The sequence below is a fragment of the Rhodococcus cerastii genome (genome assembly GCF_033042195.1).
Taxonomy (GTDB): Bacteria; Actinomycetota; Actinomycetes; order Mycobacteriales; family Mycobacteriaceae; genus Rhodococcoides.
The window spans coordinates 458,154-515,824 of sequence record NZ_JAWLKF010000002.1 but is presented as its reverse complement, the minus strand read 5'-3'; the positions used below and the strand labels follow the sequence as shown (position 1 = coordinate 515,824).

Genomic DNA, 57,671 nt, shown 5'->3' with positions numbered 1-57,671 from the left:
AGGCGGGTCCGGGTACCGCCTGGGCGCTGTGCGGACCGATCTGGAGGTTGCCACCCGCATCCACCCACGCTATGGCACCGCCGCCCGAGCCGATGGCGTGTACCTGCAGGGTGGGGACATTGATCGGGTGGTGGTTGATGATGGTGCTCGACGCACGCACCGGCTCACCGTCCACGACGAGGCCGACGAGGAAGGTGGTTCCGCCGACGTCGGTGGCGATGATGTTCTTGTGACCGAGCTGCTTTCCGAGCGACACCGCTCCGACCACGCCGCCGGTCAACACGGACCCGACTGTGCTGATGGCGTTCTTCGGGGCCTCGGCTGCGGCAACGGCACCGCCGTTGCTCTGCATCACCAGCAGTGGTCCCGCGAGATCGAGGGCACGTAGCTTCTTTTCCAACGAGCCGAGGTAATCGCGCAACCCTGGGCCGATCTGGGTACTCATGATCGTGGTTGCATTACGAGCGAACTCGCGGATGCGCGGGCTCACCTCGGAGGACAGCGAGACGAACATGTCGGGGTCGATCTCGTGCACGAGTTCACGAATGCGCTGCTCGTGCACAGGGTTACGGAACGACCAGAGCAGCGAGACCGCGATGCCGGAGACACCGTCGTCGACGAGGCTTCGGACGGCGATACGTGCGGACTCTTCGTCGAGGGCTACGACGACGTTGCCGTCTCGATCGAGGCGTTCGGTGACTTCCAGCGCATGCCGCTTGGGAACGAGACCGTGGGACTTGCTCTGCCCCAACACGTTCTGCAGTTGCTCGGGCGAGCCACCGAGGTACCGGCCCTCGACGTTCATGATGTAGATCGAATCGCGATGCCCCTTGGTGGTCAGGAACCCGACCGGCGGGACGTTACCCATCACCAGAGCGTTGAGCGAGGACGTGGTGCCGTGCGCGATGTGGTGGGTGTTCGCCAGCATTTCCTGCACCGGGCATCCGAGTTGCTCGGCCAACGCTTCGAGAACGTCGATGACGCCCTGTGAATAGTCGGGCGGAGTCGAGGGCGCTTTTGCAGCGACCACGGTCCCGGAACTGTCGTCGAGTACTGCGTCCGTGAACGTTCCGCCGACGTCCACTCCGATCACATAGGTCATGCCGGTGTGCTCCTTAGGTCCGAGTCGAAGACGTCCTGGCGTGTGAGAGCGAAACACCCTCGAACACTGCTTACGTCTGCGTCGAGTATTCGACGTAGACGACGACATGTCAAGCACGAATGTGAGTGCTGTCACCCTGCTCGATACTGCCCGAACGGACGCATCGATTCGATTTCCCTGGTCCAAGCCGCTTGACGAATCGTCGCAAACGTCGAATACTCGTCATCAGCGTCAATTACCGAAAGGCAGTTCATGAGTATTCATCGTGTGGGCTTGGTCGTACCGAGCTCCAACGTCACCGTGGAAACGGAGATGCCCGCATTGTTGGCGCGACATCGACATGCCCGGTTTTCGTTCCACTCTTCGCGCATGCGCATGCAGGCCGTGTCGCCGGAACAATTGCGGGCCATGAATGCCCAGCGCGAACGGTGCATCCTCGAATTGGGCGATGCCGGAATCGACGCTGTTCTCTATGCGTGCCTCGTCGCCCTCATGGTCGCCGGGCCCGGGGAACACCAACGGGTGGAGGGGCTCATAGCGGAACAACTCGCCACGGGCGGGTCCGATGCAGCCGTCAGGTCGAGCGCGGGCGCTCTTGTGGAAGGCCTGCGTGCGCTGGACGCCAAGAACATAGTTCTCGTGACGCCGTACATGCGACCGCTCGCGGAGAAGGTGGTCGACTACATCGAGGCCGAGGGCATTCGCGTACTCGATTGGCGCGCACTGGAGGTGTCCGACAACGCCGAAGTCGGCTGCATCCCAGGCGATCGAGTCATGGACGCGGCACGGTCGTTGGATCTCACCGGTGCCGACGCCTTGGTGATTTCCGCGTGCGTGCAGATGCCGTCCCTACCGCTCGTTCAGGCTGCCGAGGACGAGTTCGGCATCCCCGTTCTGTCGGCCGCGACAGCAGGTGCCTACAGCCTGCTCCGTGCGCTCGACCTACCCATCGATCTTCCGGACGCCGGCTCACTGCTTCGGGCAGACGCCGTCGTCACGTCCTAGATCGCCACTTTCGCAGAGAGGAAATCTTCATGTCCGACTTGCCACACAAGGTCCGGGGCGTCGACCACGTCGCCTACCCCACGTTCGATCCGGCAGCAACGGTCGAGTTCTACCGTGACGTTCTCGGGTTCCCCGTCGTCCACTCCATCTGCGCAGCAGGATGGGGCCCGGAGAAGCATCCGGACTTCATCCACTTCTTCTTCGACATCGGCAACGACGACCGACTCGCGTTCTTCTACTACTTCGGTCTCGAACCGTTCGACGGAGGACCACAGGGTGATTCGTACTCGCGCTTCGCCGAGGACGTACCGATCTTCTTCATCCGCTCGCGTCATCTCGCGATTCACGTCGACAGCGAAGCGGACCTGATGGAATATCGGCGACGGTTGGACGGCAGTGATTGGCCCGTGGAGATGCAGATCCAACACGAGACGATCGAGTCGATCTACACACACGATCCCAACGGCTACATGATCGAGCTCACCCGCGCGATGCGTCCGGTCACGCCGCAGGAAGATCTCGACGCGAACCTGACGATCGACGCTCTGATCGACATCGTGCGCGGACCCGACCCGAGCATGGCGAACCTGTTGACCCGCAAGGCCGAACTGATCGTCGAACGTGCGGCTGATTGGTCGGCCGAGAACGAGGTGGGAGTGTCGTGACCACGTTGTATGTGCTCGATATACCCGAGAACACCAGTATCGCCTCGGTGGCCGACGTCGACCCAGCCGTACGCGTCGACCACGTCGGCCCGTACTTCCGCATAGTCTCGGACAAGGACATCGTCATCGACCGTCGGGCCACCGGATGCAGGCACGCCGTCTGGTACAGCAGCGTCTCAGGCCTGTCGGAGTCTCGAATCACGCAGTGGGACAAAGACGCCCTGCGCGTCGAGCAGTCATGACTCGGACCCGACTCGGTGCTGGGCGCTACCTCGATGCGGCCGAGGCACCGACGAACACTGTCACGTCGACGCACGAGCTGACCACTGCCGATGGCGCCAAGGTCAGTGGAGTGTTGAGAACGGTTCCGGGCGCGGACCTCGTCGTTGCGTTGATGCACCCGCGCCAGGATCTGACGCATCACGTTCTCGTGCCAGAGCTGCTTGCACGCGGATATGCAGTGTGGACCCAGGGCACGCGATCGGTGAACAACGACATCTCGCTGGTGCACGAGCAGGCTTTGCTCGACGCCGCCGCCGGGCAGGTGTTCCTACGCTCCCACTCTTTCGATCACGTTGTCACACTGGGTCACTCGGGCGGTGGCACGCTGTTCGCGTTCTACTGCGAGCAGGCCGGGCTCACGCCCGAGGAGCGGCTGGCGGCAACGCCGGCCGGCCGGCCGATCGACCTCGCATCCGCGGAGATGCCCGTACCGGACGGTGCGATTTTCATGGCTCCACACCCGGGACAGGGCGCGCTGCTGCTGCGACTGATCGATCCGTCCGTGGTCGACGAATCGGACCCCATGTCCGTCGACCCGGCACTCGATCCTTTCGACAGTGCGAACGGATTCGTCGAGGCACCGGAAAGCTCCAACTATTCCGCCGATTTCGTTCAGAAGTACCGCGCCGCTCAGCTCGAGCGCGTCGCTCGCCTCGACGTGATCGCGCGGTCACGGGTCGCCGAAGCATCCGAGGCCCGACGGCGTTTCAAGACAAACGGCAACGCCCACGACCGTCGAGATGCGTTGGCACCGCGGATATTGACTGTCTATCGCACCGACGCGGACCTGAGATTCACCGACCTTTCGCTCAGTTCCAACGCCCGCCCCTACGGTTCGTTGTTCGGCCGGCGGCCCGATCTGACGAATTACGGGCTTGTCGGTTTCGCCCGTCTGGCCACCCCGGATGCCTGGCTGTCGACGTGGTCCGGTCTGAGCTCCAATGCCGACTTCGTTCGGTGCGCACCGTCGGTCACGGTCCCGTCGTTGTTCGTCGAATTGACCGGCGATCAGGCGTGTTTTCCGGAGGACGCCTCGAGAATGGTCGAGGCTCTGGGCTCAGTGGACAAGTCTCACGTGGCGATCGAGGGCACCCACTTCGGGGGCCCCATTCGCGATGGCGCGCCCACCGGCGCGTCTCTGGCCGCCGCCGATATCGGTGACTGGTTGTCCCAACACTTCATCTGACCCTCTCGCGAGCGGAATATCATGTCACGTAACACTTTTTCTCCCGTCGTTGCGCTGTGCCTGGCGGCCTTGACGCTGGAGGGATACGACCTTCTGATGTACGGAACGGTGGTGCCGTCGCTCCTGGCGTACGAGCCGTGGGACCTTGATCCAGCGACCGTCGGTGTACTCGGATCCGTGGTGGGAGTCGGCATGCTGGTCGGGGCACTGGCCGCGGGCAGCATCGCGGATCGTTGGGGCAGACGACGCGCCTTGATCGCCGCGGTCGCTTTGTTCTCGGCCGCAATGGGATGTTGCGCAATTGCACCTTCGCCCGAAATGTTCGGAGCAGCGCGATTTGTCGTCGGCGTCGGTGCTGGAGTTCTGATGCCGACCGCGGCGTCGATGCTGATCGAATTTTCCCGCCTCGACACCAGAGCGAGAACGGTCGCACTGGGGTTCGTGGGCACCAGCGTCGGCGGTATCGCAGCGGGGATCCTGTCGCTGTGGCTCGTCCCGGCATTCGGCTTCCGAGCGATGTTCGCAGCTGGGATGATCCCGGCGTTGTTGATTCTGCCGATGATGATCGGATACCTCCCTGAGTCGCCCGCCTTCCTCAACGCGCGGGGTAGGACGGATGCAGCACAAAGGATCTCGACTCGTTACGGACTCGAGGACACAGTCGAGGTTTCCGGTGGTGAGCCGACATCGACAGATCGCGGAATCGGTGCGTTGTTCACCGCGAACCGTGCGCGAGTGACGCTGTCCTTCTGGGTGATGACCCTGCTGTGTCTGCTCGTGTTGTTCGGCGTCGCGACCTGGTTGCCTGCAGTGATGCGATCGGCCGGATACCCGCTCGGTGCCGCACTGTCCTTCCTGCTGGTGCTCAACGTCGGCGGTGCAGTAGGCGCACTCGGCGGTGCCTACCTGGCCGATCGGTTCGGCATCAAACCGGTGACCACCCTCGGATTCCTCTGTGCAGCAGTGTCGTTGGCATTGATCGCGACCACTCCCCCGATCGGGATCGTGTACGTTCTGGTGCTGATCGCAGGAATGGGAACGACCGGGACGCAGATCCTGCTCAACACCTTCATCGGAAGTTACTACCCCGTGTCCTGCCGGACCACAGGACTGGGCGTCGCACTCGCGGTGGGGCGACTGGGCGCGATCGTGGGGCCCACCTACGGTGGACTGTTCGTCGCCGCGGGTGCGGGAACCAGCACTCAGCTTCTGGCTTTCGCCTTGCCGGCGATCATCGGAGCCGGGGTGACGATTCTGATTCCGGCGGGACGACAGCTGCGTAGCGGCCGAGCATCTACGTCGGAAGGTCTACACCAGGTACCCGAGGCAAAATGAGTGCATTCACGATCGGATTCACTTTCCGGTCCACACCGGATCCCGTTTCTGCATGAAGGCCATGATTCCCTCGACAGTGTCGGCCGACCGGCTCAGTGACTCCAGGGCCTGTTCGCTGAGTTCCCAGCTGCGGGCTTCCGTCTCGATCTTGCCGTCATTGATGCCGCGAGCGACGCGCTTGCTCGCCTGAACAGCGAGCGGTGCGTTCGCGGAGATGACGTCTGCGAGGGCAAGAGCAGTGCTCAGCACTTCGGCCTGAGGAACGACGCGGTTGACCAATCCCCACCGGAGCGCGTCCTGGGCGCTCATGGCGTTCCCGGTCAGCAGTAGCTCCAGCGCGACGGCACGCGGCAGGGCTGTGGTCAATCTGAAGACACCGCCCGCTCCGGCGATGAGACCCCGCTTCACTTCGGGAAGTCCAAAGGTCGAATTCTCGGCGGCTACAACAAGATCACCGGCCAATGCGAGTTCCGTCCCACCGCCCAGGGCGCTGCCGTTCACTGCGGAGATCACCGGTTTCGCAATATGGTGTTTGACGATTCCGGCGAAACCCCAGTGCGCGGTCTCGGGTGGGGTCACCCCCGCGGGTCCGGATGTGCCGAGAGCTTTCAAATCTGCGCCGGCGCAGAAGATTTTGTCGCCTGCGCCCGTCAACACCACAACTCGAATGTTGTCGGTCTCCTGTGCAAGCTCCCACGCCGCGCCCAAACCGCGGTGCACATCGGCGTTGATGCTGTTGGCTGCCTCCGGCCGGTCGATGGTGACGACGAGGGTGTGTCCCCGCACTTCGGTGAGTACTACTTCGGACACGTCGATCCTCATTTCTTCGGGCCGTGAGACCCCACAACACTAATTCAGACAGTCACTGTCTGCAATGGTTCGGTCGGTGACCCGGTCGTTCAACAGCTAACTCAACGCTCGCAGAACGGTGTCGACGACCACTGTCGAGTGGTCAACGGCAGCAGTGGTTCTCGATCCTGAGTGCGCCTGCGAGAAGAGCGCGCGCGCCAACACCGCTCCCGTCACGAGTTCGAGCAGTAACGTCGTCGACGTGCCCTCGGGCAGCTCTCCTCGCGCGACAGCCCGGCGGACGATGCGTCGAGCAGTGACGAGACGGCTCTGGTTGAGAGTGTCGGTGAGATGGGACAACAGGTCCGGATTCACCCTCGCGTCGAGAGTCACCCGTAGCGAGACCAAGCCGGAGAGCTCCCCGTAGCCGACGGCCAATTGTTCCGCGAGCTCGACGAGGTCCCCACGGACCGATCCGGTGTCGATAGGCGTCGACAGCGGCGACCGAGCTTCGAGCGCCTGGACCAGAAGTTCTTCCTTGTCGGCCCAGCGGCGGTAGAGCGCGGCGCGGCCGACCTTGGCCTGCCGCGCGACTGCGTCGAATGTGAATCCGCGCCAACTGGTTTCCCAGTACACCTCGAGCACGGCGGTGTACACGCGGTCCTCCATGTCCGCGTCACGGGGCCTGCCCGGTCCGCGGGGAGAATCTTCAGACATGACTGCATCCTCTCACCGGTCTGCCGGCCGAACGCGACGGCTACATGCAGAATTCGACGGCAAGGTTTCCCTCGTTGTCCACCAGGTCTATTCGGCGTCCGACAGCCGACTCGTTCTGCACGGACACGAGGTCGTGAAGCATCGTTGCGAATTCACGTCCAGCTCGGCCCGCTACCCGCGCCCCATCGTCGGTGGCAGCCACGACAAACGCTTGCTCCGGCAGACCGCTACGGTCGTATGTGACCGTAGCCGTCTCGATGGTCGCCGTTCCCGAGTAACCGTGCACGACGCGTGCCGGCGTACCCGACACATTCATCTGCTCCGGGTCGCCGATGTATCCGTCGCGATGAGCTCTCGTGGCCAGCAGCACCACGTGCTGGTACGTCAGATAGCCGCCGTTTGCATGCACCAATGCGACGCCGGAACTCTTGCGCAGCAGTCGCGTCGATTCCGCAATGGCATGGAGAGAATAGCTGCTCAACGGCCCACCGAAGAACGAATGTCCGCCCAGGACAGTGGGAGTCGCCCCCTCGGCCAGGCCGAGCTCGTCGGCCAACAGGTTCGGTACGATCGGGAAGCAGCTGTATGCATCGATGAATGCCAGGTCCTCGCTGGCCACCTCGGCCCTCGACAGTGCCCGCCGCACAGCCGCACGAAGAGCTGGTCCGTCGTCGAACACCGGGCGCGCCAACACATCCGGATTGTCGACTGCACCCGCGCCACCCCACAGGTACACGATTCGGTCCTCTGCCACACCGGCCTCGCGGGCGGTCGCCAAGGAACAGACCATGACCGCAGCTGCTTGATCGACGAAGGGCATTGCGTTCATCGATAGCGGATAGCAATCGGACACAGAACGATTCGATGAACTGACGGTGCCGATGTTTTCCGAGGTGCGTGCAACAGGGCTCCAGGCAACGGGATGTTCGGCCGCAATTGCCGAGAAGCGGGAGTACATGTCGGCCGATTCGCGCAGGCCCTGGTCGGGGTTCAGTCCACGGCTGTGGGCACGAGCGTTCTCGAAGAGCGGGTAGATCTGTACCGGTGCCAGGATTCCTGCTCGCTGCATTTCGGCGCTGCCGAGGTCCTCGGGCGAGAACGACGGAGGGCCTCCCGGCGCGGTGGTCCAACCCGATTCACCGGGGTCCTTACCCGCTTTCATCAGGGCTCGGACGGAGGCCTGCGCCTCGCCGCCCACCACCAGCGCTGCAGTAGTGCGTCCTTCGGCGATATCTCGACCGACCTGGTCGAGTAGGCGCGCGGGGTGATGTCCACCGATCGTGCTCGAGAAGCTGGATGTGAGGGTGACGCCCAACCTCTCGGCGACCAGAGACGGGAGATCGGCGTAGTTCCAGCTGGTGGTGCGAACTGCGTGTATCGCATCGACCTGCGCGCTCAGACCGGGCGCTCCTGCGTCCTCGATCGCTGCATCCACAGCGCGCAGCACGAGATCGAGCGGTTCGATGGTGCTCTGCGGAGTGCCGTCTCCTGTGAACTTCAGGTCACCCACGCCCACGATAACCGGGACTCGTTCCGCATTGATGGACATGCACACAGCATATACAGACAGAAAATGTCCGCAATGCTGCGCAATTCACTCGGCCATAGACGGAACGGCTATGCAACGCGCCGCAGGGCTGCTTAGACCGGACGCGTTGTGTATCGACCGACTGACTGTCCGGTAACGCGTGACTCAGTACTCACAGAGCAGTGCCACCGGCCTCGATGTCGCGATCTGTTTCCGCGACAGAGTATTTCGGCAGGACCCGGCGCATGATGGAACGTGCCGCAGCGACGACGGTCAACCGGTCGTGTGTCAGTAGGAACGCAAACCGACGGTCGTGATCGAGACCGTCGTCGCCGAGATCGCGGGCTATGAGCGCAGCGCAGTAGTGAGATCCGACGATCGTGATGGTCCACTCGCCGACGAAACGCTCATCGGGATGAAGTTCCGCACCACGCACACCTGCTGCGGGTTCGGTGTCCATCCCGACTCCCAAGGCCGCCACGAACGGGTTGACGGCGGCCAGCCTCGCATAGCGGTCGGCCACCGACTGCGTGAACCACGCCGAGTCTTGAAACGCAGCCTGAATGGTGAGCGGATCGGGCATGTGGCGCGCGTGATCTTCGAGTTGCCGGGTCAACGCCAGTAGCAACGATTTACTACCCACCTGCGCCGATGAAGTCGTCAGGAGGTCCGACGGAACCGAGGGCACCGCTGTGTCCGCTCGCGCGTGCGCACCTGATTTCACCGACAGGATGGGCCGGGCGGAGATGGCACCCGAGTGCTGCCGGTTTCCGAGGGTCGGAAGCGGCGCGGGACGGCCGAGCATCCAGCCTTGTCCGAAAGTGGCTCCGAGCGCGGTCGCACGGTCAAGGTGGGCGTCTGTTTCGATGCCTTCCGCAACTATCCGCGCCCCACTCGACTCCACGTACGCAGCGACGGCGAGGACGACTGCAGCCTGCTGCGGCGATGGATCCGACTGCGAGAGAGTGTAATCGAGCTTGATGATGTCCGGGGCAACGAATTCCAGCAGAGCGAGCGAGTCGGGATGCGATCCGACATCGTCCAGGGCAATCAGACAACCGCTCTTTCGTGCACGCGCCACCGTTTCGAGTAGCTCTGCAGGGTTGGCCAACAGTGAGCGCTCGGTGAGCTCGACTACGACATTCAACCGGTTCGCAGCCATACCGATGATCTCGCGCGCGTACGCGGGAACGATGCGCGAGGATTGCGGCTCGATATTGATGAACAGCGAAACATTCTCTGGCATACCGGCATCGAGTGCGCCGGTCATCGCAGCGCACCGGCAAGCCCAATCGACCTCGTCGATCACTCCGCATTCGGCAGCACTCGCGAACACAGCACCGGGGTCCACCGACGGGTGGCCCGGCCACCGTGCAAGAGCTTCGTAGCCGACTACCTTGCCACTGTCGAGTTCGACGATCGGTTGGTAGTGCGGACGAACGGACCGAGGATCCGCGAGGATGCTGCGAACGGCGCTGGAAGTCAAGGTTTCCTCGTGCTCCTCTTCATCATGATCGGGCCGGTCGGTGACCAGGAATCGCGTCTGCGGCCGTAGGTGGAGCAACTGTGGTCCGGGAGGCACGGCGCTGGCGGTACAGCTCCCTGTCTGCATTTTCGATCACATCGGCGACTGTGTCCCTCTCGCGCGCGAACGCGATGCCACATGTGATCGCTATGTCATCGCTTTCGCGAAGTCTCGCTTCGATTGCATCGGTGGTGTCGTCGATGTCGAGAGCAGCCGGACCGAGCACGGAGAAGATGAACTCGTCACCCCCGTACCTCAACAGGGTGTCGTCGCAGTCCAAATGATCATCGATGACCTCGGCGACCCGTCGGAGTATGCGATCACCGGCCGGATGTCCGTCGGTGTCGTTGATGGTCTTGAGGCCGTCCACATCGACAAAACAAACGACCATGGCGGTACCCGAGTCGCGGGCGATACCGAGGCTGCGTTCGAGTTGACCGATCCCCGCGTCCCGGCGGTATGCAGAGGTCAGGTCATGGGTGGCCGAAGTACGGCGATCATGCGCTGCTGCGATCCGATCCTGGCGCGACGCGGACCTATCCGCGCCGGCCCGGGCACGGTCACCGGCCGCGGTGAGCCGATACGCTCGGCCCCGCCCGTGGCACTGATCGTGTGATCGGTCGTCACAATCCAAGCTCAGGGCCACCGCATCACGGGCATCAGCAGCACGGTCGGCTCGATCGGCTACGGCGTCGCGAGCCGCTGCCGCGACGTCACGATCGTCACCGGCATCCGGCACGGGCCGAACGCACGGGGGCGAATGGCTGCACATCCGAGGCACAAGCAACTCCTGACAATTCGACACCTCGCACGCAGTGAACGACTGTCGCGGAAGTAGGCGCACACGGGCCCCCGAGCCGTTACTGAAGCCTACGGCGAGAAACTACGCCGCGCTGACCGACAGCCCAGTTCAGGGTCGAAGCCGTCGGGCCGAATCGGTCCCGTGCTATGTACGGACACCGACCTCGCCGACAAGATCCAGACCGGCGAGAGATACCCCTCGATGGCACGTGGGCGGCAAGATGCAGTGCATCGGTGTCGTCGCGCCTGCGAGCATCGCGAGGGTATGTTTTGGTGTATGAGCTCGCCGTGTCGCGTGAGACCAACGGGCATCGAGTCGCTGCATCAGGACCGCGAAGAGGGAGGCGGCATGGCCGAGGAACATTCCACACGGCCGCTTTTTCGCAACGGCGCCGGCAGCGCCGCACTGATCCTGGGCATCATCGCTCTGGTCTGCGCGTTCGTACCCTTCATCGGGGATTTCGTCGCTATCCCCACGGGTGTCGCCGCGGTGGTGTGCGGGTGGGTCGGCGTCGGTCGGGACGAACAGGGCCACGCGACCAATGGCCGCGAGGCCATGATCGGCGCAGCTCTCGGCGGCGCGGCCATGTTCGTGGTGTTCGTGGCATATGCGGCCACCGTTGTGTGAACGATGAGCAGTAATACGAAAATCTCATGCATCGATTGCTGTGCAATACCTCTCGCACGATTGCGCAGAATCGGCATCTCCGGTCGGACTATTCCCTTCGCCTCAACACGACCAGAGCCGCACCCGCCACCAGAACCGACACCACAGAGATGCCCGTCGACACCCACACCCACGTGCTCGGCGAGAACGTGGGCTCGAGCTCGACCAGCGGAGAGTAAGCGGTCCAACCGAATTCGGCGACGACGGGAACCGATACCACGATGGGCGTCGTCACCGACATCACCGCAACAGGGGCGGTTGTCGGCAACAACGACGCATACGCCACGCCCACTCCGAGCGGCAGAACCACGAGGGTCGCAACGATATTGACGGTGTCCAAGGGTGGGCCGGTGAACACTCCCGTAGCTGCGACGACGGCCAGTACTACGAACCCCACCATCGGAGACGGCCGACGATGGCCGACCACCCCGCCCAGCACCAACATCGCGACGAACACCAAAGCTGTCCCCCACGTCAGGGATCCCACTGTCGGGGCCGATAGGAAGGCAAGTGCCGCAAGCAGGATCGCTCCTGTCACCGCGGGCAGCACAAACGCCGCACCGACAAGTAGCGGTATGACCGCGAGACCCAAGAACCACCGGTTCTGCATTGCACCGCCCGGACCGAGCGAGTTCACCGACCGCTCGAACAGCCAGTACAAGACCAGACCCACGAGAGGAATGACGATCCCCACCGCGAGCACTCGACCGCGCGACTGCACCGGCGATACTTCCTCGAACACTTTCGCCCACGACGACACCGCCAGCAGCGCCGCGAAGACGACCAGGGCGAGCAGCACTGGCGTCTGCGGTGCCTGCTGGAAGGCGGAACCGGCGTAGTCCACGTACTGGCTGGGGACGTTCTGCAACACACTCGATGCCGCCAGACCGCCGATAGCGCCGAACAGCAACGCGTGCTGCAGGATTCGACTGAGGGCGGTCACCGCCGCGGCACCACCCAGGATCAAACCGGCTGCGATCGCCCGAAGCTGCAGTTCTGCAGGAATCGGCACCGACAGTAGAACCGACAGGGCCGCGACGCCAACGGCTGCCACAATGAGAGCTGATTGCTTCCGCGTCGCGAATACCGCGGTGACGACGGCAACGATCGCGCCGAGTGACCAGGCGGACGCGCTACTGTCGAGCAGGATATCGAGCCTGTCGCCGCCAGCAACGAACGCAAAATTGCGCGGTACCGGCGTCGTCAAAGCCAGGACCGCCGTGAACGCACCGACGAGAACGGTGACGGGGGGAAGTAGTCGTCGTGCAGCGGTATTCATCGCGTCACCCGAGTGATGACCGCTGGCATCGACACCCACAGGTTTCTCACGCGCCCACCCTGTCACAATGTGACCGTTCTCAGCGTGTGTAACGGAGCGCTGGGCGATGGCGACCTACCGAGCATCGCCGCCGAAGGTTGCGTTCGCAGTGTCGAACGCTCGCTCAGCACCGCAGCGGACCACTGCGTGCAGTCGTTCGAAGGCACCACCCTCGGTGTCTACCGGGTGTATCGGACCCAGCCCGTCGAGGGCGGTTGCCTGTTCTTCATCGAAGGCGGACTGTTGAACTCCATCGGCCTGGCGCACTTCCCCGACGGCGCACCGTATATCGGTGAGCCCCAGCACGAGGGCGATATCGGGTACGAAAAGTTCGACGGCGACTGGTACCAGTTCGAGCAACTGTTCTGATGATTCAGTTGCCCTGGCCCGCAGAGAGACCGGGGATCATTGCGGTTTTGGTCAGCTTTGAACCGTGCGCGGATCGGATGCACATGACAGGTATCTTGACGCGGTGAGCAGACTTGGTCCTCAGCGTGCCGGGATGTGGGCCGATGCGCTCACGATCGTGTCCATCGTCGCCATCGGGGTGTGCGTAGCAGCGCTCGTCGAGCGCGGCGCACCGCCAGAGCAGCCCGAGAACCGCGCCGAGTCAGTAGCCACGACCACCACACACTCCATCACTCCTGGCCCTTCTGCACCCGTCGACACCACCTACAGAACGCCCGAGGCGATATTCCCGACGGCTATCTCCGGATGCGACGTCGTCGAACCTCCGGACGGGACGTCATCGGTGTGGGGACGGATCACCACCAGCGAGGATGCATACGACAACCCTCAGGCCTCGTGGTACTCGGGACCCAGGTCGGTGATGATGACCGATGCTGTCGCCGAAGCCCTTCCGCATGGTGTCGAGGTTCTGTTCGCAAGCCTGCGCGAGTCATTGGTGTTTCAGCCGATCCCCCAAACCTCCAGCGAACCAGGCCAGCCTCAGGAACCCGGTTGGGCAACGGCATCGGCCGAGCTCGGACGCGGCAACACACTAGGCCTGCTGGCAGTATCCGTGGCGCAGGACAACACGGGTGTGCCACCGTGCAGGGCCGGATCAGTGCAGGAACGCACGACATCGGCGGACGGCACCGTGGTCGACACCAACGTATCGTGGTCCGAATTCGGCGGTACGAGAACCAATTACCGCACGGTCACCGCCTACGCACCCGACGGCACGCACATCACCGCAACCGCATCGGACGCTGAGGGATTTCAGTCGACCAACACCGGAGACCGCGACATCGTTCTCACCATCGATGAGCTGAAAGCTCTTGTGACACTACCGGAGCTGCGGATATCGGCACCTGTCCCCGCCGACACACCCGAACCTCGCGAAGGATGCGACGACTCCTTCGGCCTCTTCTCCGGCGACACAGCGATCGACGCGGAACTCGCCACCAACTTGAACACCGCGTTGGAGCGCGTCGATGCAGGTGAGCGGTTCGATCCCGGATTGAACACGCTCAGGCTCGCCGACTTCGAGACCGGTGTGGTGTGTACGCACGTCGATGCCGTCGGCACCGGTGCCGACCTGACCATATCCATACGAGGCGGACAGGAACTCCCCGTGATGCCGGACATTTACGACCCCGCCTACCAGAATCGGCCGACCGACTTCGAGACGCTCGACGGCGGTGCGGTGCTGCGGATCGAAGAGGCACCCTATTCGTACTCGCCTGCACTGCCCGAGGGACCGAACGGCGGGATGCGCCGTACCGTGACCGTCACCTACCCGTCGGGAACCGAGGTCGAAGTCCGATCGCACGCCGAGCGTCCGGACGAACCACTGAGCGCAAACACATTGCGCACCATTGCCACCGCCGACGGATTGGATGTGCTGTGAACCCGTACCGACGGCTTGCCGTCACCGCTGCGGTGGCTTTCGTAAGCGTCGGCGCGGCCGTCGCGCTGGTGGCAACGGGCCCCCATGACGCCGAACCCTTTGCAGCACAGACTCCGACGTCGCCCGGCGCTGTGTGGACGCTCGACGCCGCCGACGTGCTCGGCAATCCGTTCGCCACCTTCGATGATCCCGTGGGTGGACGATTCGGCGAGGTCGAGGGCGGCGTCATAGACGCCGACGACATTCTTGTCGCCAAGGCAGGGTTGATCAATCAGGAGACGGACGAGTTCGAGCAGTCCCAACTGATCGGGTTCGATGCGGCAACCGGTCTGGTGCGGTGGAAAACACCCGCCGACGGGATCGAAAGTTGTTCGTCCCACGTACTCGACACACTGCTGCTGTGCCGGAGCACCGATCAGATCGTGACGATCGACAGTGCAACCGGAACCGCCACCCGACACGATACCGACTGGAACATATTCTCAGTCGGCACCGACGGCGAAGACCTCTACGTGGTCGAGGGCGAGAATGACGGGTACACCGTCCGGATCCATCGAGGAACGATCGACGACCCCGACGCGTCGTGGTCCCTCACCCTCGACGACACCTGGGTCGACCCGTACAACTCACGAGAAATCCTCGCGTTCGCAGGCAATGCGGGAGTGGCCCGGTTCTCCTCGGGCACAGCACTGTTCGACTCCAGATCCGGTGACATCACCGACAACATCTCGTCCCCCGACTGCGCGCGCGACCAGTTCGATCGAGGCGATCAGATCTACGTTCTTGCCGGCCGCCGATGCTCTGACCTGTTCGAGTTTCGCACCGACCTGGTCGATTCCACCGGACGAGTTGTCGCGACCACCGACGAAGAGGTCTACCAGCGCACGACGGTCGACGCAGCGAACGACCCCGACGATCCGGTTGTGTTGGGCAGCAGCGCCTTCGACCCTACGACGGGGCAGAAACTGTGGACCTCGGACGACGCCGGCACCGGGGGGGACATCGCGATTGTCGGTGATGTCGTCTTGGGTATCGGTCCACTCGCACGCAACCTGTTCACCGGGGATCCGGCGTGGGGTCCCGACGTCGAATCTCTACCTTTCATGCCTACCGCTGTGCGCGAGGGCCTGGCCTATGTAGCCGATTCTCGGGAGATCCTCGCGATCGAGCCCGAAACCGGCGCTCGCCTCGAAACAATCGCGATCGAGGATTTGCTCGGCAATACCGGTGGACGGTCCGAGAGGGTTGCACTGCTTGCCACTGGCGGCGGCGTTGTGGCAGTCAACGAGAAGCGAATGAACTTGCTTCGTTGAGCCTCGACTCAGGTCGATCTGCTTCGACCGAACCGCGATCGTTGCGACATCCGATCCGGCGCTTGGGAAACTAGTAGATTCGTCACCGTCCTACCCAGGGCGCACGGAAGTCGCCGATGCGTCCGTAGGCGACCATCTCGGTCCAGAATGCGCACAGGCCGGATGCCCATTGCTCAACTGTGAGGGGAAGACCGGTGGGTGATATCCGTGGGTTCTCGACGGCGATTCCCGGTGTCTACCCACAGGAACCGTCTCGCGTCATCTCCGTTCGCCACCGCAGACTGGCTCGGATCGCGTCGCCTACGCTTGCCGTGAGTTCGGCGACCGTTCGCTCGGAATCGATCTGTGCAGGTTCGAGTTCCGTTGTCGGTCGGCGAACCGGCTCGATCGAGCGCCGGGTATTCGGCGATCGGCCATCTATCCCCAACCGAAAGGCATCGGGCGGGGCCATATGGATGGTGGGAAGACGTTCGGCGTTTCGTGTCACTGCAGAACAATCGATGGTGAGCAGCATTCGATCGTGGCGCACGAACGTCTGCTTGTCTGCAATGACAACGTACAAGCCGTCGTTCGCCTCGGCACGCGTGGCCAGTCTCGTGAGGACCCGACGAATACGTTGCTGACACTGCGTTCGGTCCGAGGAAACGACCAGCGCGGCACCTGACACCGAAGATCGCGTGTGGCGGGCCTGCTCCGTCAGGCTCGTCCACGCGGGATCGTCGCCATCGCCGAAATATGTTCGCAACAGCCAAAGTTCAGAGTTGTTCGTACCGTCGGGCATGGTGATCCAATCCGAGAACGACGGGTGCAGCGAACCGCACGATCAGATGGAGGGAACCGTACGCAATTTCAAGGGCACGTTGTCGGCGAGGAATGCGAGTTGATCACCGATGACCGATGAAAACAGGGGTTCGACGTACGGATCGAAGTGACCGCCCGAATAGGTGCGCACCTTGGCTTTGCGAACTTTCGCCGCGGCGCGTTGCGCGACGGACGCCGGGGTGACGGAATCCTCGGACGCGATCTGCACCAGCGTTGGGCAGTCGATTGCCGACATCGTGCGACCCGGGGAGTACCGCCAGATTTTCAGCAGTATCCGCGCCGCCACGGTCTCGGGGTAGTCGCCGTCGGTCAGGCCCGACTCGAGGACCAGGCGGTCACGCCCTTTCATCGCGTCGGGTGAGACCATCACAGCGCGTGTGCCAGGTAGCCCGACACTGTCGACGTAGTGCGGCGACCGTCCGAGGGCGGCGCGGACGCTGTCGGTGATGGCGGCCGGTGCCAGCCGCAGTGCCTGCCTGAACCCGGTTGCGCGAACGGCGGCGATACCGTCGATGTGGGGCACCTGTGCGATGACCGCTGTGAACCGAACGCCGTTGCCCGCCAACGTGAGTACGTGGCCGCCGGCGAAGGACGTGCCCCACCCGACGATTCGGTTCTCGTCGACGCCGTCGAGAGAGCGAGCGAAGTCGACTGCGTTTCGCCAATCGGCAAGCTGAGCATCCACTTCCAACAACTGGCGCGGTTCGCCCTCACTGTCCCCGAAGTACCGATAGTCGAAGACGCAGACCACGTAGCCGGCCTCGACGAAACGCTCGGCGTAGGCGTACAGGCGCATCGCCCGAGGTGAGCCGAATCCGTGCGCCATCACGATTGCCGGTAGTGGCACGGCGGCGGACACCGCGGGACGAAAGACCGTTGCCGCGCAACGAACTCCGTCCGACACAAACGACGTTTCGGTACGGGTGAAGCCGGAATGTTCGTCGGTGGTCATGCGTTCGTCTCTCTGTTCTACAGCAGGGTGGTGATCGGATCTCACAGCTTGAAAGGATTGAGGGTCTTGCCGAGGTAGTAGCCGATGCGAGTCGGAATCGGCTTCGCGGCAGCAGCAGTCACCTTGTTGACCATCCCGGGCACGCACACCGGCGTGCCGTTGTTCACGGCCTGCCAACCTTCTCGGACGACGTCCTCGGGGCTCTGCCACAGAAGAGCTGGCAGCTTGGAGGTCGCTGCATCTCGGGTTCCCATCACGTCGTGGAACTCACTGTGGGTGAAGCCGGGGCAGAGCGCAGTCACGTGGATGCCATGCGGCCGCAACTCCATGTCGAGTGCTTGCGAGATGTCGAGCACATAGGACTTGATTCCGGTGTACAGCAGACTTGCACCAGGGGGAAGCAATGCCGCCAACGACGACAGATTCACGATTCGGCCGTATCCGCGTTCTTTCATGCCGGGCACCGTGAGATGAGAGAGTTCGGTGACGGCAGTGATCATCACCTGTATCTCCGCGGCGAGTGCGTCGAACGGCGCATCTGCGAAGGTGGAGTTCCCCGACATGCCCGCGTTGTTGACAAGGATGTCGACGTCGACGCCGAGGGATTTCGTTTCTTCGACGATGGCCCGGGGCGCAGCGGGATCGGCGAGATCCGCGGGCACGACGTCGCATCGCACATCGTGCCGAGACGACAGCTCGTCCGCCAGGGCGGTGAGCCGGTCCTCGCGTCGCGCGACGAGCACGAGGTTGTGCCCTTCGGCGGCGAGGTGTCGAGCAAATGCCGCGCCTATGCCCGCTGATGCTCCGGTGATCAGCGCGGTTCTTCCGGTCTTCGCCATCGACGGGCCTCCACTCTTGAACGGTATTCAAGGAAGGTAGCAGGGTCTTGAAGACCATTCAAGATATGGTTGGTCGTATGCCCAGGAATCGCGGACTTCACGACCGGGAGAGCAAGCGCGAGGACATCGTGGTCGCCGCCCGCGAAATGTTCGTGTCCGACGGCTTCGATCGCACCTCGATCAGTCGTCTGGCGAAAGCAGCAGGCGTCACTGCGAACACGCTGTATTGGTACTTCGGAGACAAGGACGACATCCTGGTCGCTGTTCTGACGGCAATCGCCGCCGAGGACGCCACGGACTATCTCCAGATCGTCGATCTACCACTTGTCGACCGGCTGTTCTGGCTGGTGGAGCGGCTCCGCAGAGTCGGCCCACTGGTCTCCACCGTGCACGATCGGGTGACCGAGTCCGAGGCCATCGATCAGTGGCACAACGGGTTTCATGCCTTCGCGGAATCGCTGTTTGCCGCCGATATCGCGGCTGCAGGACTGCCCGGAAAGGCGGCCGATGCCATGCTCCGTATCGGTACGTTCGTCGTCGAGGGATTGCTGACTCACGCGGCGTCGCCAGAAGTCTCCCGAGCAGTCATCGAGCAACTCGTCGACACCATCGCACCCTCATCAGGAAGTAATCCACTATGAGTACCGAACCCGATACCGCGTCGACCGGTCGTCCGCGAGCCGCGGCCGACCACGCCGACTCGGAATCGATCATCGCAATTCCCAGCATGGACCCGTTCTATCGGGCACCTGCCGGTTTCGAGTATGCGGAGCCGGGGACCGTATTGCGGTCCCGCGCGGTGACCCTCGCGTTGTTCGGTGTCATTCGGCAGAAGGTGTCGGCGTGGCAACTTCTGTACCGGACCACCAGCCTCGACGGGGCAGCGCGTGTCGCGGTCACGACGGTGGTTCTTCCCGTCGGGGGCCGAGCGCGACCGGAGCGAGCACTGCTGTCCTATCAGTGCGCGATCGACGCCGTGTCGGATCGGTGTTTCCCGTCCTACGTTCTGCGGGCGGGCGCTCGAGCCGTCGGCTCCGTACCGCAGTTCGAGTTCATGATCATCCTGTACGCACTGCGCCGCGGATGGGTTCTGTCCCTTCCCGATCACGAGGGCATGGACGGGCTGTGGGGAGCACCGATCGAGCCCGGTTACTGCACACTCGACGGCGTCCGCGCGGCACTGTCTTTCGAGCCGCTCGACCTCACAGCCACCACCCCTGTCGCGCTGTGGGGGTACTCGGGCGGCGGATTGGCGACGTCATGGGCCGCCGAGGCTGCGGCCGGCTACGCCCCTGAACTCGACATCGTCGGCGCAGCACTCGGATCGCCCGTCGGCGACCCCGGATCTGCATTCTCCCGCCTCAACGGCACGATCTTCGCGGCGCTGCCCGCGATGGTGGTGGAAGGCCTCCGTCGCACCTACCCCGTACTCGACCGCCTCGTTCGCGAACACGTCGCTGCTGCCGGGCTCGAGACCCTCTCATCCCTGCACCGCAAGACGACAGTGCACGCCGTCGCGTCCATGGTGATGCACGATCTGGAGCGGCACCTCGATATGCCGATGGCAGACCTCTTGGCGACACCCGAGATGGTGCAGATTTTTCAGGATATCCAGCCCGGCAAGTCGGCACCCGAGTTTCCGCTTCTCGTGGTGCAGGCGGTGCATGATCCGATGATCGACGTCGACGACGTGGACGGGCAAGTACGCCGGTATCGCGCTGCGGGAGCGAACGTCACCTACATCCGCGATCGTCTCAGCGAACACCTGTCGCTGCACCCGATAGCAGCCCCCGTCACTCTGGATTGGCTCTCGGATCGCTTCGCGGGCAAGCCGACCGACGAATCGTCGACGATCACCGTGTGGTCACTGGCCGGATCTTTGCCGGGGTTGCGCGGATTGCTCGGACTCGCCGTGTCCACCGGACGCGCATTCGCCGGCCGAATCGGTTGATACACAACCACATCGAGACCCGGAGATGCTGAAGCTCAATTGGACGAAGCGGCAGTCGAGGATCGGAGCCGTCGAGCCAGATACGGTCCCGTGATGCTGTTCGGGGACACCGCGACTTCGGCAGGCGTCCCGGTTGATACCACGGAGCCCCCGTTGTCGCCACCACCGGGACCGAGATCGATGACCCAGTCTGCGGAGGCTATGGCATCCAGGTCGTGCTCCACCATCACCACGGTGTTGCCGGCGTCGACAAGCAGGTGCAGCTGGCGCATGAGTAGTGCGACGTCGGCGGGATGCAGCCCTGCGGTCGGTTCGTCCAGAAGATACAGGGCAGTGCCGCGTCGGGTGCGCTGCAATTCGGTGGCAATCTTGATGCGCTGCGCTTCACCGCCGCTCAGCTCGGTGGCGGGTTGACCGAGTCGAAGGTAACCGAGCCCGATGTCGCGCAACGTCTCCAGACTGCGGGATGCTCCCGTGATGTCGGCGAAGAACATCGCAGCCTCGTCCACCGACATGTGCAGTACCTCGGCAATTGTCCTGTCACGCCACGTTATTTCGAGAGTCTCCGGTTTGTACCGGTCACCGTGGCAGGTGGGGCAGGGACCATAGGTGCCGGGGAGGAACAGCAGCTCCACCTCGACGAAACCGTCGCCCTGGCAGGTGGGGCATCGTCCGTCCGCGACATTGAAGGAGAACCGTCCAGGTGCCCATCCGCGGGCCTTCGCCTCATCGGTGGCGGCAAACAGTTTGCGGACGATGTCGAACATTCCGACGTAGGTGGCCAGCGTCGATCGGGGTGTTCGGCCGATGGGCCGTTGATCCACCCGGACCAGGCGGGTGAACGTCTCGATTCCGGAGACCTCGGCCACGTCGACCTCGATCTGCATGCCGTCGTCCTCGTCTGCCGCGGTCTCGAGTCGGTGGCGCGCCACCTCGAACAAGACCTGGCTGACGAGTGTCGACTTGCCGGAGCCCGACACACCCGTTACTGCCGTCAGGACCGCGTGCGGGAAGTCCGCCGTCAACTCCCGCAGATTGTGCCGGGTGACCCCGGCCAGAGTGAGCCAGCCCTGGGTGGGGCGCGCCTCCCGCTGCACGGATTCCGCTCGACCGAAGAGGTGCCTACTGGTGACCGACTCCTCGATCTCCTCCAAACCCGCGACGGGACCGCTGTACAGCACCCGTCCGCCGCCCTCACCCGCTGCGGGTCCGATGTCGACCACCCAGTCGGCGCGGCGCACCACGTCCATGTCGTGTTCGACGACGAACAAGGAGTTTCCCGACGCCTTCAGCTGGTCCAGGACGTCGAGCAGTGGCTCGGCATCGGCGGGATGCAGTCCTGCGGAGGGTTCGTCCAACACGTACACCACCCCGAACAGACCCGAACGGAGCTGAGTGGCGATCCGCAACCGCTGCGTCTCGCCGGGCGACAGCGTCGTCGAGCTACGGCCGAGCGCCAGATATCCCAGGCCCAACTCGAGCAACACGTCGATCCTGGCCAGCAGGTCGGCGGTGATGCGTACCGCCACCTCCGTGGTCTCCCCCGACTGTTCGGCTATCGGGCGCAGTACGGCGGCAAGTTCTGTCAGTGAGAGCGCATTGATCTCGGCGATCGAGCGGCCCGCGATGGTGACGGCCAGCGCGTCGGCGCGCAGTCCGCTGCCGGAGCACATAGGGCAGCGGACGGTCTCGGTGAATTGCAGGGCGCGTTCTCGCATGCGCTCGCTGTTCGAGTCGGACAGAACATGCATGACATGGCTGCGGGCACTCCAGAACTTGCCTTCGTAACTGTGGTCGACTCGGCCCTCTTCCGGTTCTATCCACACCTTGGGGTGCTCGTCGGTGAAGAGAAGCCACTCTCGGTCCTTCTTCTTCAGCGTGCGCCACGGTACGTCGATGTCGATACCCATGCCGCTGACGATGCTGCGCAGGTTCGCGCCCTGCCAGGCACCCGGCCACGCCGCGATCGCGCCCTCACGAATGCTCAGCGACGTATCGGGAACGAGCAATTCCGTTGTCACATCATGGAACTCGCCCAAACCGCCGCATCGCGGGCAGGCCCCGGCGACAGTGTTGGGTGAAAACGCTTCCGCCGACAGCAGCGGCGCACCGTCGGGATAGGTACCGGCCCGGGAGTAGAGCATGCGGAGCAGGTTCGACATGGTGGTGATGGTGCCGACGCTGGAGCGCGAGCTGGGCGAACCCCGGCGTTGCTGCAGGGCAACGGCTGGGGGAAGGCCGGTGATGGAGGCAACGTGGGGTGCGCCCACTTGCTGAAGCAGTCGACGCGCGTAGGGGGCGACCGATTCGAAGTAGCGTCGCTGCGCTTCGGCGTACAAGGTGCTGAAAGCCAGTGACGACTTTCCGGACCCCGACACTCCGGTGAACGCGACGAATGCATTGCGGGGTATGTCGACATCGACAGCTGCCAGGTTGTGCTCGGTAGCGCCGCGCACACGGACGTACCCGTCCCACGTTGAGTCCGTCACCGAACGAGCCTAGCTGGCATCCTCGAACCGAGGGCCCAGAAGTGCGAGATGCGATGCATCGGTGCCATCGCGCCCACGAGGAGATCGAGGGTATGTTTTCGGGTGGGTCTGCTCGTCGTGCCGCGAGCGACGAACGGGCATCCAACCACTGCATCAGGACCGTGAAGAAGGAGACGGCATGGCCGAGGAGTACAGCACACGGCCGCTGTTTCGCAACGGTGCCGGCAGTGCCGCGGTGATCCTGGGCATCATCGCTCTGATCTGCGCGTTCGTACCCTTCATCGGAGATTTCGTAGCTGTCCCGACCGGTGTCGCCGCTGTGGTGTGCGGGTGGGTCGGGGTGAGCCGGGACGAGAAGGGCCTCGCGACAAATGGCCGCGAGGCCATGATCAGCGCAGCCCTCGGCGGCGCGGCCATGTTCGTGGTGTTCGTGGCGTACGCGGCCACCATCGTGTGAACGATGACAGAGTGAGCAGTGCCACGAAAACCTTTGTTATCGGTTGCTATGCAATACCTCTCGCCAACCGACGTCGTCCATCCACCTGCCGGCCATCGAACGACGCACGGACGCAGGCACCCGAGTAGTCAGCCTTCGCAAGGGCCACATCGAGGATCGGATCATCACCGACGGCCGCCTACGCTCCCGCCCTGGCTGCATCCCGTGAACAATGCTGGATCGAATATCCGCCGACCCTTTCGTACGGTTCACCTACAAAGAATTACGGTGGCTCCCGAATCCTTCGCGGAAATCGATGGCAGAACACGGCATGCTATTGCCGTATTTCGACGCGTCGAACTTCCGATTTGCTCGAAGTAAATGTACTTTCGGTTTTTTTCGAGCAGAGCCACAACGGATTTTCACTTGCCTTGATATCAATGAATCTGGCAATGAGGGACCGCAGCTTCGTTGCTGCAAACCGATCGAAATTTTCTTGTTCACACCGAACAGCAAGCACCACCCTGCTCATTCCACCTCTGCTGGACTGCACCGATCATGAGGTCCGTGGGCGGGTACGAACGACACTCAGCACCGAGGAGTACCCGTGACACAGATACATGCTGCGACACACAAACATCGGGTGCCGGCGGAGCATCGTGTGCTCGGTCTCGACCGACGCACGTTTCCACCGGCACTCTTCGTCGTCGCGATCTTTCTCGTCTGGACCGTGATCCTCCCACGTGTCGACGCGGCCATCGGCTGGGATGACCCCGTTCTCGCCGGTGAGCAACTCGCGCTCACGGACTCCGTCGTCTTCACGCCGACTACCGGCTGGGATGTCGAGGCCGGCTTTCGTGTCGACGACGAAAGCCGTCGTTCCGGTGACGCCACCGTCGCTGGGAAGGGCGTCACCTTCCAGGTCTCGTCGGACACGTTCGAGGGCACTCCGGACGAATTGTTGGACCAAGTGGAGAAGGTCACATCCCGCACCGACGACCCGACCTTCAGGGTCGACGGCGACAGGACCACTCTCACCACGACGTCAGGCGAGAGCGGTGTCGCACAGCCCTACAGCAGCGTGACCGGCGACGGTGTGGTCGCAGCATTCGTCATCGCCGGCAGGGGTCTGAAGATCACCGCCTACGGTCCTCCCGCTCAGATGACCGCGGCCGTCGACAACATCCAGACCATGATCGCCAGTATCCGCACCGTCGACGGGAACAACCCATGACCGAGACCGGCACCGACACCACTAGCAGCTCCGGGGCCCGGCAACGGCAGGCCAGAGCAATGGAGGTCTCCGGGTGGGGTGAGCGCTTCCACTTCGTGAAACCCCACAATCTGTCCTTCTGGGTGTTCGTCGTGCTGACCGGAATCGGCGCGTTCCAGGTATGGGCGTACTTCGCGCCAAAGGCCGGGTTGTACGCCGACGCCTTCGCGATCTCGGCAGTGCTGTGCGGATTGTGCGGGCTGGCGTGGTTCGCCTGGTTCCGTCATATCGACCGATGGGAACGCCAACCGGGCCGACTCATCCTCGCCGCGCTCGTGTGGGGCGCAATTCCGGCCACCTTCGCATTCGCCCTCACCGCGAACAACGCAATGATCAGCATTTACAACAAGCTTTTCGGTCAAGTGTGGAGTGCCAACTGGGCAGCCGGAGCCACCGCACCGATCACCGAAGAGGCCGCGAAGCTCTGCGGATTCATACTCCTCATGAGCCTTGCCCCGCGATTGATTCGGACCGCGAACGACGGGCTGATCGTCGGCGCGTTCATCGGGCTCGGGTTCGCGATCTTCGAGGACTTCCTCTACGCCGCCAACTCCACAGCTCAGGCGTTCGGTACCGATCCGGTCGACCACGCCGTGCAGATGTCGTTCACGCGCATAGCGGTCAGCTTCGTCTCTCACCCGCTGTTCAGTGCCCTCGTCTGCACCGGTGTCATCTACATCCTCGGCACGGCGGCCCAGCCACGCCGGATCGGCCGCGGTGTGGCGTTCGTGTTGGTCGGAATGTTTCTGCACTTCACCTGGGACGACGCCGGCGGTCTCGGCCGAGGTGGCATCCTGACCTTCCCCGTCATGCTCGGCTCCATCGTGCTCGGGTTCACGGTCTTGACGATCGCGTTCCGGCGAGCAGCGCCGCGCGAGTACCAGTTCGTCCGCGACATCCTCGCCCCCGAGGTCGAAGCAGGAACCGTGACGGACGCCGAGGTCGACGGCATCCTGGACAAGAAAGCGCGAAAGGCATTCATCAAGTCCGCGCCCCACCACAAGTCGCGCCGAGCACGCAAGCACCTACGTCGGGCAATTCTCGACCTCGCCCACGACCTTGCAAACGACAACGGAGCCGACACCGAAGCCGTGCGTCACTCTCGCTCCGAGGTCGAGCGTCTGCGCGTCAAGGCCGGCTGACCGACAACCGGACCGGAACCAGGGCATGCAGGTCGTCACGGTGCCCCCGGTGCTACTGGTGCGCCACGACTTGCCCTCGCCCGGCTCATCCCAAGCAACACCAGTGCTGCCGCCGCAGCCGTGATGGCGAACCCCGCCACTGTGACTCCGGTTTGGAACGAGGCCGCTTGCTCGGCGCTCCACGTGGCACTCGAGATGTTGCCCGTGAAGAGCGCCGCGATGATGGTGCCGGTGACGGTGATCCCGACGCCGGTGGCGACCTGACTCGACGTGTCGACCATGGCGGCCCCGATGGTGGTGCGGCTCTCGGGGAGACCGGTCATGACGTTGGTACCTGCGACGACACCGACTATGCGCATACCTACCGCGACGAGGACGAGGGCAAGAGCGACCCAGACATAGCCGAATCGGCTACCTACGGCGAAGACCGCCAACCCGAGCACTACCGCCGCCGCACTCATCCAGGCGGCGTGGTTCATCCCCACTCGTCGCAGGAACGGCGCGACGAGGCGGCCGCTGAAGAGCAGCACGACGACCTGAGGGAGCATCCCTATCGATGCGAGGGCAGGCGACCATCTCCATACGAACTGCAGCTGCAGTGTGACCATGTAGCCGAGGCCGGCAACGGCGAGCCCGGACGCGGCTTTGTAGGCAAGACCGCTGGACACGAGGGGCAGCGCAACGAGTTCGAGGTCCAGGAGCGGGTACCTCGCCGTGCGAGCGCGGACGACGAAGACTGCTGCTGCGGAAAGGGTTCCGACAGTTGCTGCCCACGGCGTCCATGAAGCGGGACCCACCTCGACGAACAGGGTCGGCGCGAGGAGTGCCAGGACGATGGTGGCTGTGCCGAGCACCGCCCCAGCGACATCGAGGGGGTCGCGGTGCAACTCCTCTGGGAGGTCTTTCGCGACGCCCATGCGGATTCCGACGAACGCGAGAATCGCGATGGGTACGTTGATCAGGAGCAGGACCTGCCAGGGCGCGAAGGCGAGAACGAAGCCTCCTGCCGTCGGTCCGATCGCCAACCCGACCAGGCCGACTGTCGAAATCAGGGTGAGGGCTCGAACGCGTAAGGACTCCTGATCGAAGAGCCGAAACGCGAGCGCCATAGAGCCGGGGGTGGTCATGGCTGCGGCGACGCCCATCGCGGCGCGGACGGTGATGAGCTGCTCGGGAGTCTCGACGAGGGCGGTAGCCGCGCTGGCGAGCGCCAGCAATGTCAGGCCGACCAGCATTACTCGGCGCCGGCCGAATCGGTCTGCGATGGCGCTGAACAGCAGCATCAGTCCCCCGAAAACGACCGCGTACACACCGGAGACCCACTGCAACGCGGTGGTCGATGCACCGAGTTCACGCCCGATGGTTGGTAGGGCAACGTTGAGGATCGAGTTGTCGAGCATCTCGAAAAGAAACACTGCAGAAAGGCCGGCCAGTGCCACCGCGGCGGCTTTCAGCGTCTGCGGACGGTGCCGCGTCGAAGAGGTCTGCGCCTCGTCTGTGTTGGCTGGTCGCTCATTTTTCAGGCGCATACACGTCTCCATCCAAGGAGAAGTGGCAGCTCGGTGAGCGGCGTATGAACGGGGCTGAAGCCCTCGCTTTTACTTCCGGTGATCCGACTCTAACAGCCAGCAACAGGCAAAAGGAACCCGACTTCGTTGCTGGACTGCTGATCGGCGGCTAGTGCCGCGCCTACTCGCCATTGCGGTTCAAACAGCGAAATCATCTACACCGCAAGCTCTTCCGGATCACAGACCCCCGGAGGAGTGTTGCCCAATTTATTACGATGATCTAATATCTTGATCGTCGAGGTATTTGGGAGGTTCAGTGAGTCGGTTCAGTGATAGCCCCGCAGCCGAGGGATTCTTTTCGGCTTACGACCGTGTTCTGGCGAAATGGCCGCCGCCCATCGACGCCATCGACGTCGAATCCGACTACGGCACAACCCGAGTCAACGCCTCCGGACCCGTCGACGGACCTCCGGTGGTGCTGCTGCCCGGTGGCGGAGCAACCTCGACCGTCTGGTTCGCCAACATCGCGGCCCTGGCCCGAGAGAACCGGGTCTTCGCAATCGACCCGATGGGTGATCCCGGACGAAGCGTGGTCGGTGAGACACCGATCCGCACGGTCGATGACCTGATGTCCTGGCTCGATCACGTTCTCGAAACGCTCGATGCCCCGCGAACTTCGGTGGTCGGACATGGGTACGGGGCAACGGTGGCGCTCGCGTACGCGCTGCACCGACCGGAGCGCGTCGGCGCACTCGTCCTGCTGGATCCCCCTTCGTGTTTCGCCGGCATGCGCCTGGCGTACCTTCTGCACGCGGTGCCACTTCTGGTGCGACCGACTCGCGAACGTATGCGTTCTCTGATCCGGTGGGAAACGCAGAACGCGCCGGTCGACACCGACTGGCTCGATCTCACCGAGCGAGGCACCGACTTCCCGTCGGCGAAACCAGTGGTCCCACGGCGCCCCAAGGGAGATCGATGGGCGACGCTCTCCGCGGACGTCACCGTCGTCTTTGCCGGCGAGAGCAAGGTGCACAACAGTTCTCGTGCTGCCGACGCAGTCGGGAAGGTTCTCCCGAACGCACATACCGTTGTCCTGCCCGGCTGCAGCCACCACATGTTGCCGATGCTGCCCGCCGGGGAACTCGATGCCGTGCTACTGAGCGCCCTGCACTGACACCTGTTGTCTGGTCACCGCCAGCTGTATCCGAAGCAGCGATAGAGAGGGCGGGAACCCGCCGTTCTCGTTCACAACGCTGGATTCATACGAACTCCCGTGCTCCCAGTCGGTCTCGAAACGACACTGTGCAGATTTCGAGGGAGCCAAGGGCCGCGGGGACTTCTCCATTTTGCGTTCACCGACCGCCTCGCACTGTACGGTGACCGCGGGGATCGGTACGGCTAAAGAAGAATGTCGGGGGATCATGACTCTGTTCGGTGTGCTCGATCGCGTATTGACCAAACGACTGCCCCTGGAGCCTCCGGACGATCCCCACGCCGCGATCCTTCCAACCCCGATCGGCAACGACGCCTTCTTCCTCACCCCTCCCGGCATCGAGGACCTCGCACCCGGTGCGGTGATTCGGCAGCGCACGACCCGCGGTCTGGTGCCCCGGCCGCGAACCGCCCTGCATCAGTTCATGGTGCGATCTACCGACGCGCGAGGTCTGCCCGCCGGCGTCACCGCCTCGCTGCTGATTCCGAAGCGGCCGTGGACCGGGCGCGGACCGCGGCCCGTCGTTGCCCACAACGTGGCCATCGATTCCCTCGGAGCCAAGAGCACGCCGTCGTACCGGCTCGTGCACGGCGTCGGTGCCGACCTCCCGCCGGTGATGCCGCTCTGGCTCGCCCGCGGATACGCCGTCCTCGTCGCCGATCACCAAGGCCCGCGGATGTCGTACTCCGAAGGCACGATGGCCGGGCATGCCGTCCTGGACTCGCTACGCGGGATGACGGTCGTCGCCCCGGAGCTCGCCGACAGCCCCGTTGTGGCCTACGGCTACAGCGGCGGCGCGATCGCCACCACGTGGACGGCGCAACTGCAGCCGAGGTACGCGCCGGACGTGAGGTTGGTGGGCGCCGTCGCCGGTGGAACGCCCACCGACTTCTCGATGCTGCTGGACACCATGAACGGCACCGTCGCGGCCGGCCTGCTGGGTGCGGCGAGCATGGGTCTCGCGCGTGAGCACCCCGAGATGGTGGAGTTGTTCGGCCCGAAGGGGCTGCTGTTGGCCTCGTGGGTGAAGGACATGTCCGTGCTCCCCCTGGCCTTGGGTGGTTTGGTACGCATGCGAATCGAGGACTTGGCGTCCGAGCCCGACCCGTTCGACTCCGACATCGCGCGGCGGGTGATCGCCGCGAACCGTCCGGGCGCAGACGCGCCGTCGGCGCCGGTCGCGTTCTTCCACGGTTCCGCGAGCAAGTGGATCGGCGATCGCTTCATCCCCGAGGCCGGCGTGACTACCCTGATCGAGCAGTGGCGCAGCAAGGGTGCCGACGTGCACTACGAGCCCGTGGCAGGCGACCACTTCATCGGTGCCATGACCGGTCTGCCATTCGCGTTGCGTTGGACTGCAAAGCAATTCGCGGTCAGTGGTTCGGGTTAGCTCGCCGAAGCGACATAGCGCTGCGAGCAGGGAGAATATGGTGCCCCCAGTCGGACTCGAACCGACACTGTGCGGATTTTAAGTCCCTAGAAGTGGATTCAGGCGGACCCACATGGACGCCTTTTTCATTGTATTGCAACGCTTTTCGTTCATCTTCGACCAACACAGTCCAGGGACGAATGTACCCACTTGTGACACCCTCGTGATACCGAACTCTGCACACTGCGAGCGCCTCGGACCGCGCCAAACGAACACGGACCGCTGTGGAATGCGACGGACAAACGGTCGAGCTACCAAGGAGAGTGGCAGCGGATCCTGTGACACCGACAGCCACCACCATCGCCTCTTCTGTTCCGCCAACTACAGCACGAGCCTCGTAATCTGCACCCTGGTCTGAACGCTGTTAGCCGTCGTTCTGGGAGCCATCATCGGCAACCTCCCGCTCTTCTCCTTCGAATTCGAACGATAGGAAAGCCGTGGCTTCCCTGGCAATTCATAAACACGCTGATCTCCTCCCGATACTCACCAAGCACTCCTCGGCTTCCGGCGCTTCGGTGAACGAAATGACTTCACCGACATCGCGACGCAAAGCCTCAAGCACCTCGGACGGAGTCGCAGAGAACAACTCGCGTCGTTGATTGACCTGATTCACTAGCCGGGCCGCAAAGAGTCGGCGCAATTTCGCTTCCACCGAAACCGCTTCGTCCGCGAAGAACAGTGCGTGCACATCGAATCGGAACGGCACCAACGCATCTTAAAGCTTACACACCCAGTCCATCGGCTTCAGCCGGCGCAATCACGGGCGCAGCGACTAAGTTCCTGTGATCGGGCTGCGGACGCCGCGCTCCCACCGCATTAACGACTAATGCCAGCCTACCGAATCGACACGCCCGACGAGGTATGCACGATACGAGCGACTACGCCATCGACCGAGTTAGTGACTCCGCGTGTCCTGCACTGGTTAGGCAAGTTAGTATTTAGAGCTCAAATAGCACAATCTCTATAAAATTGGTCCTCTACGTGCTCCGTACCCAGTCCTGTGATGAGTCTTAGCTGGACATTACGGTATCTACGCTGATTCAGCTCTCTGAGCGCAGTGTTCATCGCTGCCACCGACGCCTCACCCCAGCGGCGTTGAGTTGTGGCCAAAATAATCTGGCTCGCATCAAAGATTTCAGCAAGTAAGACCTTCTTACGTGCTGTCCTGAGGCGATTTGACTTCGAATCAATGTCGTTTGATATTTTGACTTCGGCGACAAATACATCACCTTCAGACAAAGCCAATAGATCGAGCTCCGCAATGGATTTACCAGCTTTTTTCAACTCAAACTCAGAAGTGTCCACGTAGGCGAACTGGCGCGATGTTCGGGATCGAAGATGTTTGGAGAGTAGCATTGGGATATCACCGTTTTGTCGCATAAGGAGCACGGCTGTGGGATGCAGGTCGTAAAACCACTCCGGCTCATCATGCGGTATGCGCCAACGCGGTTGCTGCAGCGCATTTCTGTTACCACACCTGGGACACTCGTTTATACTTGCAAGTTTGTCAACTGGCTGGAACACCACGTGATTGCATAACGCACAGCCGAGAACTAGCCCTCGTCTCAGTAATCCCTTCGACAAGTGTTCGTCAAGTATTTCTCGTAGTTCTTCAGTTTCACCTGGGAAGCGTCGCGTCATCTCCCTGAACGTAAGGAACACACTATCTCGGACGATGCAACCGCCTCCGTCTGAAAACTCTTTTCGCGCGTTCTTCGCGTCCGCGATAAACGAGCGTAGCGTGGCCCTCATCTGTCCACTCATCGTGTCTACGATGCCTTCGCGTGACCCGAGCATCGTCGAGAGCAGTTCACCGTGCAAACCGGCACCGGACGACGAGACAGTATATCCATTTCCTGCAGCTTTAGACTCGGCCCAGGCGAATAAGCTAGGCTTTCGGACTTTTGGCCGACTCAACCGATCCTCCGGTGCTGCCCCTGCTGGAACGAATCCGTACGACGGGGCTTCGTATGACAGCCCCCGGCGGCCCGTCCGAATCCACGTATGAAGTGACGGCTCGTCGCGACTGAGCAGGGATTCAGCAGGCGTATACCTGCACGACGGATTCAGAGTCGCCGCGATATCGATATCCACGTGCCAAGAAAACTCGCGAATTTCGGCCAGCCTATTATTCAACAACAGAGGCGGGTTGGGTGCTGCAGCGAGTGTTACCGACCCTTGAGAATCAACCAGCACGGGCATAGTCGTGCTCTTGCTATATTGGTCCACGACCGCAAAGTGATACTTGCCTGAATTTGGGAAAATCAGGTCGACATCCAAACCACAAACCGATAGATCAGCATGAGAAAGACCCTTGTCGCTACTCGAACTGAACTGTGAAGCGCTGGTGACGACCGCATCACGAAAGTCCGCGACACGCTCTTCGTCGAGCGACACCGAGGTGACAATCCAGTCTTGCAAATCCGTGCGGCGATCCAGTTTGAGGAGATCGTGCAGACCTTCCAAAAGAGTCGCCGACGTGTCACTAACGCCACCTGCCCACCACTCTTCTGCGATCCAGAGACCCGCTCCGTAAGTTCGGTCCCATGCCATAGCAAGACAGAAGTCCTCGGGGCTATCGCCCACGACCAGAAGTCCGTTGTTTCGTATTGTGTCACCGGCTGACACATTTACTAACTCGGTCACTGACATGTCCCATGCGCTGGGTCCGTTCGTGGCACCCAAGGTGCGGGACGTGTCGAGGATGCGCGCCGGCGGAGCGATGGGATACGACCCGGGAGTTCTCACGAGCCACCTGACTACATCCGACTTTTCGTCGCCATTCAGTTCACAGCCAGGCTGTGAGGGCGCGTTCACCAGGCCGATGCGTGCGGTCGCCGCGACGCCGAGCGTTCCGTCGAGGTGCTCGGATACTCCGAACACAGACGGGTCCGATGTTGCTAGCACTGAGCGGAGTCCGATCAGCGGGCCTCGGTCAGAGGATTCGTGAATGGTCCGCACGCGCTCGTGAGTGATCTCCTCAGTTGGTGTCCGCCCACCAGTAGCAGGTGTGATGAGGCGGTACGAACCGACTTGGTCGACGAGGAGCTTTCTCGCAGTTTCGAGATTCTCGAACATCACAACTCGTTCGGCAAGCTCAGCGCCGAGACGATCAAAATCTTCACTGGCTATCCCAGATTTTTCGAGGGTCTCGCGGATGTGGCCCGGTTGCAATCGCTCGAGAGTTTGGTACGTCACCCCTAAGGTGACGACGTAGTCAGGGTCGTACGCTACTACCGCTGCCACCATGACGGGGCTGACGACATCCTCTTCGGTCGGCACGAGGATGAATCCACGACCACCCCATGTCACACATGCCGTGTGCATGGCTGTTCGTGCCCAAAAGTGCCAATCTGGGCCACCGGGGATGACTATCGCGACGCGGGGCGCCCTCAAGCCTGTGGATACAGTCCGGTGTTCAAGCGTGGCGGAACCTGACCCACCATGGTTTGCCATAAAGCAACTTACCCTTCTAAGCCGTGTGCTGTCGCGCACTTACGTTGTTCCGCCGGAACAATGGAACGTAGCTTCGAGCGCCAAGAATAGACGGCGTCGACGAAACGATGCTCGACCGAGTTCTCGGATCGGCCGGTCGCAGTCGACATGACCGGTGATGCCTACCAACTCGTGGCCTGCGCCCCCTGTATAAACGGACTACCGCGCTTCAAGCCGCGGACTGCCTGTTTTAGTCGATACGGGCCAGAGCTAGAGCTGTTCGACGAAATCGTCATAGCCCTCCGGGACAGAGGACCACGTTCATGCGCTCTCCACTTCTTCGAGACGCTCAAACTTTCGTCTGTACACGAGGGCTAGCGTCAGCAACACGCCAATGCAAAGGACAGAGTTTCTGAAACCGTTTGCAGTCGTGCGTAACTGATGCGAGTTGTCACGCGTAACCGACACGCACACTGCGTAACACCGCCGATGGCGCGCAATGCAGACGAGTAGCACGGCCAGAGATAGTGCCCCACGGGGCACTATCATCGACATTTCGCCGGAGGCGTCCACGCCGGCGGCTGCGAATTTACGTTTGTAGATCCATAAAATCGGGCGTGCCGTCCTCCCACACCCACGGCTCGGCGAGAAAAACGAGCGTCGCGTCGATTCGAAAGAGTGACTACGCTCGGTCGTGCAGCTTAGTTCACTGGTGCTGAGTCAAAGTAGTCCTCATAGCGTTGCCGCAAATTGTAGTAGGTCGCCGGGGCCGCGTTGCGCTGCTGCTCAGGGGAGAGCCCGAGCCTTTCCAGCATCACCAGGTGCAGCAGAGTTTTCGTTACGTAGGTCAACGCAGGTCTGACCTCACGTGGGATTTTCTCCATACCGTCCCATGATGAATGCCCAATCGCGTTGCGCGCATTGACCATCCAGGTAACCCACATGGCCTTGTTATGGAGTACTGTAGCAACGGCCTCGCTGTCGGGGATCGAGGCTAGCTCGCGCATTCGCGCCGCGAAGCCCGGCTGGTTGCGTTGAGTTGCTGAGAGTGCCCATCTCCGCACCGGGCCCTCGGGCAAGGCTTTGATGTAGGCCTTGAGTTCGTGGTGTTCCTGGTCAGAGATGCCGGTTGTAGTCGGACACAGAATTTGATGGATACCCTCGGCAGCAGATGCAACGTTAAACAGCTTGTTCTGAAAGTACCCGGGGCCACCGTAGTCGACGCTGAAAAGCACCGAACCCGACATCCCCAACTGCGCGCGCAGCGTGAGCCAGTCGGAAATGAACCGGTCCGGGACAGTGCCGAGCACGAATACCGGATGCCAACGACGCTCGATCACGTGCTCAGCCTTCATCCGTAACTGGACACGTATGCCTTCGCTGGTGGATAGGACAGCGGACTCGACCCGGCAGTCTGCACTGCCCGCCAATGTAAGGAGGTCTTCGAACGCCCGGATAGTGGTGTCGAAATCCATCCACCTACGGGGTTCATCGGACTCAATAACCAGCTGGACCTCGCTACCCACTCGACGCAAGCTGAGCTGCTCACCAGGACACTGGGGGTTGTTAATGTGATCGGGCAGCGGCGGTCGATCGTGTCCGCGGGTTGCCCAGTCGGTCAGGTTGGACAGGCTTACTGACACCCGACGAAAGATCTGATCGTCGCCGGAAGCGATGTGAGCGCCAATTAGCGCAGCATGCACGTACACCTCCTGGGTCGACTCCTCAGCGGACAGGACCAGACAGCCCAGTAGAGTTACTGGCGTGGCGTCGTCGGTTACACCCCACACAGTTATGTGGTTGCTATCGGTCTTAGGGACGACACGGCAACCGAGCTTTAAGCGCAAAGAACCGTCGTGAACGGTCGTGAGATCGCCAGCGCCGGTGTGGTCGCTATCGGATGGCATCCACCACTGCCCGTTGTCCACGATCACAGGTCCACCTCCGCCATAGGTCTAATCGCTCAGCCCGGACGGACTTCGCCGCTCACCCAGCTCGATAGCATGCCACCTAAGTGGCAACGACTCTGCATTCATGATCCAAATCCAGAGAATCCTCAACCGCAGACCGTCGCCGCTCTCGGTCGTCCCTACATGATGACTTGTGCGATGCCTTTGGCGCGTGAGAGTTGTCGACGAGCATCAGGCCAGCAGCGTTCCGGTGTGACGAATGCGGAAACCTCTTTCTCGCCCTGCTCAAGGCCGGGACAAACTGCGCTGTCCTTGGCCGACAGCCACCGATCAGGTCGAATACGACAGCTACCGCACCGGCAAGACATCCTGACGACAGCACTGGGATGTGTGGCGTGGTCGGAAACGTCACCTTCTTCTTGACCACGAACATCTGCTGGTACGTCTTCTGCCCTTTTGTCGTAGCGCGGCGGTAGCGTGACGGCGCGGCCGCCGCTGGGGCGTCCGTTTGGAGCGGAGGCCGTTTAGAGCGGACTTCAGCTAGGGGTGGTCGAAATGGTCTTTGGATCGAGATTGAGTAATTCCTTTGGAGGCGGCACCAGTGCACCGGGCGGGCCCCCGCCGGAGAGGCCAGCGTGGTTCAGCTCTGACCGAGATTACGAAGCTTTTCTGAAAACGACCAAGATGGATTTAGGCCCACAATCCATAACTTCGACCAGTATCGACGTCGACCATCTCGACGAGAACGGGCGCAGAACCTTGCTCGGCGGCTATGCACTACAGAGCACCCTCGAATTTGTCAGCAGGATGTTCGCGCAGCTTGATGACGCTGCCCTAAACTCGCGGACTAATGCCTGGGAAAAAACCCTCGTCAGCATGCTGACCGGGGAGTTCTCGTCCAAGGTCATCGAATCTGTGAGTAAGGGAAACGTACTGTTACCACCTGCCGCAGTAACTCAACTAATTCGTGAGGCCATTGAATGGTGCTCCATCACCGACGCTGCAACCACGGGAACCGGCAATACAATCCCTATCTTCGGAATCGACGACTTCGTGCTGTTGATGCTGTCGATCAACGGCGATCAGGAACGCCAAGACCTCCCCGACTTCTTTCGGACTTGGCCTCCCACGCAGGACGACCTGGAGCGATACAACGCGGCGATGGCAGTCGACGATGACATGGTTCGCGACGAGGCTCAGCGGCAAATGCTTTCAGATCTAGCCCGGATGCAAGCGAACGCCACCACAGTGCCAGATGTCCTACTTGGCGACGCCTACGATACCTGGTTCAAGAAGTGGCCAGAGTTGGCCCCGCACGACCTGATCGGCGACACCGCTATCGAGGCATTCGAACAGGCCACTGGGGTTTCGCTGACCGAATTCATTAAACTCGGACTCCAGCTTTGGACACGAACCAAGACTGGTGCCGTGACGCTCAACGCCATTGATTTTGCCCAGTGGGCTGATTCGCAGGCTGTCACCTTGATGAAAACTGCGGCTTCTCTCACTGTGCAGGAGTATCGAAAACGGCTCAAGGCCGAGCGTAAGAAGGGGTTGCTTGCGCACCGCCGCTATACGTTCGCCGAGCGGCCCCTTATCCGGTTTGGGGATGATGAGTATGTTGCTTTGCGACCTGTTTGGGTGCTTGATCGCCTTTGTGGCTCGCAGCTGTACTGGCAAACCTTCTTTGCTTTCGGCACCGAGAAGGATCCGCGTGGCGAGCAGTTCAGCCTGGCCTCGAACTATGTCTTTGAAGACACCATCGGATACCTTCTTCGTCGAGCGACTCGAAGAGCTCGGCCGACGATCAAACTGATTACCGAGCGGGAGATGCAGCAAGCATGGAAACAGAGGGGCGACAAGCCGTCCGTCTGCGACTGGGTACTGGCTTCCGGCAAGTACTGCCTCTTGGTCGACGCCACCAATCACTGGCTGGACGAGAAAGCAGCGCAGGGCTTTGCTGATGCCGAGGACTACACCGCGGATCTCGAAGACACATTCGTCAGGAGGAAGTTTCTACAGCTGAGGTCAACAATCGAGCTGCTTGCTCAGCATGGCTGGGAGGGCCGCACCTTCGACGAGCAGACGGTATTCGTACCCATGGTCGTTGTGCCGAACGGAGGTATTCCGCCGAATGTGCTCTCTGATGTTGACCTCAAGCTGCGGTCACACTCCGTCCTCGGGGAGCTCGGCAGGTTCGTAACATCGCCTGGAATCTTGACTTACAGCGAACTTCAAGTCTTCGAGGGAGTGTGCGAACATCGCGGGCCGCAGCTATTCGTCGAAATCCTCGCACGCTGGCGTCTGATGTGCACTGGGGGGATGCCAGTTCGGCCTCAAACCTTCCTCGATATTTCTGGTGTTGATCGACCTGTCAATGGCCAAGTTGAAGTCCCCGCTGGTGGCCAGGTGAAAGTCCCCACCCCGTGTTGATGTTTCCGGTTTTTCAGGGGCGGTCCTTACGGTGTTGTGCGTCTTTCATGCGATAGGACTCGCCGTCGGTGACGACGATGGTGGCGTGGTGGAGCAATCGGTCGAGGATCGAGGCGGCGGTGGTGTGCTCGGGCAGGAACCGGCCCCATTGCTCGAACGGCCAGTGCGATCCGATCGCCAACGAGCGGCGTTCGTAGGCACCGGCGACGAGACGGAACAGCAATTGCGTGCCGGTGTCGTCGAGCGGGGCGAAGCCCATTTCGTCGATGATGATCAGGTCGACCCGCAGCAGTGATTCGATGATTTTGCCGACGGTATTGTCTGCCAATCCGCGATAGAGGGTTTCGACGAGATCGGCGGCGGTGAAGTAGCGGACCTTGTGTCCAGCGTGGACGGCGGCGACACCGAGTCCGATCAAGGTATGCGACTTGCCTGTCCCGGCAGGTCCGATCATCGCCAGGTTCGACTGTGCCCGAACCCATTCCAGGCTGGAGAGGTAGTCGAACACCTTCGGCTGGATCGATGACGCTGCGACGTCAAAGGACTCCAACGTTTTGGTCACCGGGAACGCGGCAGCTTTGAGCCGGTGGACGATGTTGGAGGCATCACGTGCGGCGAGTTCGGACTCGATGAGCGTCCGCAGCACTTCTTCCGGGGTCCAGCGTTGCGTCTTCGCAGTGATCAACACCTCCGGTGCGGTCCGGCGGATTGCAGCCAGTTTCAGGCGACGTAGTCCGGCGTCGAGATCAGCAGCGAGTTCGGGAACATGCTGGGGCGCAGCAGCCTTCGGAGAGTGTGCAGTGGTGGTGTCGGTCATGACGGCACCTGCGTATCGGCGGCAGGGGTCCGGATGGCGTAGGCATCGAGGGAGCGCGTCGGTGCGGTCGGCAGGTCCAGAATCAACGCGTCCCCGGCCGGCCTGGGCTGTGGCGCTCCGGCACCGGCAGCGAGAATCGATCGGACGTCCGCGGCCCGGAATCGACGGAACGCCACCGCTCGGGTCAACGCCGCCACCAACAGTTCGGTGCCATGTGCTGCGCCGAGTGCCAGCAGGATCTCGAGCTCGGATCCGAGCCTGGTGTTGCCGATCGCGGCGGCTCCGACGAGGAATGCTTCTGCTTCGGGTCCGAGTGCGCAGAACTGTTGCTCGACAGTTGTTCTCGGCCTGGGACCACGATGGGGTGCGGGGCGGGCACCGCCGTAATGCTCGTCGAGGACCGACGCGGTCCCCGGCTGGCCCAGGTCGTGTTCGGCGACGACCTCACCGGTGGCCGGCTCGACAACCACCAACCGCCCCTCGGTCTGGACGAGGGTGACGGTCGCGCCGATCAACCGCACCGGCACGGAGTAACGCGCGGACGCGAACCGCACGCAGGACAAGCGATCGACTTTGCGGGTCACCGGCGGTGGACCGATCTCCAGTCGGAGCGATGGCAACGGTGACAACAACTCTCGCTCTTCGTCGAGTTTGTCGTTCGGGATCGCGCATATTTCCGAATGCACCCTGGCGTTGACTTCCGTGCACCACACCCTGGCGGCGGCGTTGGCTGCGTGGACATCGACGGTGGTGTCGGCGATGGCTGATTCGGTGAGCAACGGGACAGCGAGATCGCGTTGGGCGTATCCGACGAGGTTCTCCACGACGCCTTTCGATTGTGGGTCGTTCGCGTGGCAGAAGTCCGGTGCGAACCCGTAATGAGCAGCGAACCGGACGTAGTCCGGGGTGGGGATGACGACGTTCGCGACGACCCCACCTTTGAGGCATGCCATGCGGTCGGCGAGGACCTTGCGCGGGACACCACCGACAGCGGCAAGTGCTTCGGCGATCAATGCCATTGTGGTGGTTGCTTTCTCGTCCGTGGCGAATGCAGCAAAACGCCACCGCGAGTAGGCCATGACGGCGCAGAACAGGTGCAGTCCGCCGACAGTGGCCCAGTCGATGATCAGGTAGTCACCCGGTGCCCATACCGCGGGCCGTCGGCCGCGGTGATGGTCGGTGCGCCACCGTTTCTTCTCCTCGGCGACCAGGCGGCGGAAGTTGCGGTCCGATCCTGCATAGCCGGCCTTGCGGGCGATCGGAAGGATTCGTTTCGCGGAGATTCGGCCCTGAGATTTGTCGACCCGTTCGGCTACCAGGTCGGTAACGGCGGCGTAGTTGCGTTCACGCTCGGCCCGCGGCGGTGGTGTGTTGCCGGCCTGGTCGGCTTCAAATTTGTCGATGGTGCGTTTGACGGTCTTGTGGGTGGTGCCGACGAGTTCGGCGGCTCCTCGATACGACCCGACTTCGCGGTAAGCGGAAATGATGTCCATGCGTTCCTTCGCAGACTTCAATGGAACTCCCCGGGCGGTGCGGTGTGTGGTTGGCACCTTCACCGTCACCGCTCGGGCCAGAAGTTCCTGATCGACACGACGAACACGGGGTGGGGACTTTCAGTTGGCCACCAGTGGGGACCTCGACCTGGCCACCAGTGGGTACTTTTTCATGGCCACGGACACGACCGATGGGCAAGTACCCGACGATTGCGCGATCGATGCTTATGCAAAGGCTGTAGACGCACAGGCAGGCACCATTATTCTGGTGCCAAACCACTTAGCGTGCTCGAAGAAGCTAGGAACCGCTTCGCAGGTAGCGGGCGAACCCGAAGACGTAGACGTCCTCAAACCGACTCCTGGTCTACAGACCGATTTCGTTGACGGCGTTCCCGACGCGGGGTGCATGTTCGCGACGGTAGACCTCCACCGGAGTCGAGGCTGGCGTGTCCGGTTTGGCGGGCGATGGCTGGACCGCCAGCGCCGTTGCGGGTGCCTTGGGCGACGAAACCAGCTCGTAAAGAGTGTCCGCCGAGTTTGGCCAGGCGTGGTCATAGCCCGCGTGCTCGGCGCGGCGTCGGATGGTTCGGTGGATCGCCGCCCCGCACAGCACTGTGGCGCCGAGGTTGCCGTTCTTCGCGATCGCCCTCAGCAGCGGTGCGCGGGCGGCGGTCCGGGGAATTCCCATGGCAGACGCGGTCGGTGAACGGTGCCGGCTTCCGTAGCGGCCGGGTGATCGAGGGGCGGCCACCGGTGTCGAACGCGGCGAAGATCTGTGTACACCGAACACCGGACATACGCGCAGGGCGGGAAGGTCTCGTGGGAGTCGGTGAACGGCAGCGCCTTGACCGCTTCCCTGCCTTCTTGGTCGGCCTTCGACTTTCGTAGCTGCATGTGCAAGCCGTCGTGCCGATGCACGGTCACGTCCCCGCATGAAAGTTCCGAGAGCTCGCTGCGCCGGAAGGACCCAGCAAACTCCGTAGCAGAATCGCCGAGTCGCGGCGTTCGAGGACATCGTCGGCATGTAGCGATCCGATGTGAACGAATCGAAGGTCTGGCAAGTCCACGCACGTCGATTCACGACCATCTGGATGCTCACGAGGCAGTTGTGACAACGTTGTGACACCGAGACCGAACGCCACAGAGCTCGAAGCCTCTGACCTGCGGAAACGAAATTTTTGACCTGCGGAAATGTCGATTACCGCGGATCTGAAATCCGCTGTCTCGGTTGTCCACTCAAATCCGTGGTAGACCGCCGAAGTCCACGCTACCACCCGAAAAGCACTGTCCTAGTCCAGAAATCTGGATCCATATGGACTCCGGTGCCCCCAGTCGGACTCGAACCGACACTGTGCGGATTTTAAGTCCGCTGCCTCTGCCAATTGGGCTATAGGGGCCACCGCCGGAGGTTCGCTCCGGCGGTGACGATCATATCGGGCTGCTACTGCGCCGGGATGACCGGCGGCACGAACTCGAAGGTCATGCCGAGTAGCCATACGAGCAGCAGGACTACCGGGAAGTGAAAGATGAACTGCAGGAACGTGAATCCGATCAGATCGCGCGCTCGCAGACCCAGTACGGCCAGCAAGGGCAGCATGAAGAACGGGTTGATCAGGTTCGGCAACGCCTCGGCGACGTTGTAGATCTGGACGGTCCAGCCCAGATTCATCTGCACATCGGTGGCCGACTGCATCACGTACGGCGCTTCGACGAGCCACTTGCCACCGCCCGAGGGAACGAAGAGTCCGAGTACAACGGTGTAGATCGCGATGACCACCGCGAAGCCTCCACCTGACCCGATCTCGGTGAAGAAGGTCGCCAGATGCTCGGAAATCGTGATGCCTCCCCGGCCCTCCGCCTCGGTGAGCATGGCTGCCATCGCGGCGTAGAGCGGGAACTGCACCAGGATCCCGGCAGTAGCGGGCACCGCCTTGCTGACGGAATCGAGGAAGCGCCGCGGGGTGCCGTGCAGCACCAACCCGAGCATCAGGAACACCAAGAGGTACCCGTTGAGGCTGCTGACCACCGACAGCACCGGCAGCGTCAACAATTGGGAGACAAGCCATCCCAGCGTCATCGCACCAACGAAGAGCGGAAGAATTCGGCTGTACTCGAGCCACTCCCCCGGTCGACTGCGCGGAGCAGGCTCCGACACCGTGTCGTCGAGATCGACCTCCATGTCTGCGGCAGTCTTGATCGCGGCACCCTTGGGAGCCGACACATGCGCGATGACGACCGTCAGAACGATGATGATCACGCACATCAACAGCGACTGCCACGTGAAGATGGTGGTGCCGAAGTCGAGTACACCGGTGACCGAAAGCAGCGTTGCCGGAAGCGAACTGGCCGTCGCCTGTAGCTGCGCAGCCGAGGACGACATTCCCAGCGCCCACACCGCACCGAGTCCCATGAACGCAGCGGCACCCAAGGCCCGGTAGTCCACGCGGAGATCGTCACGCCGCGCGATGGCACGGGCCAACAGTCCCGCGAAAACCAGCGATAGCCCCCAGTTGAGGAACGACACCGAGCAGGACAGCAGCGCCACGAAACTCACTGCGCTACTGGAGCTCTTGGGCACCTGCGCCAATCGAGTGATGAGCCGAGCGACCGGTGGAGAGGTGGCCACGACGTAACCGGTGAGAACGACCATCGCCATCTGCAGGGTGAAGGCGGTCAGGTCCCAGAAGCCGTTTCCGAAGGCGTCGACCACATTCTGCGGAGACGACCCGTTGGCGAAAGCAGCGACAGCCACGACCACCACGCCGACGAGAGCGAAGATGTAGGCGTCGGGAAACCACTTCTCGGTTCCCCTGGCGAGCATCTGCGCGACGCGCGCCAAACCTTTCTCGGCCGGCGCCTGGTCGGCCGGAATCTGCTCGGCGGGTGACGTCATCGGTGGTCCTCACCTCGAAGGGAGCCGTGACGTGGGCCACAGCACCTGTAAGGCTTCACCGAATCATGCAGTGATGCAACCTACATCGCCGCAGACCGCATCTGCAGAATTGCAGATCAGATCCTGATGGACATCGCGATGCCGTCGAGGATGTCGTGTTCACTCACCGTCAACGAGCTCACAGCACCCCGCCGCTCGAATTCCTCGGCCAGCACGCTGCACACAATTGCGCCGCCGCCGATGACGTCGACCCGTCCGGGATGCATGGGGCCCAACGCACTTCGTTGCGTATGAGTCATGCCGATCAGTCGCTCGCACACCTCGAAGAGCTGATCGAACGGCACTCGCGAGAGGTGCACGGCGTCGGCGTCGTACTCGGGCAGTTCCTTGGCGATGGCGGCGATGGTGGTCATCGTGCCGGCAACCCCCACCCAGCTCGACGCGTCGCCGATCGACACTTCCTCGAACGCCTCCGCCAACTTCTCGCGGGCGTACTCACGCGCACCGTTGATCTCGTCCGCGGTGGGAGGATCCGAATGCAGGAAACGCTCGGTCAGGCGCACACACCCGATGTTGGCCGAGAACGCGGCCTTCACTCCTTTGGCGTCGCCCAGCACGAGCTCGGTCGAACCGCCGCCCAGATCGACAACCAGGAAAGGTCCTGCAGCAGAGTCGAGTTCACCGACAGCGCCGGCGAAGGACAACCGAGCCTCCTCGTCGCCGGTGATCACCTCGGCCTCGGCACCGGGGATGACTTTGCCGAGTACCTCGCGCACCATCGAGAAGAAGTCCTCGCGATTGGACGCATCACGTGTGGCCGAGGTGGCGACCATGCGCACTGCGGTGGCCCCGGTCTTGCGGATGATCTCGGCGTATTCGACCAGCGCCACCCGGGTGCGCTCGATGGCCTCGGGTACGAATGCTCCGGTGGCGTCGACTCCCTGGCCGAGTCGCACGATCCGCATCTCACGAGCGACGTCGGCGAGGGATTTGCCGTTGTTGTCGGCGACGAGCAGGCGGATCGAGTTGGTGCCGCAATCTATTGCTGCAACCCTGGTCATGATTTCTCCGCACGTAGTTCTTCGATGGTCGGCCAGTCGGCCGGAATAGCTTTGCCGCGCAACGAGTTCTCGGCGGCCAACGCAACCGACTCATCACCCAGCGGGTTGACGCCCGGACCCTTGGCCAACGAGTGCGCGATCAGCACATGGAGGCACTTGACCCGATCGGGCATGCCGCCACCGGTGAAATCGGTTCCGAGAGATTCGATCTCGTCACGCTCGGCCAGATAGGACTGATGGGCGCGCAGGTATGCCGCAGCCAATTCCGGGTCGGTACCGAGACGTTCGGTCATCTCGCGCATCACGCCGGCCGATTCCTGCCGGCTCGCCTCGGCCGTCAGCCGGGGGTCCGTCAAGTAGAACAGGGTGGGAAAAGGCGTGCCGTCGGGCAGCTTCGGGGCGGTTTTGACCACACCCGGCCTGCCGTCCGGCGATCTGTACGCGATCTCGAGTACGCCACGCGGTTCACGTCCGAGTTGCGATGCGACCGCATCGAGATCTTCCTGCGAGACTGCCGAGGAATTCACCCGACCGGTCCTCCTTCTGGTTCTGGCACCGGCGGCACGGCCGGTGCGGGTTCTGGCTGTACGACAGGCATCGGTGCAGACGTCGGCTCCGGGGGCTCGTCCGATCCCTGTGGCTGGACCGCGGTGTTCCACAATTCGGTGTACCACGGTCCCTTCGGAGTGTTGTCCACTGCGAGGTCCTCGGAGCTCGGCGAGTAGTCGCCGGGCAGCTGGACCTGATAGGGCGTCTCCCCCGGCATGACGAACCGCAGACGTTCGCGAGCGTCGGCCGCGATGCGGGACGGCTCGTCGAGTTGAGACTTCTGAACCTGCAGGCGGTTCACGTCGTCTTGCAGCGCCTGCCGTTCGGCCAGCACGGATTCGAGCTCACTGCGTTGCGAGAAGTAGGTGCGCAGCGGCACGGCCAGCGTCAACGCCAGCGCACACACCACGACACCGAGAATGACGGCTCGTCCGGTGGACAGTCCGAAGAACGTCCGCTCGGGCATCTTGGGCCGGCGAACACCGACGCGTCGAGGCGCAGCCTTGCCGCCGACCACCGCGTCGCGCACCTGCTCGGAGGGTTCCGGTGGGGTGGCCTGTCGGCCGGAGGCGTTCGCGTCACGCGAGACGCCCCCGGCCTTGGACCGACTCGAAGAGGAGGAACGGCCGCGGGGTCGGGGATCACGTCCACCTGGACTGGTCCCGGACCTGCCGCGCCGTGCCATCATTGACCTCTCCACTTCGTGTCATACGAGCCTGTTCGCTATCCCTCGTAATTGAACCGGGGGAAAGACAACTCGCCGGCGTAACGCGCCGCGTCGCCCAGAGCTTCTTCGATACGCAGCAACTGGTTGTACTTGGCGACGCGCTCGCTTCGAGCCGGAGCACCGGTCTTGATCTGGCCGCTGCCGACGGCAACTGCCAGGTCAGCGATGGTGGTGTCCTCGGTCTCGCCGGACCGGTGGCTCATCATCGTCTTGTAGCCGTTGCGGTGCGCGAGATCGACTGCGTCGAGGGTCTCGGTGAGTGTGCCGATCTGATTGACCTTGACCAGCAGTGCGTTGGCCGCACCCTTGACGATGCCGTCTTCGAGACGCTCGGGGTTGGTGACGAAGAGATCGTCGCCGACGATCTGCACCTTGTCGCCGATGGCCTCGGTCAGCGCAACCCAGCCGTCCCAGTCGTTCTCGTCGAGCGGATCCTCGATGGAGACCAGCGGGTAGGCGTCGACGAGCTCGCCGTAGAACGCCGACATCTCCTCGGCTGACTTGGTCTCACGCTCGAAGGCGTAGCCCGTGCCTGCGGTGTAGAACTCGGTGGCCGCCACGTCGAGAGCGAGCGCAACGTCCTGACCGGGCTTGAGGCCGGTCTTGCCGATGGCCTCGAGGATGAGGTCGAGGGCAGCCTTGGTGCCGGCGAGGTCGGGAGCGAAGCCGCCCTCGTCGCCGAGGCCGGTGCCCAGGCCCTTGGCCTTGAGCACGGCCTTGAGTGCGTGGTAGACCTCCGCACCCCAGCGCAGCGACTCCTTGAAGGTCGGCGCGCCTATGGGGGCGATCATGAATTCCTGCACGTCGACGCCACTGTCTGCGTGCGCGCCACCGTTGATGATGTTCATCATCGGAACGGGGAGGATGTGCGCGTTGGGGCCACCGAGGTAACGGAAGAGTTCGAGTCCGGTGGACTCGGCAGCGGACTTCGCGACCGCGAGCGAGACACCGAGCAGGGCGTTTGCGCCTAGGCGAGACTTGTCGGGCGTGCCGTCCAGATCCAACAGAGCCTGGTCGACGGTGCGCTGCTCGATGGCGTCCAGGCCGATGACGGCGGGAGCGATCTCGTCCAGCACTGCATTGACGGCCTTCTCGACACCCTTGCCGCCGTAGCGGTCTCCGCCGTCACGAAGCTCGACGGCCTCGTGCTCACCGGTGGATGCACCGGAGGGAACGGCGGCGCGACTCAGCGTCCCGTCGTCCAATGCGACCTCGACCTCGATCGTGGGGTTGCCACGAGAATCGAGGATTTCGCGCGCTCCGACCTGCTCAATGATGGCCACGAATGCTTCTCCTATAAACGGGTACCGACGGACTGTGCCGGGTGCAAGACTAACCGCTCCCCTGTGATGTCCGCGATGCATGGAGGTCCTACGGCCTGGTGCCCACCGAGTACGCGGCCGCACGATCGCGCACATCCCGCAGATACTGACCCGACAGGTTGTAGGCCATCAACGCCGTCTCCCAGCCCTGCGCGGTTCGCAGATCACCGCCGCGCGCACACAGGTATCGAGCAGCGGTCAGCGCGGCGTCGTCGATGTTGTCGGGATCGGCGACGCCATCGCCGTTGGCGTCGACACCCCACTTCTTCCACGTCTCGGGAATGAACTGCATGGGGCCCATGGCCCGGTCGAACTCGGTGTCACCGTCCATGACGCCGCCGTCGGTGTCCGGAATCTCGGCGACGCCCGGTCCGCCGTCGAGAGGAATCCCGCGGATCGGCGGTGCGACGAGACCGTCGGGCGCGACCGACGAACCCTGGTAGGTGCCGTGCCGACTTTCGATGTAGCCGATTCCGGCGAGCGTCGTCCATGCGATTCCGCAATCGGCATCTGTCTCGGTCATGATCGCGGCCGCGTGCCCGTACGAGGCCAACGCGGTCACCGAAATGCCCAACGCTTCGGTCTGTGGTTCGGCCCAGGCGAGCAACAGATCGGCCGTCCGCCCGGGCGCGTTGAAATCGATGGCCGGCACTTCGGTGCCGGGTCCGGGCGGGATGCCCTCGGGAATCTCGCGCTCGGGTTCGCCGGTGCCGCACGCCGTCAACGCGAGAAGGACCGACGCTGTGGCGAGCACGCAGATACGGGAGATCACCACTCCATCCTGCACACGCAAGGTAATAGAAAGCTAAAGACGGAGATAACCCCTGGTCAACGCGTATTCGAGCCGGGTTGCAGGGTGTATGTTCTGGTCAGCCCTCACGCATGAGGGTCGCCTACCCTTTGCGAGGGAAGGCGTACCAATGTTCGACGCACCGCAGGAGCCTGATTCATGCCAGTTCTCGCCGCCGCAGGCTCAGCGCCGTCGATCGCCACCCAAATGTTCGGCAGTGGCTTGATCGGCCTGCGTGAAGGGCTCGAGACCGGCATCGTCGTGATGATCCTCGTCGCGTTCCTCGTCAAAGCCGATCGCCGCGACGCGCTCAAGTGGGTCTGGCTGGGAGTAGGCCTTGCCGTCGCCATGGTCGCCGCCATCTTCTTCGTGATCCATTACGGCACGTCCACCGTCACCGGGTTGACCGCCGAGATCATCGCCGGAGCGGCGTCACTCGTTGCTGTGGTGATCGTGACGGCGATGGTGCTCTGGATGCGCACCGCCGCGAAGAACATCTCCGGAGAACTGCGGGCGAACATGGAGAAAGCGCTGACCGTCGGGCCCGCCGCAGTGCTGACGCTGGCCTTCTTCGCGGTCGGCCGCGAAGGCGTCGAAACTGCGTTGCTCATGGTCGGCTACGCCGAGAACACCAACGGCAGCCTGTGGCCACTGCTGGGACTGCTGCTCGGAATCGTCGTCGCCGCTGTCCTGACGGTATTCCTCTACTTCGGTGCCGTGCGCGTCAACTTCGCGGTGTTCTTCAAGTACACCGGCATCTTCCTGATCGTCGTCGCCGCCGGGATCCTCGCCTACGGCATCCGCGCACTGCAGATCGGTGGAGTCCTCCCCGGCGGCAGCGCCGTCGCCTTCGACATCACCGCACACTTCGACGCCTCGAGCTGGTACGGAACCGTGCTCGCCGGCATCTTCAACTTCCGGCCCGAACCCACTGTGTTCCAAGCGATCGCGTGGGTGCTCTACATCGTGATCGTCCTCTACCTCTTCCTCCGCCCGGTCCGTGTTCCCGCGACACCCGAGCCTGCTCTGCAATCCTCCTGAAAGGCACCACCACCATGCGTCGTACCACCTACGCTCTGGCCGCCGTCGCGGTTCTGCCGATGGCTCTGGCCGGCTGCACCGAGAAGTCCTCCACCGAGGCCGCGTCGGGCGATATCGCCGTCACCGCGACCGACTCCTCCTGCGACGTCGGCGCTTCCGAGGGCACCACCGGGAACTCGACGTTCCAGATCACCAACAACGGCAGCAAGGTCACCGAGTTCTACGTCTACGGCGAAGGCGACCGCGTCATGGGCGAGGTGGAGAACATCGGACCCGGCCTGACGCGTCAGCTCATCGTCGCCCTGCCCGATCCCGGCACGTACCAAACCGCCTGCAAGGCAGGCATGGTGGGCGACGGTATCCGCGCCGACTACGTCGTCACCGGCGACTCGGTCCGCACCGCAGGCGAGGACGGACTCCTCACCGAGGCCGCAGCCGGGTACAAGCGGTACGTCGTCAGCCAGATCGATGCCTTGCAGGAGACCACCGCCTCGTTCGTCACCGCCGTCAAGAGCGGAGACGTCGACGCGGCCAAGGCTCAATTCCCCATCACGCGTAGCTATTACGAGCGCATCGAGCCCGTCGCCGAGAGCTTCCCCGACGACCTCGACCCCCGCATCGATCTGCGTGAGCCCGACGTGGAGCCAGGGGCCGAATGGACCGGCTTCCACCGCATCGAGAAGGACCTGTGGACACAGGGACTGCAGCCCGACACGAACGCGATGGCCGATCAGCTCGAGGCCGACATCACCGAGCTCGCAGACAAGATCAAGGCCGAAGACTTCACCATCGACCCGATCCAGGTGGCAGGCGGCGCACAGGGATTGCTCGACGAGGTCGCCAAGACCAAGATCAGCGGCGAAGAGGACTTCTTCTCGCACACCGACCTGTGGGACTTCCAAGCCAACGTCGACGGCTCGCAGGCCGCCATCGCCGCCGTCCGCCCCATCCTCGACGAGCGCAACGCCGAGCTGGGCACCGCGATCGACGCACGCTTCGCCGAACTCGATGCCGAACTCGCCAAGTACCGCAACGGCGACGGCTTCGTCTTCTACGACACCGTGACCGAGCCGCAGCGCCAGGAACTGTCCAACAAGATCGACGCATTGTCCGCCGAAGTGAGCCAGGTGCAGGGTGTCGTTGCAGGACAATAAGACCGGCCAGTTCTCCCGGCGGCGCCTCTTCGGTGCCGTCGGGACCGGTGCTGCACTCGTCGGAGTCGGGGCAATCGCGGGACATGCGACGGCGTCGGGCGCCGAGGTGCCGACATCGGATGTCGTCGAATTTCGCGGAGACCATCAGGCCGGAATCGTCACCCCGGCCCAGGATCGCATGCACTTCGTCGCCTTCGACATCACCACCGATTCTCGGGAGGATTTCGTTGCGCTGCTGAAGAAGTGGACGCTGATGGCCGAGCGGTTGGTGCATGGTGAGGAGACCTTCGACGGCGGCGCGGTCGACGGTGGCGAGTACAACGTGCCGTCGGATACCGGCGAAGCACTCGGCCTGACGGCGTCGTCGCTGACGTTGACGATCGGGTTCGGACCGTCGATGTTCGATCGATTCGACCTGGCATCGAAAAAGCCTGCGTCCCTTGCCGATCTGCAGCATTTCCCGGCCGACAACCTAGACCCGCGTCGCTCCGGCGGCGACCTCTGCATCCAGGCCTGCGCCGACGACCCGCAGGTTGCCGTCCACGCGATCCGCAACCTCGCTCGCGTCGGATTCGGCACCGTGTCGGTCAAGTGGTCACAACTCGGGTTCGGGCGGACATCGTCCACCTCGACTACCCAGGCCACACCGCGAAACCTGTTCGGCTTCAAGGATGGAACGGCCAACCTCAAGGCCGAGGACCCGTCGTTGCTGGACGACAACGTGTGGGTTGCTGCCGATGATGATCAGGAATGGATGGCCGGCGGCTCGTACCTCGTGGCGCGTCGAATTCGCATGCTCATCGAATCCTGGGACCGCACCACGTTGAAGGAACAAGAGCGAGTGATCGGGCGCAGCAAGGGAACCGGCGCACCGCTGGGCCAGAAGGACGAATTCGACGCACTCGACTTCGAGTCCCAGGGACCCGAGGGCACCTTCATCGACAAGACCGCGCACGTGCGCTTGGCGTCGAATGAAAACCTCGGTGGCGTCCAACTCCTGCGTCGGGGATACAACTTCACCGACGGATCCGACGGCTTCGGCCACCTCGACGCCGGACTGTTCTTCATCGCCTACTGCCGCGACCCACTGACCCAATTCGTCCCGATGCAACTGGCACTCTCGCGCAAGGACGCACTGAACGAATACATCCAACACGTCGGGTCTGCGGTATTCGCCTGCCCACCCGGCGTCGAAGAATCCGAGTATTGGGGTTCGACACTGTTCGAGTAGACGTGCCCGCCCCCCGTCCGCGTCAATGGACCCTTGCATACGTCTGACCGCTGCAAGGGTTCATTCACGCGAGACCCCGGTCTGCGTGGATGGCACACTGCATACGTCTGACCGCTGCAGTGGTCCATTGACGCGGTCGAGCGGTGAGTTCGTACAGTCGGCTCGGTCCATACGTCGTACGTCCTATCATCGACTTCGGGAGCACACATGGGACAGCTTGTTCGGGTACAGAACTTCACCGTGTCGAGCGACGGAATCGCTGCGGGGGTCGACCAGAGCTTCGAGAGCCCGTTCGGACTCGACCATCTGGCCCTGATGGGATGGTACTTCGGCACCGCCAGCTTTCCTGGAAACGCCGGTTCGGGTGGTAGTCGCGGACTCGACGACTACTTCGCCCGCGACTTCGCGAACAACATCGGTGCCGAGATCATGGGCCGGCACAAGTTCGGACCCCAACGCGGACCGTGGACCGACCACGAATGGCAGGGCTGGTGGGGTGACGAGCCGCCGTTCCACACTCCAGTCTTTGTGCTCACACACCACGAGCGACCCTCGATCACGCTCTCCGACACAACGTTTCACTTCGTCGACGGGGAGCCCTCCGAAGTACTGAAGCAAGCAAAGGAGGCAGCCGACGGTAAGGACGTGCGACTCGGCGGCGGCGTCACCAGTATTCGGGAATTCCTCGACGCCGATCTCGTCGACACCATGCACATCGTCGTCTCGCCCATCGAATTCGGCTCGGGCCTGAAGCTGTGGGATTCACCCGACGAGTTGAACGACAGATTCGAGCACGAGGTCGTCCCCAGTAGCAGCGGCATCACTCATCACTTGTTCTGGCGCAGGTAGCCGGGCCGGATCAATGCCACTTTGTTGCACTCTGACCGACTGAACCCCACATTGATCCCAACCCGAGGGACGAGGGTACGGAGAGAGAGCGGGCGGGGTGGTGAGCCCTCAGCCTCGCAGACCCCAGTGCTCGATCCAGTCGAGTGCAGACATCTCCCCCGGCCCGATGCCTGCATTGCGGGCGGAGGCTTCGGCATTACGGATCAACACAGCGAAATCCAATACCCGACGCCTCAGCAGGTCCTCGGCACTGTCTCCACCGTGCGAGTGATCGACCCCGATGTGTACGACGCGTAGGCCGTCGGGAATCAGCTCGTCGGGCAGGCCTGCCTTGGTGGCCCGTCCGATCACTTTCTGCGCCAGGGCGAGTGACGGCTGAGACAGGGCGATTCCGTCGACGCAGGATCCGCGTGCCTTCTCCGACGCCTTCTTCTCTTCCCAGGCTCGCTCTTGTTCGGCAATGTCGATGGGGCCGTTGCCCGTTCGACCGAGGTGTGGGCTGCGATGGGTGAGTTTGGCGACGAGTCCTGCGGCGACGTCGTCGACATCGAACGCGTTCTCGGCGGCATCCTGAGCGATCCTGGAATGGAACAGCACCTGCAGCAACAGGTCTCCGAGTTCCTCGCGCAAGTCCACCAGGTTGCCCGCGGCGATGGCGTCGAGCAGCTCGTACGTTTCTTCCAGCAGGTAGCCCCGCAACGACTCGTGAGTCTGCTGCGCTTCCCATCCGCCGAGGGTGCGCAGCCGATCCATGAGCCGGACCGCCGCAATGAGGTCGTCACCGGGCAGCTTCTCGGCGGCGATGACCCGTTCTCCGCGTGCAATCCGTTCCTGGACGTCGGGGTTGGCGGGATCGGTGCTCACCAGCACCGCGTCGACGGCGTCGGGCGCAGCGGTTCCGGAGAACAGCCACCGCACTCGCACCGGCACTTCTTCGGTGAATTGCACTGCACCGCCGAGAAATTCGACAGCATCCACCGGCACTTGTGTGGGCCGAACAGGGTCGAGCAGAACTACCGTCACCGCTACACCCCCACTGTTTGCTCCAACAACACCGACCGAGATGGCTTACCGTCCAAGGATAGGATGAGATCGGCGATGAACTGCACCAATTCGACGTCGCGTACGCGCGCCGCCCCCACGCCGCCGCCTTCGACGCGCGGCAGCGGCAACTGCACCACACCGGTGGTGGCCCGATAGGCAGCGCTCGGGTAGAGCCGCTTGAGGCGGATCTGCTTGGAGTCGGGCAGGTCCATCGGAGCCAGCTTCACCTGTGTTCCGGCAACATTGACGTCGGTCAGGCCGTATTCCTTCGCGATAAGCCGCAGCTTGGCGATGGAGACCAGGCGGCCGACCTCCTCGGGCAGCGGACCGTACCGGTCGACGAGTTCTTCGATGACCGCGTCGATGCCCTCGGAATCGGCTGCCGCAGCGAGCTTTCGGTAACCCTCGAGGCGCAACCGATCGCTGGTGACGTAGTCCGGTGGGATGTTGGCGTCGACGGGAAGGTCGATGCGCACTTCCTTGGGGGCTTCGTCGGTGGTGATGGGCTTTCCGTCGGCGGCCGCGCGGTACGCCTCGACTGCTTCACCGACGAGCCGCACGTACAGGTCGAATCCGACGCCCGCGACGTGACCGGACTGCTCTGCTCCCAGAACGTTTCCGGCACCGCGGATTTCGAGGTCCTTCATCGCCACCGCCATACCGGCACCGAGGTCGGAGTTCTGCGAGATGGTCGCCAATCGGTCGTAGGCCGTTTCGGTGAGCGGCTTCTCGGGCGGGTACAGGAAGTACGCGTAGCCACGCTCGCGGCTACGGCCCACTCGACCGCGCAGCTGATGCAACTGGGACAGGCCGAGCGAATCGGACCGCTCCACGATCAGGGTGTTGGCGTTGGAGATGTCGAGGCCGGTCTCGATGATGGTGGTACACACCAGGACGTCGGTCTCGCGCTGCCAGAACCCTTGCACGGTGCGCTCGAGTGTTTCCTCGTTCATCTGACCGTGCGCCGTCGCCACCCTGGCCTCCGGGACCAGATCGCGAATCTTCTTGGCGGCCTTGTCGATCGAGCTGACTCGGTTGTGCACGAAGAACACCTGGCCGTCACGCAGCAGCTCACGCCTGATGGCCGCGGCGACCTGCTTGTCGTTGTACGCGCCCACGTAGGTGAGCACCGGGTGCCGCTCCTCGGGCGGAGTGAGGATGGTCGACATCTCGCGGATGCCGGCGAGGCTCATCTCGAGCGTTCGCGGAATAGGAGTCGCAGACATCGTCAGGACGTCGACGTGGGTTCGGAGCGACTTGATGTGCTCCTTGTGCTCGACGCCGAAGCGCTGCTCCTCGTCGACGATGACCAACCCGAGGTCCTTCCAAGCGACACCGGTCTGCAACAACCGGTGCGTACCGACGACGATGTCGACCGTACCGTCGGCCAGCCCCGCCATGACCTCTTTGGATTCGGAGCCGTGAGTGAAGCGCGAGAGCCCCTTGACGGTCACCGGGAACGACGCCATGCGAGCAGTGAAGGTCTGCAGATGCTGTTGCGCCAGAAGTGTTGTCGGCACCAGCACGGCGACCTGCTTGCCGTCCTGCACCGCCTTGAATGCGGCGCGAACCGCGATCTCGGTCTTGCCGTAGCCGACGTCACCGAGAATGACGCGGTCCATCGGAACCGCCTTCTCCATGTCGGCCTTGACGTCGGTGATGGCCGTCATCTGGTCGACCGTCTCGGTGAATCCGAACGCATCTTCCATCTCGAGCTGCCACGGGGTGTCGGGTCCGAAGGCATGCCCGGGAGCTGCCTGACGAGCCGCGTACAGCTGCACCAGCTCGCCGGCGATCTCGCGAACTGCCTTGCGCGCCTTGCGTTTGGTGTTGGCCCAGTCGGATCCGCCGAGCTTGCTCAGAGACGGCAGCTCGCCGCCGACGTAACGCGAGAGCTGATCGAGCGAGTCCATCGGGACGAAGAGTCGGTCTCCAGGATGGCCGCGCTTGCTGGGTGCGTACTCGACGACGAGGTATTCGCGTCGAGCACCACCGATGGTGCGTTCGACCATCTCGACGAATCGACCGATGCCGTGCTGATCGTGCACGACGCTGTCGCCGGCGACGAGCGCGAGCGGATCGACCTGATTGCGACGCTTGGCCGGAAGCTTGCGGCCCTCTCCCGCCGCGGCGACGCGGTTACCGGTGAGATCGCTTTCGGTGACGACGACGAGCTTGGCGTCGGGGAACACCAGGCCGTCGTGCAACGATCCACACAGGACGTTCACGATGTCGGCGACCGGGACCGCACCGGAATCGAGATGTGCCGCAGGCACTTCGGCCTCGGCGAGGCGTTCGATGATGCGGGTGGCGGTACCGGCGCCCGCGACCGAGATGACCGCACGACCACCGGTGGCGATATGGGCTCGCAGCGTGGCGAACAGGGCCGTCAGTGCTTCCTCGGACCCACGGACCTCCGGGACCGAATCGACGGCGAGTTCGACTTCTTCGCCGTTTCCGGATGCCAACGGGCTGATGGTCCACCACGGCCGACCGTGCACCTGAGCCGACTCCCGAACCTGTCGCAGCGAACGGTAGGCCGAGGCACCGAGATCCAGTGACGCACCTTCGAGGCTGGAGGTGTCCAGGGTGGAGGTATCGAGCGGCGCAGCTCCACCGATCGATGCTGCCGTCCAGGATGCTTCGAGGAACTCCTGGCCCGTGCGTACCAGATCGGTTGCGCGCGTGCGGATTCGCTCGGGGTCGCAGAGCAATACGTGTGTACCTGCGGGGAGAGTATCGGCGAGCAACTGCAATTCACCCGGCTGCAGCAGCGGCAGCAACGCCTCCATGCCCTCGACCGGGACGCCGGCGGACAGCTTGTCGAGCATCTCGACCAACGCGGTGTCGCCGGCGTTGTCGGCTGCGAGTACCGCGGCGCGGTCGCGAACTTCCTGGGTGAGAAGCAACTCGCGGCACGGCGGAGCGATGACGAGATCGACCTCGTGATCGGGCAGCGAACGCTGATCGGAGACCGCGAACGCGCGAAGCTCGGTGATCTCGTCGCCCCAGAATTCCACACGCACCGGGTGATCTGCCGTCGGCGAGAAGAGGTCGAGGATGCCGCCGCGGACGGCGAACTCACCGCGCTTGCCGACCATGTCCACGCGCAGGTAGCCGAACTCGACGAGTCGATGGATCAAGCCGTCGAAGTCGATGTCCAGGCCGACCTTCAGGGTCACGGGTTCGATCTCGCCCAGACCGGGTGCCATCGGCTGCACCAACGAGCGGACGGTGGTGACGATGACGCGCAGAGGATCGCCGTAATCGGTGTCGCCGGGGCGAGCCAGCCGGCGGAGTACGTCCAGCCGCTTGCCCACGGTGTCGGCGCTCGGTGAGAGTCGCTCGTGCGGAAGCGTCTCCCACGACGGGAACATGACAACGCCGCCGCCGAGGATCTGGCGCAGTTCGTCGGTGAGATCGTCCGCTTCACGTCCGGTGGCGGTGACGATCAACAGCTGCGTGTGCTGAGCGATCGCGGCGGCAACGAACGGGCGAACCGAGTGCGGTCCGATGAGCGTGTGCTCGGCGGTTCCGATCGCATCGGCGACGGCCACCATGGACGAATCCGTCAGCGCGACGCTGGCCAGACCCGAGAGTTGCAGCGCCGCGTCGGGAACGATCGGGGCCGGCCCGGATGGAGAAATGGCAGGCAGAGAATCGGAAGACAACAGCAATGCTCCTAGAAGCGATTCGAGGCGACGGCTGCATACGCACAGTCGTGACCGAGTCTATGGGAGCACACCGACAGCTCGGCAGGCGGGAGACGCCGGGCTGTCGACGGCAAGGCCCCACCTCTATCCCGACGCCTCACATGCGATCAACGGTGAATACCCGGATCGACTGCGCGACGACGTAGCGGCTTTCGTTGCGAAGAACTCGTGAGTTACGGGCCGAAGCGGATGACTCGACGCGCTGCGAATTCGCGGAAGTAGTCCAGCTTGTTGGCGGGGACCAGAGCCGGGAGAAGGTAGTACCAGAGACGCTCCATGCGCGACGGCAGTTCCTCGGTGGTGGAGGTGGCAACCGCAACCATGTGCACGCCGGCCAGGATCTCGAGCACGAGCGAACCGATGGTGCGCGAGTCCGAGTTGGGGTCGATGTCGCCTTGCGCGATGGCCTTGGCGGCGAGCTTGTCGAACGACTCGCTCCACCCGGCCATGACATTGCCCTCGGTGCCGCGGTAATCGCCGATCTGATGGCTCAGCCGGAGCATGGCCGAGACCATGGGGTCGCTGACCGAAAGGTCGACGACGATGTAGGAGATGCCGATCGCCGCCTCGAGTGCGGGGATGCGACCGTCGTTGAACTGCATGCACGCAGTGGTCAGCCGAGCGTTGCCCTCGTCGATGACCGCACGCGCGAGTTCTTCCTTGGAACCGAAGTGGAAGTACAGAGCGCCTTTGGTGACCTGGGACTGAGAGATGATTTCGCTGAGACTCGCGTTCGCGTACCCCAGGCGCAGAAATACGTTCGCTGCGCCCGCGAGCACGGTGTCGCGGGTTATTTCAGCGCGGGCCTGCCTGACCATGGGATCCGCCTTCGCAATTCTGAACTGCCACTGCGCAAATTACGCCCGAACGGTACCACTGACTTGCTTTACGTCTCGTGCCAACATGCATCGGTCCGATCGAGCCTTACGCCGTGTGTGACACAGCTCTCATGACCGACAAAGGGGACGATACCCCCTCTTTAACCGCGAAGAGACGAAACCGAGTTCTCATTCCTCGGTCAATCGAGGGTCGGCCTCCAGATTCGTCAGCCCGTTCCAGCACAGGTTGAC

The 57,671-nt window shown here is 63.0% G+C and carries 48 protein-coding genes, 1 tRNA gene and 1 pseudogene (2 of these 50 cut by a window edge); 21 read left to right on the top strand and 29 right to left on the bottom strand.

The features are described 5' to 3' along the window. Positions 1 to 1,102: the 5' portion of a hydantoinase/oxoprolinase family protein gene (locus R3P93_RS06750; RefSeq protein ID WP_317532666.1), read on the bottom strand. The gene continues 1,001 nt to the left of window position 1, outside the view; only the first 1,102 of its 2,103 coding nucleotides appear in the window; it begins with the start codon at positions 1,100 to 1,102; its stop codon lies off the left edge, out of view. A 252-nt stretch (positions 1,103 to 1,354) separates the two neighbouring features. On the opposite strand from R3P93_RS06750, the gene R3P93_RS06745 reads away from it, so the two are divergent. Genes R3P93_RS06745 through R3P93_RS06725 form a run of 5 tightly spaced genes read left to right on the top strand, consistent with a single transcriptional unit; the run spans position 1,355 to position 5,575 of the window. After that, positions 1,355 to 2,107 carry a maleate cis-trans isomerase family protein gene (locus R3P93_RS06745; protein WP_317532665.1) on the top strand — a complete coding sequence of 251 codons (753 nt, stop codon included), beginning with the start codon at positions 1,355 to 1,357 and terminating at the stop codon, positions 2,105 to 2,107. Between the two features lie 29 nt (positions 2,108 to 2,136). Next, on the top strand, positions 2,137 to 2,772 hold the full coding sequence (locus R3P93_RS06740) for a VOC family protein (protein ID WP_068046735.1): 636 nt from the start codon (positions 2,137 to 2,139) through the stop codon (positions 2,770 to 2,772). After that, positions 2,769 to 3,014 carry a hypothetical protein gene (locus R3P93_RS06735; RefSeq protein ID WP_068046732.1) on the top strand — a complete coding sequence of 82 codons (246 nt, stop codon included), beginning with the start codon at positions 2,769 to 2,771 and terminating at the stop codon, positions 3,012 to 3,014. The genes R3P93_RS06740 and R3P93_RS06735 overlap by 4 nt, the downstream gene beginning before the upstream one ends. Then, the gene (locus R3P93_RS06730; protein WP_317532664.1) at positions 3,011 to 4,240 is read left to right on the top strand and encodes an alpha/beta hydrolase; all 1,230 of its coding nucleotides are present in this window, start codon (positions 3,011 to 3,013) and stop codon (positions 4,238 to 4,240) included. Before R3P93_RS06735 ends, R3P93_RS06730 begins: the two co-directional genes overlap by 4 nt. 21 nt (positions 4,241 to 4,261) lie before the next feature. Beyond that, entirely contained in the window at positions 4,262 to 5,575 is a 1,314-nt protein-coding gene (locus R3P93_RS06725; protein WP_317532663.1) for an MFS transporter, read from the top strand. Between the two features lie 18 nt (positions 5,576 to 5,593). Here R3P93_RS06725 and R3P93_RS06720 read toward each other — a convergent pair whose 3' ends face one another. The 5 genes from R3P93_RS06720 to R3P93_RS24605 form a co-directional block, all read right to left on the bottom strand. Continuing rightward, complete coding sequence (locus tag R3P93_RS06720) at positions 5,594 to 6,385, bottom strand: enoyl-CoA hydratase-related protein (protein ID WP_317532662.1); 792 nt, start codon at positions 6,383 to 6,385, stop codon at positions 5,594 to 5,596. A gap of 96 nt (positions 6,386 to 6,481) precedes the next feature. Beyond that, positions 6,482 to 7,081 (bottom strand): TetR/AcrR family transcriptional regulator, encoded by a 600-nt coding sequence (locus R3P93_RS06715; RefSeq protein ID WP_317532661.1) that lies wholly within the window; start codon positions 7,079 to 7,081, stop codon positions 6,482 to 6,484. 40 nt (positions 7,082 to 7,121) lie between these two features. Beyond that, positions 7,122 to 8,630 (bottom strand): acetyl-CoA acetyltransferase, encoded by a 1,509-nt coding sequence (locus R3P93_RS06710; RefSeq protein WP_262498267.1) that lies wholly within the window; start codon positions 8,628 to 8,630, stop codon positions 7,122 to 7,124. A 151-nt stretch (positions 8,631 to 8,781) separates the two neighbouring features. Beyond that, positions 8,782 to 10,095 carry a sensor domain-containing phosphodiesterase gene (locus R3P93_RS06705; protein WP_188078547.1) on the bottom strand — a complete coding sequence of 438 codons (1,314 nt, stop codon included), beginning with the start codon at positions 10,093 to 10,095 and terminating at the stop codon, positions 8,782 to 8,784. Between the two features lie 22 nt (positions 10,096 to 10,117). Further along, positions 10,118 to 10,906, bottom strand: a complete 789-nt coding sequence (locus R3P93_RS24605; RefSeq protein ID WP_366236172.1) for a GGDEF domain-containing protein — start codon at positions 10,904 to 10,906, stop codon at positions 10,118 to 10,120. 378 nt (positions 10,907 to 11,284) lie between these two features. Here R3P93_RS24605 and R3P93_RS06695 point away from each other — a divergent pair, with 378 nt between their 5' ends. Continuing rightward, positions 11,285 to 11,563 (top strand): hypothetical protein, encoded by a 279-nt coding sequence (locus R3P93_RS06695; RefSeq protein WP_068046628.1) that lies wholly within the window; start codon positions 11,285 to 11,287, stop codon positions 11,561 to 11,563. Between the two features lie 88 nt (positions 11,564 to 11,651). Here the strand turns inward: R3P93_RS06695 and R3P93_RS06690 are convergent, their stop codons facing one another. Further along, positions 11,652 to 12,881, bottom strand: a complete 1,230-nt coding sequence (locus R3P93_RS06690; protein ID WP_149405202.1) for a hypothetical protein — start codon at positions 12,879 to 12,881, stop codon at positions 11,652 to 11,654. 69 nt (positions 12,882 to 12,950) lie between these two features. Here R3P93_RS06690 and R3P93_RS06685 point away from each other — a divergent pair, with 69 nt between their 5' ends. The 3 genes from R3P93_RS06685 to R3P93_RS06675 all read left to right on the top strand — a co-directional run bounded on the left by R3P93_RS06685 (position 12,951) and on the right by R3P93_RS06675 (position 16,085). Further along, positions 12,951 to 13,289 (top strand): hypothetical protein, encoded by a 339-nt coding sequence (locus tag R3P93_RS06685; RefSeq protein ID WP_149405201.1) that lies wholly within the window; start codon positions 12,951 to 12,953, stop codon positions 13,287 to 13,289. Positions 13,290 to 13,392: 103 nt separating this feature from the next. Further along, positions 13,393 to 14,772: a hypothetical protein gene (locus R3P93_RS06680; protein WP_149405200.1), complete on the top strand. Its 1,380-nt coding sequence runs from the start codon at positions 13,393 to 13,395 to the stop codon at positions 14,770 to 14,772. After that, positions 14,769 to 16,085 (top strand): PQQ-like beta-propeller repeat protein, encoded by a 1,317-nt coding sequence (locus R3P93_RS06675; protein ID WP_262498265.1) that lies wholly within the window; start codon positions 14,769 to 14,771, stop codon positions 16,083 to 16,085. The genes R3P93_RS06680 and R3P93_RS06675 overlap by 4 nt, the downstream gene beginning before the upstream one ends. A gap of 235 nt (positions 16,086 to 16,320) precedes the next feature. Here the strand turns inward: R3P93_RS06675 and R3P93_RS24600 are convergent, their stop codons facing one another. The 3 genes from R3P93_RS24600 to R3P93_RS06665 are packed head-to-tail and all read right to left on the bottom strand — an operon-like array spanning position 16,321 to position 18,698. Further along, positions 16,321 to 16,866: a DUF6924 domain-containing protein gene (locus R3P93_RS24600; protein ID WP_394855260.1), complete on the bottom strand. Its 546-nt coding sequence runs from the start codon at positions 16,864 to 16,866 to the stop codon at positions 16,321 to 16,323. Between the two features lie 42 nt (positions 16,867 to 16,908). After that, entirely contained in the window at positions 16,909 to 17,859 is a 951-nt protein-coding gene (locus R3P93_RS06670; protein ID WP_149405199.1) for an alpha/beta hydrolase, read from the bottom strand. A 41-nt stretch (positions 17,860 to 17,900) separates the two neighbouring features. Further along, positions 17,901 to 18,698, bottom strand: a complete 798-nt coding sequence (locus R3P93_RS06665; RefSeq protein ID WP_149405198.1) for an SDR family NAD(P)-dependent oxidoreductase — start codon at positions 18,696 to 18,698, stop codon at positions 17,901 to 17,903. A gap of 77 nt (positions 18,699 to 18,775) precedes the next feature. Here R3P93_RS06665 and R3P93_RS06660 point away from each other — a divergent pair, with 77 nt between their 5' ends. Beyond that, on the top strand, positions 18,776 to 19,339 hold the full coding sequence (locus tag R3P93_RS06660; RefSeq protein ID WP_188078545.1) for a TetR/AcrR family transcriptional regulator: 564 nt from the start codon (positions 18,776 to 18,778) through the stop codon (positions 19,337 to 19,339). Beyond that, the gene (locus tag R3P93_RS06655) at positions 19,336 to 20,649 is read left to right on the top strand and encodes a lipase family protein (RefSeq protein WP_149405197.1); all 1,314 of its coding nucleotides are present in this window, start codon (positions 19,336 to 19,338) and stop codon (positions 20,647 to 20,649) included. The genes R3P93_RS06660 and R3P93_RS06655 overlap by 4 nt, the downstream gene beginning before the upstream one ends. Before the next feature lie 35 nt (positions 20,650 to 20,684). Here the strand turns inward: R3P93_RS06655 and R3P93_RS06650 are convergent, their stop codons facing one another. Continuing rightward, a complete protein-coding gene (locus tag R3P93_RS06650) occupies positions 20,685 to 23,138 on the bottom strand; it encodes an excinuclease ABC subunit UvrA (protein ID WP_149405196.1) in 2,454 nt (817 codons plus the stop codon). A gap of 178 nt (positions 23,139 to 23,316) precedes the next feature. Between R3P93_RS06650 and R3P93_RS06645 the strand changes: the two genes are divergently transcribed. From R3P93_RS06645 to R3P93_RS06635, 3 genes are all read left to right on the top strand, one after another. After that, positions 23,317 to 23,595, top strand: coding sequence for a hypothetical protein (locus R3P93_RS06645; protein ID WP_149405195.1), 279 nt, complete (start codon positions 23,317 to 23,319; stop codon positions 23,593 to 23,595). A gap of 586 nt (positions 23,596 to 24,181) precedes the next feature. Beyond that, the gene (locus tag R3P93_RS06640) at positions 24,182 to 24,808 is read left to right on the top strand and encodes a hypothetical protein (protein ID WP_149405194.1); all 627 of its coding nucleotides are present in this window, start codon (positions 24,182 to 24,184) and stop codon (positions 24,806 to 24,808) included. Continuing rightward, positions 24,805 to 25,989 (top strand): PrsW family intramembrane metalloprotease, encoded by a 1,185-nt coding sequence (locus R3P93_RS06635; RefSeq protein ID WP_149405193.1) that lies wholly within the window; start codon positions 24,805 to 24,807, stop codon positions 25,987 to 25,989. Before R3P93_RS06640 ends, R3P93_RS06635 begins: the two co-directional genes overlap by 4 nt. A gap of 35 nt (positions 25,990 to 26,024) precedes the next feature. On the opposite strand, the gene R3P93_RS06630 is transcribed toward R3P93_RS06635, so the two are convergent. Further along, a complete protein-coding gene (locus R3P93_RS06630) occupies positions 26,025 to 27,518 on the bottom strand; it encodes an MFS transporter (RefSeq protein ID WP_149405192.1) in 1,494 nt (497 codons plus the stop codon). Positions 27,519 to 27,813: 295 nt separating this feature from the next. On the opposite strand from R3P93_RS06630, the gene R3P93_RS06625 reads away from it, so the two are divergent. Both R3P93_RS06625 and R3P93_RS06620 read left to right on the top strand, forming a co-directional pair. Beyond that, a complete protein-coding gene (locus tag R3P93_RS06625; RefSeq protein ID WP_262498264.1) occupies positions 27,814 to 28,671 on the top strand; it encodes an alpha/beta fold hydrolase in 858 nt (285 codons plus the stop codon). Positions 28,672 to 28,918: 247 nt separating this feature from the next. Beyond that, positions 28,919 to 30,100, top strand: coding sequence for a lipase family protein (locus R3P93_RS06620; RefSeq protein WP_149405191.1), 1,182 nt, complete (start codon positions 28,919 to 28,921; stop codon positions 30,098 to 30,100). Between the two features lie 493 nt (positions 30,101 to 30,593). Here the strand turns inward: R3P93_RS06620 and R3P93_RS06615 are convergent, their stop codons facing one another. The 3 genes from R3P93_RS06615 to R3P93_RS06605 all read right to left on the bottom strand — a co-directional run bounded on the left by R3P93_RS06615 (position 30,594) and on the right by R3P93_RS06605 (position 35,508). Further along, entirely contained in the window at positions 30,594 to 30,845 is a 252-nt protein-coding gene (locus R3P93_RS06615; protein WP_283347120.1) for a GIY-YIG nuclease family protein, read from the bottom strand. A gap of 239 nt (positions 30,846 to 31,084) precedes the next feature. Beyond that, positions 31,085 to 33,421, bottom strand: coding sequence for a hypothetical protein (locus R3P93_RS06610; protein ID WP_149405190.1), 2,337 nt, complete (start codon positions 33,419 to 33,421; stop codon positions 31,085 to 31,087). 854 nt (positions 33,422 to 34,275) lie between these two features. Then, on the bottom strand, positions 34,276 to 35,508 hold the full coding sequence (locus tag R3P93_RS06605; protein ID WP_149405189.1) for an ApeA N-terminal domain 1-containing protein: 1,233 nt from the start codon (positions 35,506 to 35,508) through the stop codon (positions 34,276 to 34,278). 531 nt (positions 35,509 to 36,039) lie between these two features. Here R3P93_RS06605 and R3P93_RS06600 point away from each other — a divergent pair. Further along, a complete protein-coding gene (locus R3P93_RS06600; protein WP_317532660.1) occupies positions 36,040 to 37,917 on the top strand; it encodes a hypothetical protein in 1,878 nt (625 codons plus the stop codon). Between the two features lie 13 nt (positions 37,918 to 37,930). On the opposite strand, the gene istB is transcribed toward R3P93_RS06600, so the two are convergent. From istB to R3P93_RS06550, 10 genes and pseudogenes are all read right to left on the bottom strand, one after another. Then, positions 37,931 to 38,734: an IS21-like element helper ATPase IstB gene (gene istB / locus R3P93_RS06595; RefSeq protein ID WP_317532659.1), complete on the bottom strand. Its 804-nt coding sequence runs from the start codon at positions 38,732 to 38,734 to the stop codon at positions 37,931 to 37,933. Then, on the bottom strand, positions 38,731 to 40,248 hold the full coding sequence (gene istA, locus R3P93_RS06590) for an IS21 family transposase (protein WP_317532658.1): 1,518 nt from the start codon (positions 40,246 to 40,248) through the stop codon (positions 38,731 to 38,733). The genes istB and istA overlap by 4 nt, the downstream gene beginning before the upstream one ends. A 343-nt stretch (positions 40,249 to 40,591) precedes the next feature. After that, a pseudogene (locus R3P93_RS24595) lies at positions 40,592 to 41,249 on the bottom strand (integrase); the annotation flags it as partial. A gap of 301 nt (positions 41,250 to 41,550) precedes the next feature. Then, positions 41,551 to 41,624, bottom strand: a tRNA-Leu gene (locus tag R3P93_RS06580). A 44-nt stretch (positions 41,625 to 41,668) separates the two neighbouring features. Continuing rightward, entirely contained in the window at positions 41,669 to 43,120 is a 1,452-nt protein-coding gene (locus R3P93_RS06575; RefSeq protein ID WP_149405188.1) for a short-chain fatty acid transporter, read from the bottom strand. A gap of 116 nt (positions 43,121 to 43,236) precedes the next feature. Further along, the gene (locus tag R3P93_RS06570) at positions 43,237 to 44,181 is read right to left on the bottom strand and encodes a Ppx/GppA phosphatase family protein (protein ID WP_149405187.1); all 945 of its coding nucleotides are present in this window, start codon (positions 44,179 to 44,181) and stop codon (positions 43,237 to 43,239) included. Beyond that, positions 44,178 to 44,708, bottom strand: a complete 531-nt coding sequence (locus R3P93_RS06565) for a DUF501 domain-containing protein (RefSeq protein ID WP_032404265.1) — start codon at positions 44,706 to 44,708, stop codon at positions 44,178 to 44,180. Before R3P93_RS06565 ends, R3P93_RS06570 begins: the two co-directional genes overlap by 4 nt. Continuing rightward, the gene (locus R3P93_RS06560; RefSeq protein WP_262498262.1) at positions 44,705 to 45,259 is read right to left on the bottom strand and encodes an FtsB family cell division protein; all 555 of its coding nucleotides are present in this window, start codon (positions 45,257 to 45,259) and stop codon (positions 44,705 to 44,707) included. Before R3P93_RS06560 ends, R3P93_RS06565 begins: the two co-directional genes overlap by 4 nt. A 194-nt stretch (positions 45,260 to 45,453) precedes the next feature. Continuing rightward, positions 45,454 to 46,740, bottom strand: coding sequence for a phosphopyruvate hydratase (gene eno, locus R3P93_RS06555; RefSeq protein WP_149405186.1), 1,287 nt, complete (start codon positions 46,738 to 46,740; stop codon positions 45,454 to 45,456). Between the two features lie 88 nt (positions 46,741 to 46,828). Further along, positions 46,829 to 47,551, bottom strand: a complete 723-nt coding sequence (locus tag R3P93_RS06550) for a lytic transglycosylase domain-containing protein (RefSeq protein WP_094639811.1) — start codon at positions 47,549 to 47,551, stop codon at positions 46,829 to 46,831. 177 nt (positions 47,552 to 47,728) lie between these two features. On the opposite strand from R3P93_RS06550, the gene efeU reads away from it, so the two are divergent. From efeU to R3P93_RS06530, 4 genes are all read left to right on the top strand, one after another. Beyond that, complete coding sequence (efeU, locus tag R3P93_RS06545) at positions 47,729 to 48,610, top strand: iron uptake transporter permease EfeU (RefSeq protein WP_149405185.1); 882 nt, start codon at positions 47,729 to 47,731, stop codon at positions 48,608 to 48,610. A gap of 14 nt (positions 48,611 to 48,624) precedes the next feature. Beyond that, positions 48,625 to 49,764, top strand: coding sequence for an iron uptake system protein EfeO (gene efeO / locus R3P93_RS06540; protein ID WP_317532657.1), 1,140 nt, complete (start codon positions 48,625 to 48,627; stop codon positions 49,762 to 49,764). Beyond that, on the top strand, positions 49,745 to 50,995 hold the full coding sequence (gene efeB, locus R3P93_RS06535) for an iron uptake transporter deferrochelatase/peroxidase subunit (protein WP_317532656.1): 1,251 nt from the start codon (positions 49,745 to 49,747) through the stop codon (positions 50,993 to 50,995). The genes efeO and efeB overlap by 20 nt, the downstream gene beginning before the upstream one ends. Before the next feature lie 207 nt (positions 50,996 to 51,202). Next, positions 51,203 to 51,844 (top strand): dihydrofolate reductase family protein, encoded by a 642-nt coding sequence (locus R3P93_RS06530; RefSeq protein WP_317532655.1) that lies wholly within the window; start codon positions 51,203 to 51,205, stop codon positions 51,842 to 51,844. A gap of 108 nt (positions 51,845 to 51,952) precedes the next feature. On the opposite strand, the gene R3P93_RS06525 is transcribed toward R3P93_RS06530, so the two are convergent. The 4 genes from R3P93_RS06525 to R3P93_RS06510 all read right to left on the bottom strand — a co-directional run. Further along, positions 51,953 to 52,867 carry a MazG family protein gene (locus tag R3P93_RS06525; RefSeq protein ID WP_317532654.1) on the bottom strand — a complete coding sequence of 305 codons (915 nt, stop codon included), beginning with the start codon at positions 52,865 to 52,867 and terminating at the stop codon, positions 51,953 to 51,955. Positions 52,868 to 52,869: 2 nt separating this feature from the next. Next, the gene (gene mfd, locus R3P93_RS06520; RefSeq protein ID WP_259468175.1) at positions 52,870 to 56,448 is read right to left on the bottom strand and encodes a transcription-repair coupling factor; all 3,579 of its coding nucleotides are present in this window, start codon (positions 56,446 to 56,448) and stop codon (positions 52,870 to 52,872) included. Between the two features lie 326 nt (positions 56,449 to 56,774). Then, positions 56,775 to 57,419 (bottom strand): ScbR family autoregulator-binding transcription factor, encoded by a 645-nt coding sequence (locus R3P93_RS06515; protein ID WP_149405181.1) that lies wholly within the window; start codon positions 57,417 to 57,419, stop codon positions 56,775 to 56,777. A 189-nt stretch (positions 57,420 to 57,608) separates the two neighbouring features. Continuing rightward, on the bottom strand, positions 57,609 to 57,671 hold the final stretch of the coding sequence (locus R3P93_RS06510; protein WP_094613864.1) for a TetR/AcrR family transcriptional regulator. Its footprint extends 576 nt past the window's final position; only the last 63 of its 639 coding nucleotides appear in the window; its start codon lies off the right edge, out of view; its stop codon occupies positions 57,609 to 57,611.

Coding starts and splice junctions, on each gene's coding strand:
- R3P93_RS06745 (WP_317532665.1), top strand. CDS start 1,355: ATGAGTATTCATCGTGTGGGCTTGGTCGTACCGAGCTCCAACGTCACC.
- R3P93_RS06740 (WP_068046735.1), top strand. CDS start 2,137: ATGTCCGACTTGCCACACAAGGTCCGGGGCGTCGACCACGTCGCCTAC.
- R3P93_RS06730 (WP_317532664.1), top strand. CDS start 3,011: ATGACTCGGACCCGACTCGGTGCTGGGCGCTACCTCGATGCGGCCGAG.
- R3P93_RS06725 (WP_317532663.1), top strand. CDS start 4,262: ATGTCACGTAACACTTTTTCTCCCGTCGTTGCGCTGTGCCTGGCGGCC.
- R3P93_RS06715 (WP_317532661.1), bottom strand. CDS start 7,081: ATGTCTGAAGATTCTCCCCGCGGACCGGGCAGGCCCCGTGACGCGGAC.
- R3P93_RS06710 (WP_262498267.1), bottom strand. CDS start 8,630: ATGTCCATCAATGCGGAACGAGTCCCGGTTATCGTGGGCGTGGGTGAC.
- R3P93_RS24605 (WP_366236172.1), bottom strand. CDS start 10,906: ATGTGCAGCCATTCGCCCCCGTGCGTTCGGCCCGTGCCGGATGCCGGT.
- R3P93_RS06695 (WP_068046628.1), top strand. CDS start 11,285: ATGGCCGAGGAACATTCCACACGGCCGCTTTTTCGCAACGGCGCCGGC.
- R3P93_RS06690 (WP_149405202.1), bottom strand. CDS start 12,881: ATGAATACCGCTGCACGACGACTACTTCCCCCCGTCACCGTTCTCGTC.
- R3P93_RS24600 (WP_394855260.1), bottom strand. CDS start 16,866: ATGCCCGACGGTACGAACAACTCTGAACTTTGGCTGTTGCGAACATAT.
- R3P93_RS06670 (WP_149405199.1), bottom strand. CDS start 17,859: ATGACCACCGACGAACATTCCGGCTTCACCCGTACCGAAACGTCGTTT.
- R3P93_RS06665 (WP_149405198.1), bottom strand. CDS start 18,698: ATGGCGAAGACCGGAAGAACCGCGCTGATCACCGGAGCATCAGCGGGC.
- R3P93_RS06660 (WP_188078545.1), top strand. CDS start 18,776: ATGCCCAGGAATCGCGGACTTCACGACCGGGAGAGCAAGCGCGAGGAC.
- R3P93_RS06655 (WP_149405197.1), top strand. CDS start 19,336: ATGAGTACCGAACCCGATACCGCGTCGACCGGTCGTCCGCGAGCCGCG.
- R3P93_RS06645 (WP_149405195.1), top strand. CDS start 23,317: ATGGCCGAGGAGTACAGCACACGGCCGCTGTTTCGCAACGGTGCCGGC.
- R3P93_RS06635 (WP_149405193.1), top strand. CDS start 24,805: ATGACCGAGACCGGCACCGACACCACTAGCAGCTCCGGGGCCCGGCAA.
- R3P93_RS06630 (WP_149405192.1), bottom strand. CDS start 27,518: ATGCGCCTGAAAAATGAGCGACCAGCCAACACAGACGAGGCGCAGACC.
- R3P93_RS06620 (WP_149405191.1), top strand. CDS start 28,919: ATGACTCTGTTCGGTGTGCTCGATCGCGTATTGACCAAACGACTGCCC.
- R3P93_RS06600 (WP_317532660.1), top strand. CDS start 36,040: ATGGTCTTTGGATCGAGATTGAGTAATTCCTTTGGAGGCGGCACCAGT.
- istB (WP_317532659.1), bottom strand. CDS start 38,734: ATGACCGACACCACCACTGCACACTCTCCGAAGGCTGCTGCGCCCCAG.
- R3P93_RS06575 (WP_149405188.1), bottom strand. CDS start 43,120: ATGACGTCACCCGCCGAGCAGATTCCGGCCGACCAGGCGCCGGCCGAG.
- R3P93_RS06570 (WP_149405187.1), bottom strand. CDS start 44,181: ATGACCAGGGTTGCAGCAATAGATTGCGGCACCAACTCGATCCGCCTG.
- efeU (WP_149405185.1), top strand. CDS start 47,729: ATGCCAGTTCTCGCCGCCGCAGGCTCAGCGCCGTCGATCGCCACCCAA.
- efeO (WP_317532657.1), top strand. CDS start 48,625: ATGCGTCGTACCACCTACGCTCTGGCCGCCGTCGCGGTTCTGCCGATG.
- R3P93_RS06530 (WP_317532655.1), top strand. CDS start 51,203: ATGGGACAGCTTGTTCGGGTACAGAACTTCACCGTGTCGAGCGACGGA.
- mfd (WP_259468175.1), bottom strand. CDS start 56,448: ATGGTGGCCGTCGCCGATGCGATCGGAACCGCCGAGCACACGCTCATC.
- R3P93_RS06515 (WP_149405181.1), bottom strand. CDS start 57,419: ATGGTCAGGCAGGCCCGCGCTGAAATAACCCGCGACACCGTGCTCGCG.